Origin of the sequence: Teichococcus wenyumeiae (assembly GCF_003696345.1) — a bacterium.
Lineage (GTDB): Bacteria > Pseudomonadota > Alphaproteobacteria > Acetobacterales > Acetobacteraceae > Pseudoroseomonas > Pseudoroseomonas wenyumeiae.
The window spans coordinates 222360-277414 of record NZ_RFLX01000005.1; the positions used below are offsets into that span (position 1 = coordinate 222360).

54 protein-coding genes and 1 pseudogene (2 of these 55 cut by a window edge) are annotated in these 55055 nt (G+C 71.4%); 32 read left to right on the top strand and 23 right to left on the bottom strand.

Going from position 1 to position 55055, the window contains the following annotated elements; genetic code table 11:
• The 3 genes from aroC to EBE87_RS09715 form a co-directional block, all read left to right on the top strand.
• On the top strand, positions 1–108 hold the 3' end of the coding sequence (gene aroC / locus EBE87_RS09705) for a chorismate synthase (protein WP_120639564.1). Its footprint begins 999 nt before the window's first position; the window shows 108 of its 1107 coding nt (coding positions 1000–1107); its start codon lies off the left edge, out of view; its stop codon occupies positions 106–108.
• Between the two features lie 201 nt (positions 109–309).
• Positions 310–1533: a hypothetical protein gene (locus tag EBE87_RS09710; RefSeq protein WP_120639563.1), complete on the top strand. Its 1224-nt coding sequence runs from the start codon at positions 310–312 to the stop codon at positions 1531–1533.
• Between the two features lie 142 nt (positions 1534–1675).
• Positions 1676–1825: a peptide chain release factor 1 gene (locus EBE87_RS09715; protein ID WP_120639562.1), complete on the top strand. Its 150-nt coding sequence runs from the start codon at positions 1676–1678 to the stop codon at positions 1823–1825.
• A gap of 26 nt (positions 1826–1851) precedes the next feature.
• Here the strand turns inward: EBE87_RS09715 and EBE87_RS09720 are convergent, their stop codons facing one another.
• The 7 genes from EBE87_RS09720 to EBE87_RS09750 all read right to left on the bottom strand — a co-directional run bounded on the left by EBE87_RS09720 (position 1852) and on the right by EBE87_RS09750 (position 7297).
• Positions 1852–2601: a TlyA family RNA methyltransferase gene (locus tag EBE87_RS09720; protein WP_120639561.1), complete on the bottom strand. Its 750-nt coding sequence runs from the start codon at positions 2599–2601 to the stop codon at positions 1852–1854.
• Positions 2602–2603: 2 nt separating this feature from the next.
• Positions 2604–2888 carry a hypothetical protein gene (locus EBE87_RS09725; protein ID WP_147426132.1) on the bottom strand — a complete coding sequence of 95 codons (285 nt, stop codon included), beginning with the start codon at positions 2886–2888 and terminating at the stop codon, positions 2604–2606.
• On the bottom strand, positions 2885–4858 hold the full coding sequence (gene dxs, locus EBE87_RS09730) for a 1-deoxy-D-xylulose-5-phosphate synthase (protein WP_199707605.1): 1974 nt from the start codon (positions 4856–4858) through the stop codon (positions 2885–2887). Before dxs ends, EBE87_RS09725 begins: the two co-directional genes overlap by 4 nt.
• Positions 4858–5754 (bottom strand): polyprenyl synthetase family protein, encoded by an 897-nt coding sequence (locus tag EBE87_RS09735; RefSeq protein WP_120639559.1) that lies wholly within the window; start codon positions 5752–5754, stop codon positions 4858–4860. The genes dxs and EBE87_RS09735 overlap by 1 nt, the downstream gene beginning before the upstream one ends.
• Positions 5751–6020: an exodeoxyribonuclease VII small subunit gene (locus EBE87_RS09740; RefSeq protein WP_120639566.1), complete on the bottom strand. Its 270-nt coding sequence runs from the start codon at positions 6018–6020 to the stop codon at positions 5751–5753. Before EBE87_RS09740 ends, EBE87_RS09735 begins: the two co-directional genes overlap by 4 nt.
• 87 nt (positions 6021–6107) lie before the next feature.
• Entirely contained in the window at positions 6108–7052 is a 945-nt protein-coding gene (locus EBE87_RS09745; RefSeq protein ID WP_120639558.1) for a histone deacetylase family protein, read from the bottom strand.
• On the bottom strand, positions 7049–7297 hold the full coding sequence (locus EBE87_RS09750) for a sulfurtransferase TusA family protein (protein WP_120639565.1): 249 nt from the start codon (positions 7295–7297) through the stop codon (positions 7049–7051). The genes EBE87_RS09745 and EBE87_RS09750 overlap by 4 nt, the downstream gene beginning before the upstream one ends.
• A 105-nt stretch (positions 7298–7402) precedes the next feature.
• Here EBE87_RS09750 and EBE87_RS09755 point away from each other — a divergent pair, with 105 nt between their 5' ends.
• Positions 7403–8299: an ROK family protein gene (locus EBE87_RS09755; protein WP_120639557.1), complete on the top strand. Its 897-nt coding sequence runs from the start codon at positions 7403–7405 to the stop codon at positions 8297–8299.
• Here the strand turns inward: EBE87_RS09755 and EBE87_RS09760 are convergent.
• Positions 8296–8619: a hypothetical protein gene (locus EBE87_RS09760; protein ID WP_120639556.1), complete on the bottom strand. Its 324-nt coding sequence runs from the start codon at positions 8617–8619 to the stop codon at positions 8296–8298. The two genes, EBE87_RS09755 and EBE87_RS09760, sit on opposite strands and share 4 nt — an antisense overlap.
• A gap of 92 nt (positions 8620–8711) precedes the next feature.
• On the opposite strand from EBE87_RS09760, the gene EBE87_RS09765 reads away from it, so the two are divergent.
• On the top strand, positions 8712–9341 hold the full coding sequence (locus EBE87_RS09765; RefSeq protein ID WP_120639555.1) for a glutathione S-transferase family protein: 630 nt from the start codon (positions 8712–8714) through the stop codon (positions 9339–9341).
• Between the two features lie 74 nt (positions 9342–9415).
• Here EBE87_RS09765 and EBE87_RS09770 read toward each other — a convergent pair.
• Positions 9416–9793: pseudogene (locus tag EBE87_RS09770) on the bottom strand (YkvA family protein); the annotation flags it as partial.
• Between the two features lie 194 nt (positions 9794–9987).
• Between EBE87_RS09770 and EBE87_RS09775 the strand changes: the two are divergent.
• Complete coding sequence (locus EBE87_RS09775) at positions 9988–11238, top strand: DNA polymerase IV (RefSeq protein WP_120639553.1); 1251 nt, start codon at positions 9988–9990, stop codon at positions 11236–11238.
• 34 nt (positions 11239–11272) lie between these two features.
• Positions 11273–12481 (top strand): MFS transporter, encoded by a 1209-nt coding sequence (locus EBE87_RS09780; protein WP_120639552.1) that lies wholly within the window; start codon positions 11273–11275, stop codon positions 12479–12481.
• Positions 12482–12693: 212 nt separating this feature from the next.
• Here EBE87_RS09780 and EBE87_RS09785 read toward each other — a convergent pair whose 3' ends face one another.
• Positions 12694–13146 carry an Lrp/AsnC family transcriptional regulator gene (locus EBE87_RS09785; RefSeq protein ID WP_120639551.1) on the bottom strand — a complete coding sequence of 151 codons (453 nt, stop codon included), beginning with the start codon at positions 13144–13146 and terminating at the stop codon, positions 12694–12696.
• Between the two features lie 85 nt (positions 13147–13231).
• Here EBE87_RS09785 and EBE87_RS09790 point away from each other — a divergent pair, with 85 nt between their 5' ends.
• Positions 13232–14257 (top strand): pyridoxal-phosphate dependent enzyme, encoded by a 1026-nt coding sequence (locus tag EBE87_RS09790; RefSeq protein ID WP_122139974.1) that lies wholly within the window; start codon positions 13232–13234, stop codon positions 14255–14257.
• A complete protein-coding gene (locus EBE87_RS09795) occupies positions 14254–15414 on the top strand; it encodes an amidohydrolase (protein ID WP_120640897.1) in 1161 nt (386 codons plus the stop codon). Before EBE87_RS09790 ends, EBE87_RS09795 begins: the two co-directional genes overlap by 4 nt.
• A gap of 48 nt (positions 15415–15462) precedes the next feature.
• Here the strand turns inward: EBE87_RS09795 and EBE87_RS09800 are convergent, their stop codons facing one another.
• Entirely contained in the window at positions 15463–16224 is a 762-nt protein-coding gene (locus tag EBE87_RS09800; RefSeq protein ID WP_120640896.1) for an HpcH/HpaI aldolase family protein, read from the bottom strand.
• 111 nt (positions 16225–16335) lie between these two features.
• On the opposite strand from EBE87_RS09800, the gene EBE87_RS09805 reads away from it, so the two are divergent.
• Complete coding sequence (locus tag EBE87_RS09805; RefSeq protein WP_120640895.1) at positions 16336–17220, top strand: dimethylarginine dimethylaminohydrolase family protein; 885 nt, start codon at positions 16336–16338, stop codon at positions 17218–17220.
• Positions 17217–18608 (top strand): FAD-binding oxidoreductase, encoded by a 1392-nt coding sequence (locus EBE87_RS09810; protein ID WP_120640894.1) that lies wholly within the window; start codon positions 17217–17219, stop codon positions 18606–18608. Before EBE87_RS09805 ends, EBE87_RS09810 begins: the two co-directional genes overlap by 4 nt.
• Before the next feature lie 346 nt (positions 18609–18954).
• Here the strand turns inward: EBE87_RS09810 and EBE87_RS09815 are convergent, their stop codons facing one another.
• Positions 18955–20163, bottom strand: a complete 1209-nt coding sequence (locus tag EBE87_RS09815; RefSeq protein WP_233560068.1) for an MFS transporter — start codon at positions 20161–20163, stop codon at positions 18955–18957.
• 349 nt (positions 20164–20512) lie between these two features.
• On the opposite strand from EBE87_RS09815, the gene kaiC reads away from it, so the two are divergent.
• The 4 genes from kaiC to EBE87_RS09835 are packed head-to-tail and all read left to right on the top strand — an operon-like array spanning position 20513 to position 24588.
• The gene (gene kaiC / locus EBE87_RS09820; RefSeq protein WP_122139983.1) at positions 20513–22204 is read left to right on the top strand and encodes a circadian clock protein KaiC; all 1692 of its coding nucleotides are present in this window, start codon (positions 20513–20515) and stop codon (positions 22202–22204) included.
• The gene (locus tag EBE87_RS09825) at positions 22201–22539 is read left to right on the top strand and encodes a circadian clock KaiB family protein (protein ID WP_120641002.1); all 339 of its coding nucleotides are present in this window, start codon (positions 22201–22203) and stop codon (positions 22537–22539) included. Before kaiC ends, EBE87_RS09825 begins: the two co-directional genes overlap by 4 nt.
• Positions 22536–22880: a circadian clock KaiB family protein gene (locus EBE87_RS09830; RefSeq protein ID WP_199708046.1), complete on the top strand. Its 345-nt coding sequence runs from the start codon at positions 22536–22538 to the stop codon at positions 22878–22880. Before EBE87_RS09825 ends, EBE87_RS09830 begins: the two co-directional genes overlap by 4 nt.
• Positions 22870–24588 carry an ATP-binding protein gene (locus tag EBE87_RS09835; protein WP_199708048.1) on the top strand — a complete coding sequence of 573 codons (1719 nt, stop codon included), beginning with the start codon at positions 22870–22872 and terminating at the stop codon, positions 24586–24588. The genes EBE87_RS09830 and EBE87_RS09835 overlap by 11 nt, the downstream gene beginning before the upstream one ends.
• A 287-nt stretch (positions 24589–24875) precedes the next feature.
• Here the strand turns inward: EBE87_RS09835 and EBE87_RS09840 are convergent, their stop codons facing one another.
• Positions 24876–25532: a DUF1028 domain-containing protein gene (locus EBE87_RS09840; protein WP_120641005.1), complete on the bottom strand. Its 657-nt coding sequence runs from the start codon at positions 25530–25532 to the stop codon at positions 24876–24878.
• A gap of 126 nt (positions 25533–25658) precedes the next feature.
• On the opposite strand from EBE87_RS09840, the gene EBE87_RS09845 reads away from it, so the two are divergent.
• Together EBE87_RS09845 and EBE87_RS09850 are read left to right on the top strand one after the other, a co-directional pair.
• Positions 25659–27770, top strand: a complete 2112-nt coding sequence (locus tag EBE87_RS09845) for a YjbH domain-containing protein (RefSeq protein WP_122139975.1) — start codon at positions 25659–25661, stop codon at positions 27768–27770.
• Positions 27771–27871: 101 nt separating this feature from the next.
• Complete coding sequence (locus EBE87_RS09850; protein WP_120640884.1) at positions 27872–28063, top strand: hypothetical protein; 192 nt, start codon at positions 27872–27874, stop codon at positions 28061–28063.
• Between the two features lie 97 nt (positions 28064–28160).
• On the opposite strand, the gene EBE87_RS09855 is transcribed toward EBE87_RS09850, so the two are convergent.
• The 4 genes from EBE87_RS09855 to EBE87_RS09870 all read right to left on the bottom strand — a co-directional run bounded on the left by EBE87_RS09855 (position 28161) and on the right by EBE87_RS09870 (position 30047).
• Positions 28161–28628, bottom strand: a complete 468-nt coding sequence (locus EBE87_RS09855) for a DUF2214 domain-containing protein (RefSeq protein WP_120640883.1) — start codon at positions 28626–28628, stop codon at positions 28161–28163.
• A gap of 12 nt (positions 28629–28640) precedes the next feature.
• Complete coding sequence (locus EBE87_RS09860) at positions 28641–29027, bottom strand: DUF6152 family protein (protein ID WP_120640882.1); 387 nt, start codon at positions 29025–29027, stop codon at positions 28641–28643.
• 74 nt (positions 29028–29101) lie between these two features.
• The gene (locus EBE87_RS09865) at positions 29102–29614 is read right to left on the bottom strand and encodes a VOC family protein (protein WP_120640881.1); all 513 of its coding nucleotides are present in this window, start codon (positions 29612–29614) and stop codon (positions 29102–29104) included.
• A gap of 4 nt (positions 29615–29618) precedes the next feature.
• The gene (locus tag EBE87_RS09870; RefSeq protein ID WP_120640880.1) at positions 29619–30047 is read right to left on the bottom strand and encodes a VOC family protein; all 429 of its coding nucleotides are present in this window, start codon (positions 30045–30047) and stop codon (positions 29619–29621) included.
• A 65-nt stretch (positions 30048–30112) separates the two neighbouring features.
• Here EBE87_RS09870 and EBE87_RS09875 point away from each other — a divergent pair, with 65 nt between their 5' ends.
• Together EBE87_RS09875 and EBE87_RS09880 are read left to right on the top strand one after the other, a co-directional pair.
• On the top strand, positions 30113–30823 hold the full coding sequence (locus EBE87_RS09875) for a winged helix-turn-helix transcriptional regulator (protein ID WP_120640879.1): 711 nt from the start codon (positions 30113–30115) through the stop codon (positions 30821–30823).
• 135 nt (positions 30824–30958) lie between these two features.
• Positions 30959–31918 (top strand): Bug family tripartite tricarboxylate transporter substrate binding protein, encoded by a 960-nt coding sequence (locus EBE87_RS09880; RefSeq protein WP_120640878.1) that lies wholly within the window; start codon positions 30959–30961, stop codon positions 31916–31918.
• Positions 31919–31924: 6 nt separating this feature from the next.
• On the opposite strand, the gene EBE87_RS09885 is transcribed toward EBE87_RS09880, so the two are convergent.
• The gene (locus EBE87_RS09885) at positions 31925–32161 is read right to left on the bottom strand and encodes a hypothetical protein (protein ID WP_147465025.1); all 237 of its coding nucleotides are present in this window, start codon (positions 32159–32161) and stop codon (positions 31925–31927) included.
• Positions 32162–32340: 179 nt separating this feature from the next.
• On the opposite strand from EBE87_RS09885, the gene EBE87_RS09890 reads away from it, so the two are divergent.
• Positions 32341–33258 (top strand): hypothetical protein, encoded by a 918-nt coding sequence (locus tag EBE87_RS09890; protein ID WP_120639506.1) that lies wholly within the window; start codon positions 32341–32343, stop codon positions 33256–33258.
• 9 nt (positions 33259–33267) lie between these two features.
• Here the strand turns inward: EBE87_RS09890 and EBE87_RS09895 are convergent, their stop codons facing one another.
• The gene (locus EBE87_RS09895) at positions 33268–34161 is read right to left on the bottom strand and encodes an SMP-30/gluconolactonase/LRE family protein (RefSeq protein WP_120639508.1); all 894 of its coding nucleotides are present in this window, start codon (positions 34159–34161) and stop codon (positions 33268–33270) included.
• Between the two features lie 126 nt (positions 34162–34287).
• On the opposite strand from EBE87_RS09895, the gene EBE87_RS09900 reads away from it, so the two are divergent.
• The 5 genes from EBE87_RS09900 to EBE87_RS09920 all read left to right on the top strand — a co-directional run bounded on the left by EBE87_RS09900 (position 34288) and on the right by EBE87_RS09920 (position 41080).
• Positions 34288–36606, top strand: a complete 2319-nt coding sequence (locus tag EBE87_RS09900; protein ID WP_120639507.1) for a xanthine dehydrogenase family protein molybdopterin-binding subunit — start codon at positions 34288–34290, stop codon at positions 36604–36606.
• A gap of 94 nt (positions 36607–36700) precedes the next feature.
• Positions 36701–37612, top strand: coding sequence for a 1-phosphofructokinase family hexose kinase (locus EBE87_RS09905; protein ID WP_199707601.1), 912 nt, complete (start codon positions 36701–36703; stop codon positions 37610–37612).
• 61 nt (positions 37613–37673) lie between these two features.
• Complete coding sequence (locus tag EBE87_RS09910) at positions 37674–38552, top strand: MBL fold metallo-hydrolase (RefSeq protein WP_120639504.1); 879 nt, start codon at positions 37674–37676, stop codon at positions 38550–38552.
• Positions 38549–38986, top strand: a complete 438-nt coding sequence (gene trxC / locus EBE87_RS09915) for a thioredoxin TrxC (RefSeq protein WP_120639503.1) — start codon at positions 38549–38551, stop codon at positions 38984–38986. The genes EBE87_RS09910 and trxC overlap by 4 nt, the downstream gene beginning before the upstream one ends.
• A 189-nt stretch (positions 38987–39175) precedes the next feature.
• On the top strand, positions 39176–41080 hold the full coding sequence (locus EBE87_RS09920) for a PAS domain-containing sensor histidine kinase (RefSeq protein ID WP_120639502.1): 1905 nt from the start codon (positions 39176–39178) through the stop codon (positions 41078–41080).
• Between the two features lie 18 nt (positions 41081–41098).
• Here the strand turns inward: EBE87_RS09920 and rnd are convergent, their stop codons facing one another.
• Positions 41099–42283, bottom strand: coding sequence for a ribonuclease D (gene rnd, locus EBE87_RS09925; RefSeq protein WP_120639501.1), 1185 nt, complete (start codon positions 42281–42283; stop codon positions 41099–41101).
• A 135-nt stretch (positions 42284–42418) separates the two neighbouring features.
• Between rnd and aspS the strand changes: the two genes are divergently transcribed.
• Both aspS and EBE87_RS09935 read left to right on the top strand, forming a co-directional pair.
• Positions 42419–44221: an aspartate--tRNA ligase gene (gene aspS / locus EBE87_RS09930; RefSeq protein ID WP_120639500.1), complete on the top strand. Its 1803-nt coding sequence runs from the start codon at positions 42419–42421 to the stop codon at positions 44219–44221.
• Between the two features lie 36 nt (positions 44222–44257).
• Positions 44258–45124, top strand: a complete 867-nt coding sequence (locus EBE87_RS09935) for a cell envelope integrity EipB family protein (protein WP_120639499.1) — start codon at positions 44258–44260, stop codon at positions 45122–45124.
• Between the two features lie 51 nt (positions 45125–45175).
• Here the strand turns inward: EBE87_RS09935 and EBE87_RS09940 are convergent, their stop codons facing one another.
• From EBE87_RS09940 to addA, 3 genes are all read right to left on the bottom strand, one after another.
• Positions 45176–46180, bottom strand: coding sequence for an asparaginase (locus EBE87_RS09940; protein ID WP_120639498.1), 1005 nt, complete (start codon positions 46178–46180; stop codon positions 45176–45178).
• A gap of 50 nt (positions 46181–46230) precedes the next feature.
• Positions 46231–47007 (bottom strand): SH3 domain-containing protein, encoded by a 777-nt coding sequence (locus EBE87_RS09945; RefSeq protein ID WP_147426129.1) that lies wholly within the window; start codon positions 47005–47007, stop codon positions 46231–46233.
• A gap of 141 nt (positions 47008–47148) precedes the next feature.
• A complete protein-coding gene (gene addA / locus EBE87_RS09950) occupies positions 47149–50691 on the bottom strand; it encodes a double-strand break repair helicase AddA (RefSeq protein ID WP_233560070.1) in 3543 nt (1180 codons plus the stop codon).
• Positions 50692–50782: 91 nt separating this feature from the next.
• Here addA and EBE87_RS09955 point away from each other — a divergent pair, with 91 nt between their 5' ends.
• From EBE87_RS09955 to EBE87_RS09975, 5 genes are all read left to right on the top strand, one after another.
• Positions 50783–51517, top strand: coding sequence for a gamma-glutamylcyclotransferase (locus tag EBE87_RS09955; RefSeq protein ID WP_233553416.1), 735 nt, complete (start codon positions 50783–50785; stop codon positions 51515–51517).
• 226 nt (positions 51518–51743) lie between these two features.
• The gene (locus EBE87_RS09960) at positions 51744–52061 is read left to right on the top strand and encodes a YtcA family lipoprotein (protein WP_120640477.1); all 318 of its coding nucleotides are present in this window, start codon (positions 51744–51746) and stop codon (positions 52059–52061) included.
• 3 nt (positions 52062–52064) lie between these two features.
• Positions 52065–53114 (top strand): multidrug transporter subunit MdtN, encoded by a 1050-nt coding sequence (gene mdtN / locus EBE87_RS09965; RefSeq protein ID WP_120640476.1) that lies wholly within the window; start codon positions 52065–52067, stop codon positions 53112–53114.
• Between the two features lie 2 nt (positions 53115–53116).
• Entirely contained in the window at positions 53117–54988 is a 1872-nt protein-coding gene (locus EBE87_RS09970) for an FUSC family protein (RefSeq protein WP_147426193.1), read from the top strand.
• Positions 54988–55055: the beginning of a TolC family protein gene (locus EBE87_RS09975; protein ID WP_120640474.1), read on the top strand. Its footprint extends 1420 nt past the window's final position; the window shows 68 of its 1488 coding nt (coding positions 1–68); it begins with the start codon at positions 54988–54990; its stop codon lies off the right edge, out of view. The genes EBE87_RS09970 and EBE87_RS09975 overlap by 1 nt, the downstream gene beginning before the upstream one ends.

Below are 55055 nucleotides of genomic sequence, written 5' to 3' on the forward strand. Positions count from 1 at the left end.
GTGCCGGTGGGCGAGGCCATGCTGGCCTGCGTGCTGGCCGACCACCTGCTGCGCCACCGGGCGCAGAACCCGGATGCCCCCGCCCGCGCCCGCCTGCCGCGCAACTGAGGCGGGGCCGCCGCACAAGCGGATGTGAAAACGGAAGCCCACCCGGCGGCTGCCGGGAGGTTTCGCCACGCCTTTCCGCGCCTTAGCGGATTTTTCGGCCGAGGCCGCGCTTCAAGCACAACCTGAACGGGCTGCTTGACGTTGCATAGGCGCACCCGATTAGGCTTCGGGTCTCGCCACCGAGAAAAGAGGCGCCTGCCGATGTCGCTCGCCGATCCCGCCTTCGAGGATAGCGCGCCAGGGCTCTCCCCCTGGCAGGCCTTCATGGGCCTGGCGGGTGAGGCGGCATGGTCACGGCGGATGGCCGATCTGGCGTTGCGCGCCCGGCCGCATTCCTGGCGCGGGCGGGCGGCGCAGCAACGGCACGCCCTGGAACTGATCCTGGCCCGGCTGGCCCGCCCTGAGGACGGCCGCCGCGCCCCCAGCGCCGCCGAGCAGGCGCTGCTGGACCTGGCGCGCGATGCCGTCGCCCTCTCCGATACCCTGCCCGAGGCGCCGCGTGCCCGGCTGCGGGAGCAGTTGCTGGAAGGCCTGACCGGCGAGCAGACGCTGATCCCGCTCTTTCACCTGTTCCGGGAAGCGGCGCGGCAGCGGGCGCGCGGCTTCACCGTGCATTTCACCGGCCTGACCGAGGGCACCTCCTATGACCTGCTGCTGGAACGCGGCGGGGTGGAGGCGGAGTTGGCCTGCGAGACCGTCTCGGCCGAGGAAGGCCGCGCCCTGCCCCGCACCGACTGGTGCGCGCTGATGGACGGCATCAACCCCGACCTGCAGACCTGGCTGGCCGCGCATCCCGGCCGCTACCTGCTGAAGATGACGCTGCCCGACGGCATCCAGGGGCCAGAGCAGCTGTCCGAGTTGCAGCGCCGCATCTCCACCCTGCTGGCGGAACAGAAGCGGCAGGATGCCTCGGCGGCGGCGGTGCTCAAGCTGGACCCGCTGATGCTGGCCGGCGCCCGCATGGCCGCCCAGCGCGACCTGCCGCGCCAGTTGCGCGCGCAATTCGGCCCCGATGCGCATCTGGCCGTCACCGGCGACCCGGCGGCGGGCAGCGTCTTTGTGCTGGCGGCGCGGGCCGGGCAGGCCAATACCGTCTCCGGCGCGGCGGTGCGGCGGCTGGAACAGGCCGCCGCCAGCCGCTTCAGCGGCAGCCGGCCCGGCATCCTCTCGGTGTTCCTGGATGACCTGGAGCGGCCGGAATGGCGCGCGCTGCGCGACACGCTGGAACTGGAGGGCGCGGTGCGCCGCTTCTTCACCAGCCCCGGCGCCCGGCCGCTGGTGGCGGCGGCCTTCGCGACGCGGCTGGAGATGTTCGGCGCCACCCCGCCCGATGCCGTGGCGGAAGGCGAGCTGCGCTTCCGCAATTCCGGCCACGCCGCCGCCGCCTGCCCGGTGCTGCGGCCCGCCATCACCTCCTGCGGCTGACGGGCACCGGCGACGGGGGCATTCATCGCGGGATCGTTACGAAGACCCGATACATTCAGAAAAAAATCATGAGGAAAAGGGTAACCTTTTCCGTCATGCTGCATTGCGTCACCATTGCAATGCGTTTCGAGGCAGGGACCCGATGTCCGAGCGTGAGATGGAAGCCAAGCTGGTTGAACTGGACCGGCTCCTGAACGACCCCGAGGTTCGCATGGACCCGCATCGCGTCTGGCTTCTGCTGCAGGAAATTTCCGGCGCGGAGCGCCAGGCGCCGCAGCCCATGGCCGCCTGATTCCCGCCGTCACGCGGAGGAGGGCTTCAGCCTTCCCCCGCGCGACGCGCGGCGATCAGGAATTCCCGGTTGCCTTCCGGCCCCAGGATGGGGCTGGGCTCGATTCCCAGCACTTCCCACCCAGGCAATCCGGACCACCAGTCGCGCACATGGGCGCAGACGGCCTCATGCACGGCCGGGTCGCGCACCACTCCACCCTTCCCCACCTTGTCCGGCCCCGCCTCGAACTGCGGTTTGATCAGTGCCACCGCCCAGGCGCCGGGGGCGGCCAGGGAAAGGGCGGCGGGCAACACCGTCGACAGCCCGATGAAGCTGGCATCGCAGACCACGATGCCGGGCGCTTCCGGCACCTGGGTCGCATCCAGCCGGCGGGCATTGGTCTTTTCCAGCACCACCACGCGCGGGTCGCTGCGCAGCTTCCAGGCCAATTGGCCATGGCCGACATCCACCGCATAGACCTTGGTGGCGCCGCCATGCAGCAGCACATCGGTGAAGCCGCCAGTGGAGGCGCCGACATCCACCGCCACCCGCCCTTCCGGCGAGAGGCCGAAGAATTCCAGCGCATGCGCCAGCTTCATGCCGCCGCGCGAGACCCAGGGGTGTTCCTGGCCCTTCACCTCCAGCGGCATATCCTCCGGCACCGGCTGGCCCGGCTTTTCCACCCGCCTGGTATTGGAAAAGACCTTGCCGGCCATGATCAGGGCCTGGGCGCGGGAGCGGGTTTCCACCAGCCCGCGCTCCACCAGCGCCTGGTCGGCGCGCATCTTGGTGGCCATGTTCAGTGCAGCTTCGGGCGCGCGGCAGGGCCGGGGGGCGGGCCTTCCCAGCCGGGGAAGCCATCCTCGAAGCCGGCTTCGTCCAGCTCGCAGTCCCAGATGCGCCAGCCGTCCGGCCAGTCCACGAAGCCTTCCTTGTCGCGCCGCGCCTCCAGGGCCGCCTCGGCCATGGCGCGGGTGGAGAAGAGGCCGATGCGCAGCCCGTTCACCTCTTCCCAGTCCACTTCCTCGTCATCCACGTCGGGGCCGAGCTGGTAGTGCCACAGCTCGAAGACGATCATGCTCACGCGCGTGCCGGCGCGGTCGCCGTCCCCCTGGCCTCCCCCAACGCGCCGAGCACGGTGGCGACGATGCTGGCGGCCGAAAGCCCGGCCTCCTCGTACTGCTTCTTCGGCGTGTCGTGGTCGATGAAGGCATCCGGCAGGCACATCGGGCGGAACTTCAGCCCGGCATCGAAGATGCCCTGCGTCGCCAGGTGCTGCATCACCAGCGCGCCGAAGCCGCAGACCGAGCCCTCCTCCAGCGTCACCAGCACCTCGTGCTCGCGCGCCAGGCGTTCCACCAGCGCGGTATCCAGCGGCTTGGCGAAGCGGGCATCGGCGACCGTGCAGGGCAGGCCCTGGGCCGCCAGTTCCTCGGCCGCGCGCAGGCATTCCTGCAACCGGGTGCCGTAGGAGAGCAGGGCGACCTTGCCGCCTTCCCGCAGCACGCGGCCCTTACCGATCTCCAGCACCGTGCCGCGCGCCGGCACCTCTTCCAGCCCGAAGCCCTCGCCACGTGGGAAGCGGAAGGCGATGGGGCCGCTGTCATGCGCGGCGGCGGTGGCCACCATATGCGCCAGCTCCACCTCGTCGGAGGGGGCCATCAGCACCATCTCGGGGATGCAGCCGAGATAGGCGATGTCATAGGCGCCGGCGTGGGTGGCGCCATCGGCCCCCACCAGCCCGGCGCGGTCCAGCGCGAAGCGCACGGGCAGCTTCTGCAGCGCCACGTCATGCACCACCTGGTCATAGGCGCGCTGCAGGAAGGTGGAATAGATCGCGACGAAAGGCTTGATGCCCTCGGTCGCCATGCCGGCGGCGAAGGTCACGGCATGCTGCTCGGCGATGCCGACATCGAAGGTGCGGCGCGGGAAGCGCTTCTGGAACTGGTCCAGCCCGGTGCCGGAGGGCATGGCGGCGGTGATGGCGACGATGCGGTCGTCCCGCTCCGCTTCCGCGATCAGCGCCTTGGCGAAGACGCCGGTATAGGTCGGCGGGCCCGGCGGCGCCTTGTTCTGCGCCCCGGTGACGACGTTGAATTTGGCGACCGCGTGGTACTTGTCCGGCGCGGCCTCGGCCGGCGGATAACCCTTGCCCTTCTTGGTCACCACATGCAGCAGCACCGGCGGGCCGGTATCGGCGTCGCGCAGGTTGCGCAGCAGCGGCAGCAGGTGGTCCAGGTTATGGCCGTCAATGGGGCCGACGTAATAGAAGCCCAGTTCCTCGAACAGCGTGCCGCCGGTCAGGATGCCGCGGGCGAATTCATCGGCCCGGCGCGCCGCGCGCTCCAGCGGCGCCGGGAAGCGGCGGGCGAGCCGCGCCATCACGTCCCGCAGGCTGAGGAAGGGGCGCGACGAGATCAGGCGCGACAGATAGGCCGACATGGCGCCGACGGGCGGCGCGATGGACATGTCGTTGTCGTTCAGCACCACGATCAGGCGGGAGCGCATGGCGCCCGCGTTGTTCATGGCCTCATAGGCCATGCCCGCGCTCATGGAGCCATCGCCGATCACGGCGATCACGCTCTGGTCGTTGCGCTTGCCGCCCGGGCGCAGCATGTCCCGCGCCACCGCCATGCCGAGGCCGGCGGAGATGGAGGTGGAGGAATGCGCGGCGCCGAAGGGGTCGTATTCGCTCTCGGAGCGCCGGGTGAAGCCAGAAAGCCCGCCGCCCTGGCGCAGGCTGCGGATGCGGTCCCGCCGCCCGGTCAGGATCTTGTGCGGATAGGCCTGGTGGCCGACATCCCAGATCAGCCGGTCCTTGGGCGTGTCGAAGATCGCGTGGATCGCGACCGTCAGCTCCACCACGCCCAGCGAGGCGCCGAGATGCCCGCCGGTCTGGCTGACGGCATGCACCGTCTCCGCCCGCAGTTCCTCGGCGATCTGCTTGAGCTGCTCGGCCGAATAGTTCTTCAGGTCGGCCGGCGTGCGGATACGGTCCAGCAGCGGCGTCGCCGGCGGCAGGTTGGGCGACACGGGTGGCGGGGATTGGGCCATCAGGACCTCCGGTCGATGGTGTAGTCAGCCAGCATCCGCAAAAGATCGGCACGCTCCCCCAGGCTGTCGAGGTGCTCGCGCGCCTGGGCGACCAGTCTTTCCGCCTGGGAGCGAGCGCGGTCCAGCCCCAGCAGGCCGACCAGCGTGGCCTTGCCGGCATCGGCATCCTTGCCGGTGGCCTTGCCGGTCTCGGCGGCGGTGGCCGTGGCATCCAGCACGTCATCGGCGATCTGGAAGGCGGCGCCGAGGTCACGGCCATAGGCGCAGAGCGCGTGGCGCTGCTGCGAGGGCGCCTTGCCCAGGATCGCCCCGGCCTCGGCCGAGAACTCGATCAGCTTGCCGGTCTTGAGCAGTTGCAGCCGGCCGATGGAGGCCTCGGTCGGCGGCTCGTTGCTTTCCTCGGCCAGCATGTCCAGCATCTGGCCGCCGCACATGCCGCGGGGGCCGGAGGCGATGGCCAGCCGCCGCACCAGTTCGATCCGCACGGCGGAGTCGGAATGGGTATCCTCATCGGCCAGGATGGCGAAGGCATGCGCCTGCAGCGCATCGCCGGCCAGGATGGCCGTGGCCTCGCCGAAGGCGATATGGGTGGTGGGCTTGCCGCGGCGCAGGTCGTCGTTGTCCATCGCCGGCAGGTCGTCATGCACCAGCGAATAGGCGTGCAGCATCTCGATCGCCGCCGCGACGCGAAGCGCGCTGGCCCGTGCCACGCCGAAGGGCTTCGCGCTCTCCAGCACCAGGAAGCCGCGCATCCGCTTGCCGCCGCCGAGGGTGGCGTAGCGCATGGCCGCCGCCAGCTTGGCTTCCGGCCCTTCCTCCGGCGGCAGCAGGGTGTCGAGCGTGTCCTCGATCTCGGCCGCCGCCTCGCGCAGCGCCTCCACCAGCACCGCGCTCATGCCATGTCCCGCAGCGAGGATCCGGAGACGATGGCCTGCACCTTCTGTTCCGCCTCGGCCAGCTTGGCCTCGCAATGGCGGCGCAGCGCGGCGCCGCGCTCATAGTCGGCGATGGCTTCTTCCAGCTTCGCCTGGCCGCCTTCCAGCTTCTTCACGATGCCGTCCAGCTCGGCCAGCGCGGCCTCGAAGGACAGGCTCGCGACATCGTCCGCCGCCGCCTTGCTGGCGCGGGCGGCGGGGCGGCCGGGTGCCGCGCTGGTGGTCAGGGCCGGCGCGCCGGACTCCGCGAAGGGTTGCGAAGGCGTCTCGGACATGGGGAACCTCAAGAACTCACGTGACGCGAGGGCGTCGTGTCAGGCCATCAGCGCGCGCAGATGGGCGGCGGTGGAGGCCGCCAGGGCATGCAGATCATAGCCGCCTTCGAGCATGGAGACGACCCGGCCTTCGCAGCAGCGGTCGGCGATACGGCAGATTTCACCGGTCAGCCAGCCGAAATCGGCCTCACGCAATCGCAATTGCGCCAGCGGGTCGCGCGCATGGGCATCGAATCCGGCGGAGACCACGATCAGCTCCGGCGCGAAGCGCTCCACCGCCGGCAACAGCGTCTCCGCCCAGGCGGCGCGGAATTCCGTGCTGCCGGAGCCCGGCGGCAGCGGCGCGTTGAACAGGTTGCCCACCCCGGTTTCCGAGGCCGCGCCGGTGAAGGGATAGCAGGGCGACTGGTGGGTGGAGGCGAAGAGGATGGAAGGGTCGCCCCCCACCGCAGCCTGGGTGCCGTTGCCGTGGTGGACATCGAAATCCAGGATCGCCACCCGCCCCAGCCCATGCGCCCGCTGGGCATGCCGGGCGGCGACCACGGCATTGCCGAAGAAGCAGAAGCCCATGGCACGCTCCGGCTCAGCATGGTGGCCAGGAGGGCGCACGGCGCAGAAGGCGCGGGTGACGCCACCCTGCCCTTCACGCGCGCAGACCGCATCCACCGCCGCCACCCCGGCGCCGGCGGCGCGCAGGGCGGCCTCGGCGCTGGCGTGGTTCATGCCGGTGTCGCCATCCAGCGGCACGAAGCGGCCGGGCTGCGGGCGGGTGGAGAGGATGCGCTCCACATGCCCGGGCGAATGGGCCAGCCTGAGCTGCGCCTCGGTGGCCGCCGGCGCCACCTCCCGCAGCAGGCCGGCAAATTCCTCGGCCTCCAGCGCCCCCAGCACCGCCCGCAGGCGGTCGGGGGATTCGGGATGGTCCTCGAAATTCTCGTGGCCGAGGCAGGCGTGGTGGGTCAGCAGCAGCACCAGGGGCGTCATGGCTTGCTGGCGGCGGCATCCTCCCGCTTGCGCAGCGTGAAGCGGTAGGTCCCGGCGGCCTCGCTGAAGGAGACCAGGGCATGGCCCGTCTCGCGGCAATAGGCCTGGAAATCGGCGACGCTGGCAGGGTCGGTGGCCAGCACCGTCAGCTTGGCGCCGGGCTTCAGGGCGCGCAGCGCCTTGTTGGCCTTCAGCACCGGCAGCGGGCAGGTCAGTCCCTGGACGTCGAGCGTTGTCTCACTCATGCCCGGCAATGGATCACCGGCGGCGGGCCGGCGCAAGGGAGCAAGCATGGCGGCCCACGCGGGGCTGGCCTCGCCCGGGCTGGGGCCTGGCCTTATGATGCGGGCATGAGCTTTCGCATCGGCATCGACCTCGGCGGCACCAAGACGGAGATCGTGGCGCTGGACATGGCAGACCAGGTCCGGCTGCGCCGCCGCGCCCCCACCCCCGGCGACTACGACGGCATCCTGGGGATGATGGCCGGGCTGGTGCGGCAGGCGGAGGAAGAGCTGGGCACCGCCGCCTCCGTCGGCATCGGCATCCCCGGCAGCCTCAGCCCCGCCACCGGGCTGGTGCGCAATGCCAATACCCAGTGCCTGAATGGCCGGGCGCTGGATGCCGACCTCGCGGCGCGGCTGGGCCGCCCGGTGCGGGTTTCCAACGACGCCAATTGCCTGGCGCTGAGCGAGGCCGCCGATGGCGCCGGGGCCGGCCATGGCGTGGTCTTCGCGGTGATCCTGGGCACCGGCTGCGGCGGCGGCGTGGTGGTCGATGGCCGGCTGCTGGAAGGCTACAACCGCGTCGGCGGCGAATGGGGCCATACCCCCCTGCCCTGGATGACGCCCGCCGAATTCCCCGGCCCCCGCTGCTGGTGCGGACTGCCGGGCTGCCTGGAGACCTTTCTCTGCGGCCCCGCCCTGGCCGCCGACTGGCGCGGCGAGGGCCAGCGGGACGCCACCGGCATCACCGCCGCGGCGGCCGGTGGCGATGCCACGGCGGAAGCCGCGCTGGCGCGCTTCACCAGCCGCCTCGCCCGCGCCCTGGCTGGCGTGACCAACCTGCTGGACCCCGACGCCATCGTGCTGGGCGGGGGCCTCAGCAACCTCCAGCGCATCTACGACGAGGTGCCGGGGCTGATGCAGCCCTTCATCTTCGGCGATGTCGGGCGCACCCGGCTGCTGCGGGCGCGGCATGGCGATTCCTCCGGCGTCTTCGGCGCCGCGCGGCTCTGGGACAAGAACTAGAGCATCCCCCACCACTGCCAGGCTGTGCCGGCCAGCCCCGCCAGCAGCAGCACGCAGCCGCAGCGCCGGTAGAAGCGAAAGGCAGCGCGGTCCGGTGCCTCCCCCGCCCGCGCCATCCGGGCGGCGAAGACCTGCCGGCCCCAGCTCGGCACATCCTCCGACAGTTCCGCCCGGGTGCAGATCAGGCAGCAGAGCAGCCCCAGGATCAGCAGGCCGGGAAAGCCCAGCAGTCGCACCAGCGCCAGGGCCGCCGCCACCAGCGCCAGGATCACCACCCAGCCCAGGCCGTTCAGGATGAAAGCCGCCGGAGGAACCCGCATGGGCGCAGCATGGCACATCGCCCCGCGCCGCCACCGCCGCTAGCCGGGATGTGAATGGCAGCGCTGCCGCCGCGCCCCGCAGGATGCGGCGCATGGCCAACTACATCCTCTACGGCGACCGCCGCTCCGGCTCCTCCACCGTCGAAATGGCGCTGGCGGAGATCGGCGCGCCCTTCGAGCTGCGCCCCGTGCCGCTGGAAGGCGACCACCAGCTGGCGGAGGAATACCGCCGCATCAACCCGATGGGCCGCATCCCCACCCTGGTGCTGCCCGATGGCACCGTGATGACGGAAAGCCTGGCCATCCTGCTGACCCTGGCCGACCGCCACCCGGAGGCTGGCCTGCTGCCGCCCCCGGGCGATTCCGGCCGCGCCCGCGCCCTGCGCTGGATGACGCTGGCGGCCGCCGAATTCTACCCCCACGTCACCCGCTACGATTACCCCGAGCGCTTCCACCCCGACCCCGCCCAGGCCGATGTGCTGCGCCAGCGGGCGCAGGAGATGGGGCGGGAGATCTGGACCCTGGTGGAACGCGAGGCCGCGCCCGATCCCTTCATCCTGGGCGGGCGCTTTTCCCTGGCGGATATCTACCTCTCGGCCCTGACGCGCTGGATGCGCGGCGACGAATGGCTGCCCGGCCATTGCCCGCGCCTGGATGCGCTGCCGCGGGCCGTGGCGGCGCGGCCGGGCGCGGGGCCGGTGTGGCGGAAGCATTTCGGGTAGCAAGGCCGGGGGAATGATTCCCCCGGACCCCCTTCTTCTTTCTTCGGGTTGAGGAGCCTCGGCGCATCGCGGGCTTACCGCGCCGCATGTGGCCAGAACCACCAGACCAGCGCCGCCACCAGCAGCCAGATTCCCACAATGGCCGCGGCTCCCGCGCGGCTGGACGGCTGCCCCTGCGCCCGCATCGCGGCGGCACGGTGCTCTGCCATGACCTCCGGCGGCACCAGCCGGATGGCCAGCAGGATGGCCGGGGGCAGCAGGATCACCTCGTCCAGGTAGCCCAGCACCGGGATGAAGTCCGGGATCAGGTCGATGGGCGACAGCGCATAGGCGGCGACCGCCAGGGCGAAGGCCTTGGCATACCAGGGCGTGCGCGGGTCGCGGGCCGCGAGGAACAGCGCATGCACGTCCCGCCGGATGGACCCCGCCCATTCCCTGATCCGCCGCCACATCAACCCTGCTCCATGCCTCCCGGGGCTTCGCCAGCCAGCCGGCCCGCATCCTTCATCGCGGCAGCCGGCTGCATGCCTCGGCGCGAACCCCAGCCTGAAAAAGAAGATGGGGCTCCGGGGGGATTCGTTCACCCGGCCTTTCCGCCGCGGGAACATCCGTTCCCCCTTCCCTGGCCCATGCTATTCTGCCGCCCATGCCCACGCTGTGCCGCGACTGCCTGAGCCTGTCGGATGCCGCCGGCCCGGCCTGCGCGGGTTGCGGCAGCCGCCGGCGCGTGGCGCATGCCGAGCTGACGCAGCTCTCCATCGCCCATATCGACTGCGACGCCTTCTTCGCCAGCGTCGAGAAGCGGGATCGGCCGGAGCTGCGCGCCAAGCCCCTGATCGTCGGTGGCGGCAAGCGGGGCGTGGTGGCGGCCTGCTGCTACATCGCCCGCACGCGCGGCGTGCGCTCCGCCATGCCGATGTTCAAGGCGCTCTCGCTCTGCCCTGATGCGGTGGTGGTGAAGCCGGAGATGGCCAAGTATTCCGAGGCCGGGCACCGCATCCGCGCCATGATGCAGGACCTGACGCCCCTGGTGCAGCCCATGTCGATCGACGAGGCGGTGCTGGACCTCTCGGGCACCGAGGCGCTGCACAAGCGCCCGCCCGCCGCCGTGCTGGCCGGGCTGGCGCTGCGGGTGGAGCGGGAGGTGGGCGTCACCATCTCGGTGGGCCTGGCGCCCAACCGGCTGCTGGCCAAGCTGGCGGTGGAGCGGGACAAGCCGCGCGGCTTCGCCGTGATCGGCGCCAGGGAGGCCGCCGCCATCCTGGCGCCGGAGCCGGTGACGGTGCTGCCCGGCGTCGGCCCCGTGCTGGCGCGCAAGCTGGCGGCGCAGGGCTTTTCCACGCTGGGCCAGCTCCAGCAGCTTTCGGTGCGGGAGGCGGCGCAGCGCTTCGGGGAGGATGGGCCGGCGCTGGCCGCCCGCGCGCGCGGTGAGGACAGCCGCCCGGTGGACCCCCACCGCGAAACCAAGTCCATCAGCGCCGAGACCACCTTCGAGAGCGACATCGCCGACCTCGCCGCGCTGGAGATACCGCTGTGGCGGATGTGCGAGAAGCTGGCGCGGCGGCTGCGGCAGCAGGGCTTCGCCGCCGGCGGCGTGGTACTGAAGCTGAAGACCGCCGGCTTCGCGCTGCGCACCCGCCATGCCCGGCTGCATGCCGCCACCAGGCTGCCGGACACGCTCTTCGCCGCCGCGCGCCCGCTGCTGGCGAAGGAGGCCGATGGCACCGCCTTCCGCCTGATCGGCATCGGCGCCCAGCCGCTGGTGGATGGCGGGAGCGCCGACCGTGGCGACCTGCTGGATGCCGAGGCCCCGCGCCGCGCCGCCCGCTGGCAGGCCATCGAGGCGCTGCGGGCAAAGTTTGGCGAGGATGTGGTGGTGAAGGGCCGGGGGCGTTAATCCTGCTGCGCCGCAGCATCAGCCGGAGGTCTCCATGTCCGTATCCACCGCCCCGGCCGAAGCCGTGCCGCGCGCCATGCCGCTCTGGCTCACGCTGGTGCTCGCCACCGCCTGCGGGCTGCTGGTGGCCAATCTCTATTACGCACAGCCGCTGATCGGGCCCATCAGTGAATCCCTGGGTCTCTCGCCCTCGGCCGGTGGGCTGATCGTGACCCTGGCCCAGGCGGGCTATGGCCTTGGCCTGCTGCTGCTGGTGCCGCTGGGGGACCTGCTGGAAAACCGCCGGCTGGTGGCCTGCATCGTCGCCGCCTGCGCGGTGTCGCTGGCCATCGCCGCGTTTTCCACCTCCGCCCTGCCCTTCCTGCTGGCCTCGCTGGCCACCGGCGCCTGCGCCGTGGCGGCGCAGATCCTGGTGCCCTATGCCGCGCATCTGGCGCCGGAGCCGGTGCGCGGCCGCGTCGTCGGCAATGTCATGAGCGGCCTGCTGCTGGGCATCATGCTGGCCCGGCCAGGGGCTTCCTTCATCACCAGCTTCGCCGGCTGGCACGCGGTCTTCTTCATCTCGGCGGCGCTGATGGCGGTGCTGGCCGTGGTGCTCTGGCGCGTGCTGCCGGCCCGGCAGCCGCAGACCGCCATGCACTACAGAGGCCTGCTGCTGTCCATGGCGCGGCTCTGGCGCTCCCAGCCCGTGCTGCGCCACCGCGCCTTCGCCCATGCCGGGCTCTTCGGCGCCTTCAGCCTCTTCTGGACCGCCATGCCGCTGCACCTGTCGCGGGACTTCGGCTTCAGCCAGGGTGGCATCGCCCTCTTCGCGCTCGCCGGCGTCGCCGGCGCCGTGGTGGCCCCCATGGCTGGCCGCCTGGCCGATGCCGGGCAGAAGCGCCCCGCCCTGGCACGCGGCGGCATGCTCGCCGCCCTGGCGCTCGGCGCCGTCTCCTTCCCGCTCGCCCTGCTGGGCTCCGGCACGCTGGCACTGGTGGCCATGGTGCTGGCCGGCATCCTGCTGGACGCGGCGGTGACGCTGAACCTTATCCTGTCCCAGCGCTCCGTCTTCGGGCTCGGCGATGCCATCCGCAGCCGGGTGAACGGGCTGTTCATGGCGGTCTTCTTCATCGGTGGCGCCATCGGCTCGGCACTCGGCGGCTGGGCCATGGCGCGGGGCGGCTGGAACCTCACGGCCTGGGTCGGCTTCGCATTGCCGGCGGCGGCGCTGATTTATTCCGCGACGCGGCGGGCGCGGTAAGGCCAGGGGAATGAATTCCCCTGGACCCCTTCTTTCTTTTTCGAGTTGGGGTTCGGGCTGAAACGAGCGGCGGGGTTGCCGTGATGTTTTCAATCAAAGGCCACACGGGCTGAACCCGCAGCCGCCGGAGGTCCAAGACCTCCGGCGCGCCACGAAAAACGCGAAGAAAGAAGATGGGGTCCGGGGAATTCCTTCCCCGGCCTTTTCTTTCTTCACCCCACCACCTGCCGCATCGCGATCACCGTGCGGAAGGCGCGCACATTCGGCTCCTCGTGGAACACGGCGCGGGTGAAGGCGTCGTATTCCGCCATGTCGGCCAGTTGCAGGTGCAGCAGGAAATCGGCCTCGCCGGTGACGTACCAGGCTTCCCGCACTTCCGGCCGGGCCCGCAGCGTGCGGATGAAGGCGTCGAGCTGCGCAGCGCCTTCCCGCTCCAGCGATACCAGCACATGAATGCAGAGCGGCCGCCCCAGCACGGCGGGATGCACCACCGCGACATCGGCGGTGATCACCCCTTCCCGCCGCAGCCGCCGCAATCGCCGCAGCACCGCGCTTTCGGAAAGGCCCACCTGTTCCGCCAGCAGGCGGGCGGGGGTTTGATTATCGCGCTGCACCGCCTGCAGCAGCGCGTGGTCGAAGTGGTCGAGGATGACGGATTTCGGCATGGCCGGGCAACCTAGGCCGGAATCCGGCGCTGAGCAGGCCGAAAACGGCGCCTGCCGCCGGGTGGGGCGAAGCAGAATACGCGACATGACCATGCCCACCGAACAGATCGCGGCCATGCTGCGCTCCCTTTCCCCTGCCTATGCGCCGACGCCGCTGCTGGACCTTCCCGCACTGGCGCGGCGCCTTGGCGTCGCCCAGGTGCTGGCCAAGGATGAAAGCCGGCGGATGCTGGGCAGCTTCAAGTCGCTGGGCGGCACCTTTGCCGGGCTGCGCGCCCTCTCGCGTGCCGCCGGGGTGCCGGTGGAGGCGCTGCTGGACCCGGCGCGGCGCCCCGCCACGCCGCTGCCCGCGCTGATCTGCGCCAGCGACGGCAACCATGGCCTGGCCGTGGCGGCGGCGGCGCGGCGCGTGGGGGGCAGCGCACGCGTCTACCTACATGCCGGGGTGCCGGAGGCGCGGGAGAGGCGCATCGCCGATGAGGGTGCCGAGATCATCCGCGTCGATGGCAACTACGATGATTCGGTGGATGCGGCAGCGGCGGCGGCGCGGCAGGGCGCCGGCATCCTGGTGCCCGATACCGCCGCGGACCCGGCGGACCCGGTGGTGGCGGATGTGATGGCCGGCTACGGCGTCATGGCCATGGAGATCCGCGCGCAGGTGGAAGCCGCCGGGCACCAGCGGCCCAGCCACCTGTCGGTGCAGGCCGGCGTCGGCGGGCTGGCGGCGGCGATGGCGGAAGGGCTGGCGGGCTGGATGGCGCCCCCCGCGCGCGTGCTGGTGGCGGAGCCGGAAGGCGTCGCCTGCGTCGGCGCGGCGCTGGCGGCGGGTCGGGTGCTGCGCCTCTCCGGCAGCCTGGACACGGCGGCCGAGATGCTCTCCGCCGGCGAGGTCAGCGCGCCGGCGCTCGCCATCCTGCGCCGCCATGGCGCGGAAGGCATCACCGTCCCGGAAGCGGGGCTGGCCGAGGCGCCGGCGGTGCTGCGGGACTGCGGCGGGCCGGAGACCACGCCCTCCGGCGCCACCGGGCTGGCGGCGCTGCTGGCGGGGCCGGCACTGCCGCCGGAGAGCCGCGTGCTGCTGATCATCAGCGAGGCTGCGGTGGCATCATGAGCCTGGAAGCCGAGGCATCCTTCTGGGCGGAGCTGCGGGACTGGCGGCGGGACTTCCACCGCCACCCCGAATTCGGCTTTGAGGAACACCGCACCGCCGGGCTGGTGGCAGCGCGGCTGCGCGGCTTCGGGCTGGAGGTGGCGGAAGGCATCGGCGGCACCGGGGTGGTGGGGACGCTGCGGCGGGGCAATGGCACCCGCGCCATCGCGCTGCGCGCCGACATGGACGCGCTGCGCATCACGGAGCAGGGGGAGCAGCCCTGGCGTTCCACCCATGCCGGACTGATGCATGCCTGCGGGCATGACGGGCACACCACCATGCTGCTGGGCGCTGCGGCGCTGCTGGCGGCGGAAGGTGGCTTCGACGGCACCGTCCACTTCGTCTTCCAGCCCGCCGAGGAATGGGGCAAGGGCGCGCTGGCCATGCTGGCCGACGGGCTGGCCACGCGCTTTCCCTTCGATGAGATCTACGGGCTTCACAACATGCCCGGCCTGCCGCTGGGGCATGTGACGGCGCGGGCCGGGCCCGCCATGGCGGCCGAGGACAATTTCGAGATCCTGCTGCGCGGCATCGGCGGCCACGCGGCGCGGCCGCAGGCGGGGCGGGAGGCACTGGTAGGCGCCTGCGCCCTGGTGGTGAACCTGCAGACCATTGTCTCCCGCCGCATCAGCCCGGCGGAGGCGGCGGTGGTCTCGGTGACCGAGCTGCTGACGGATGGCACGCGCAACGCGCTGCCTGGCCTCGCGCGCATCCTGGGCGATACCCGTTCCTTCCGCCCGGAGATCAGCGCGGAGATCGAGGCGGAGCTGCGCCGCATCGCCGCCGGCACCGCCATGGCACATGGGCTGGAGGCGGAGGTGACCTATACGCGCGAATTCGTGCCGCTGGTGAATGACGCGGCGCCCACCCTGGCGGCTTTGGAAGCGGCGCGGGCGGCGCTGGGCGCGGAATGGGTTCGCGGGGATGCTGAGCCCATCTCGGCTTCCGAGGATTTCGCGCGCTTCCTGGAAGCCGCGCCGGGCTGCTTCGCCTCCCTCGGCAATGGCGAGGATTCAGCGCCGCTGCACAACCCGCGTTACGATTTCAACGACGAGGCCATTCCGCATGGCGTGCGCTTCTTCGCCACCCTGGCGCGCCAGCGGCTGCCGGTGGCGTAAGGGCGGCAACCGGCCTCCGGTTCCGGAGGCCGGCTGGCTGCGGGCTGCTCAGCCCTTGCGCATCACCGCCACGTCGCGGATCGCGCCAGTCGCGACCGTCGCCGCGTCGTTGTAGACGGTGACGAAGCGGAAGCCGCGCTGCACCATGGTCAGGGCATATTCCGGCGTGGCGTTGTGGATGCCGGCGATGATGCCGCGCTTGTTCGCCTGTTCCAGCACGCGGTCATAGGCGGCCAGCACTTCCGGCTCCTTGCGGTCCAGCATCGGCTGCAGGCCCATGGACAGCCCCAGGTCGCCCGGGCCGATATAGACGCCGTCGATGCCCGGCACGTCCAGGATGGATTCGAGATTATCCAGCGCCTGCTTGGTCTCGATCATGGCGATCACGGCCACGTCCTCGTTGGCCGTGGCGAAGTAGCTGCCGGCCTGGCCATAGATGGCGGCGCGGATCGGGCCGAAGGAACGCTGGCCCAGCGGCGGGTAGCGGCAGGCATCGACCAGGGCGCGGGCCTCGGCAGCGCTGTTCACCATGGGGCAGATCACGCCCATGGCGCCGGCATCGAGCACCTTGCCGATGATGCCGGGCTCGTTCCAGGGCACGCGCACCACCGGCACCACCGGATGCGCCGCGATGGCCTGCATGCAGGCCACAGCCGAGGCGTAATCCTGGATGCCGTGCTGCATGTCCACGGTCAGGGCATCGAAGCCGGCCTTGGCCATCAGCTCGGCGCCGAAAGCCGAGGGAATGGAAATCCAGCCATTCACCACCGCGCGGCCGGCGCGCCAGGCATCCTTCATCGGGTTGGGCATTCTTCTACGTTCCTCCGCTGCGACACGCAGCGCGGAAGGCTAGGCCTGTCCCTCGCGCAGCGTCAACGCGGCCCCTGGCCGGCACCCGCGCGCGGGCCTAGCCTGCCCGGCATGCCGAACCCATCCGCCCCACGCTGGACCGCCGCCTCGGAAACCGCGCATCTGCGGGAGGTGCTGGTCTGCCCGCCGGACCATTACCGCTGGCTGCCCACCAACACGATCGCGCGCCGCACCCTGGCCGAAAGCCGCCAGGCGCCGGCGCAGCACCACCTGATGGCGCAGCATGCCGAGCTGGTGGCGGCGATGGAGCAAGCCGGCGTGCGGGTGCACCGCCTGCGGCCGGAGCCGCACCTGCCCTACATGGTCTATACGCGGGACAGCGTGGTGGTGACGCATCGGGGCCCCGTGCTCTGCCAGCTGGAGCGGCCGCAGCGGCGCGGCGAATATGCCGGGCTGATCGACTTCCACGCCGCGCAGGGCAGCGCCTTCTGGCAAAAATCCTCCGCCGGCACGCTGGAAGGCGGGGATATCCACATCATCCGCCCCGGCCTCGCCGTCATCGGCCATTCCGGCGGCCGCACCGACGAGGCGGGGGCCGAGCAACTGGCCGGCTGGCTGCGCGCCGAGGGCTGGGAAGTGCGCGTCGAACCCTTCGACGAGCATTTCCTGCATCTCGACGTGCTCTTCTGCATGGCGGCGCCGGGGCTGGCGGTGGCCTGCGTGGATGTGCTGGACCCTGGCTTCATCGCCTGGCTCAAGGACCATGGCATCCGCTGCATCCCCGTGTCCTACCGCGATGTCATGAATCTCGGCTGCAACATCCTGGCGCTGGGCGAAGGCCGCGTGGTATCGGCGCGCGGCAGCACGGCGCTGAACGCCGCCCTGCGGGCCGAGGGCCTGGTGGTGCTCGACCCCGAACTGTCGCTGTTCACGCTCGGTGGCGGCGGCCCGCATTGTCTGACCTGCCCACTCTCGCGGGAGGAGGAAACCCCATGAATATCGAGACCAACCCCGTCGAGACCGTGATCGCCGCGCTGCGCGAGTTCCTGGGCGAGCGGCTTTCCACCAATGCCTCCATCCGCGAGCAGCATGCCAAGGGCGAGGACGCCAACCCGCCCGTGCTGCCCGATGCCGTGGCCTTCGTGGAGAAAACGGAGGAAGTCTCCCGCGTGCTCAGGCTGTGCAACACCCATGGCGTGCCCGTGGTGCCCTTCGGCGCCGGCACCAGCCTGGAAGGGCATGTGGTGCCGGTGCGCAAGGGCATCAGCCTCGACCTGTCCCGCATGAACGCCATCCTGGAAGTGAATGCGGAGGACATGGACTGCCTGGTGGAGCCCGGCGTCTCCCGCCACCAGCTCAACGACTACCTGCGCGACCAGGGCCTGTTCTTCCCGGTCGATCCCGGCGCGCATTGCTCGCTGGGCGGCATGGTGGCCACGCGGGCCAGCGGCACCAACGCCGTGCGCTACGGCACCATGAAGGAAGCGACGCTGGGCCTGGAAGTGGTGCTGGCCGATGGCCGCGTCATCCAGACCGGCGGCCGCACCCGCAAGGCCGCCAATGGCTATGACCTGACGCGGCTGTTTGTCGGCAGCGAGGGCACGCTGGGCGTGGTCACCAAAATCCGCCTGCGCCTGCACGGCATTCCGGAAGCGACCTCGGCCGCCGTCTGCCAGTTCGACAGCCTCGCCGCCGCCGTCGAGACCACCATCATGGTGATGCAGGCCGGCATCCCCGTGGCCCGGATCGAGCTGGCGGATGCCGACCAGATGCGCGCCTCGATCGCCTATTCCAAGCTGGACTTCCAGCCGCAGCCCACGCTTTTCCTGGAATTCCACGGCTCGCCCGCCGGCGTGAAGGAACAGGCGGAGGCTGTGGAGGCCATCGCCGCCGACATGGGCGGCAAGGGCTTCGCCTGGGCGCATGACGCCGAGGCGCGCAACAAGCTCTGGAAGGCGCGGCACGATGCCTGGTGGGCGGCCAATGCGCTCTATCCCGGCTGCCGCGGCATCACCACCGATGTCTGCGTGCCGATCTCCAAGCTGGCCGAAGCCATTGTCGGCGCCAAGGAAGACGCGGTGGCGATGGGGCAGAACACCTGCATCGTCGGCCATGTCGGCGACGGCAACTTCCATTGCGTCATCCTCTTCCCCGAGGGCGACCCCAAGGGGCTGGAGCGCGCCTGGGAGCTGGACCGCAAGATCGTCGCGCGCGGCCTGGCGCTGGGCGGTACCTGCTCCGGCGAGCATGGCGTGGGCCTGGGCAAGCGCGAGTTCCTGGCGCAGGAGCATGGCCAGGACGTGCTGGATGTCATGCTGTCGCTGAAGGCGACGCTGGACCCGAAGGGCATCCTGAACCCGGGGAAGATGTTCCCGGGGAACTGAGCGCGGCCAAGGGGGCGCCGCCCCCTTGGAACCCCCGCCGGGGTGGAAAGTCCACCCCGGACCCCGCTGCGGGTTCAGCGGGGCTGCCGGTCGCCTGAATGCATGCCGGGGCCTGGGGTGACCCTGTCGCCCCAGCGGGAAAGGTCCGGAAGGCGGCGCCTTTCTGGCCAGGCTCAGGCCGGGCACGACTCGGGGAGGCGGCAAGAACGAATCCTGATTCCCCTTGTGGTTGATTCAGCCGCCACCCACGAGATCCTGTGCCCCCGGAACATTCGTTTCCATCCGCCATAAATCAATCGCGACTCGGAACAAGTCTTTGATTCAGGCTGGCTTGCCTTGTTGCGATTCATGCTGTGTTCCGGGCCGGCGGGCGCAGGGCGCCGAGCCAGACGCCCACTGCCAGGATGCCCGCCGCCCCGAGGGCCATGGTACTGGCCGTGCCTAAGCCATTGATCCCGCTGCCATAGACCGCCGGCCCCAGGGATTGGCCCAGGAAAAAGCAGAAGGCATGCAGCGCCACCGCCGAGCCGCGGGCCTGGGGCGCCACCTCCGTCACCCGCACCTGGATGCTGTTGTGGAGCATGAAATAGCCCAGGCCGAGCAGCAAGGCGCCCAGCAGCGGCCAGACGGCGCCCAGCGGCGCGGCGGCGATGCCGCAGAGGCCGAGGGCAGCCGAGGCACCGGCCGATTGCATCATCCGCCCCTGCCCCAGGTGGCGCAGCAGCAGCGGCGCCAGCAGCGTGTAGCCGAATCCGCCCAGCCCGAAGGCACCCACCGCCAGCCCGGCCTGGGTGGTGCCCGGCATGTCGCCCCGCGCCAGCAGCACGGAGAAGAAGGGAAACACGCCGAAGACCGCCATGCCTTCCAGAAAGACGCCGATGAAGAGCGGCCGCGCCGCCGGGGTGCGGAGGATGGCGGCGTAGCGGCGCAGGGCATCGCCCAGCCGGGGGCGCGGGCCGACGGGCGCGCGCGGCCGGCCGCGCGCCTCCGTCACCAGCACCAGGAAGGCCAGGACGGCCACGGCGGCGCAGATGGCCATGACGCCGCGCCAGCCGATATGCTCCGCCACCAGCCCGGACAGGATGCCGCCGCAGAGCTGCCCGAGGATGGAGCAGCCCAGCACGCGGCTGATGGCCACCTGCCGCTGCGCCAGCGGCACGCTGTCCCCGAAGAGCGCCAGCGTCAGCGGAAAGATGCCGCCGGCGGCGAGGCCGGAGGCGACGCGCGCGGCGAAGAGCCAGGAAAGGCCCGGCGCCAGGGCGCAGAGGGCCAGCATCAGCGCCAGCAGCACGGCGCAGAGCGTGACGATGCGCCGCTTGCCCAGCGCATCCCCCACCGGGCCCAGCACCGGCTGCACCAGCGCGTAGGGCAGCGCGAAAGCCGTTGCCAGCAGCGCCACCTGCCCATGCGGGGCGGAGAAGTCGCGGGCCAGTTCCGCCATCAGCGGGTCCAGCGCCCGGGTGGCCAGCGAGGCCGCGAAGCCGCAAAGGCCGAACACCGCCACCATCCTGCGGATGGCGGCCGGCGCGGGGGTATCGGTGGTCATGGCAGCCATGCTGCGCTGGCTCCAGCGGGGTGACAAGGCAGCGGCGGCGAGCCGCCCGGCACGGCGGAGAGCGGCCAGGGCGCAGCCTTTCCGGCTCCCCCGCGCCCGGCGCCGGCCTGCCTTTCAAGCCATGCGCGCGGGCTGCAGCGGCGCCGTATTGCTTTGACCTTTTCGGCGCAATAGAGTCGGGCCACGCATGAGCCGGGCTGCCATCCTGCGGATGGCATGAAGCTTGGGGCGCATGCCCGGGCTGCCTCCAGCGCCCGGCCTTCGCGCCGCTCACGGTGCGGCAAGCGGTGCGGCGAAACCTCCCGCCGCGCGGCCTGTGCGACACACCGCTGGAGATATGGATCGCCTGATGCCCGCTGAGGCCACTGCCCGCCCGTCCCTGCCGAAGGCGCCCACCGGCATCGCCGGCTTCGATGACATCACCCTGGGCGGCCTGCCCGCCGGCCGCCCCACGCTGGTCTGCGGCTCCGCCGGCAGCGGCAAGACGATGTTCGCCTCCACCTTCCTGGTGAACGGCGCCACGCTCTACGACGAGCCCGGCGTCTTCATGAGCTTCGAGGAGCGCGCCGAGGACCTCGTCGCCAACGTCGCCTCGCTCGGCTACGACCTGGACAAGCTGGTGGCGGACGGCCGCATCGCCATCGACCACGTGCAGGTCGACCGCTCCGAGATCGAGGAAAACGGCGAATACGACCTGGAGGGGCTCTTCCTCCGCCTCGGCTGGGCGGTGGATTCCGTCGGCGCCAAGCGCGTGGTGCTGGACACCATCGAGACGCTCTTCTCCTCCCTCGACAACGAGGCCGTGCTGCGCTCCGAGCTGCGCCGGCTGTTCGGCTGGATCAAGGAGCGCGGCCTCACCTGCGTCATCACCGGCGAGCGCGGCGAGGGGCAGTTCACCCGCCAGGGGCTGGAGGAATACGTCTCCGACTGCGTGGTGCTGCTGGACAACCGGGTGCACGAACAGATCACCACGCGCCGCCTGCGGGTGGTGAAGTACCGTGGCTCCGCCCATGGCACCAACGAATACCCCTTCCTGATCGACAGCCAGGGCATCAGCGTGCTGCCGGTGACCGGGGCGGCGCTGACGCATGAGGTCTCCTCCGAGACCGTCTCCTCCGGCGTGCCGGGGCTGGATGCCATGCTGGGCGCGGGCGGCTTTTACCGCGGCTCCTCCATCCTGCTGACCGGCACGGCGGGCACCGGCAAGACCACCTTCTCCTCCTGCTTCGTCGATGCCGCCTGCGCACGCGGCGAGCGCTGCCTCTTCTTTGTCTTCGAGGAAAGCCCGGCGCAGATCATCCGCAACGCCCGCTCCGTCGGCCTCGACCTCGCCCGCCATGTCGAGAGCGGGTTGCTGCGCTTCGAGGCGGCGCGGCCGAGCCTCTACGGGCTGGAGATGCATCTGGCGCGGATGCACCGCGACCTCGACCTCTTCCAGCCGCAGGCGGTGGTGATCGACCCTATTTCCGCCTTCAATGGGCCGGAGATGGAGGTGCAGTCCGTGCTGCTGCGGATGGTGGACCTGCTGAAGGCGCGCGGCATCACTGCGCTGCTGACCAGCCTCTTGCACCAGAACTATGTTTCCTCGCAGCAGGACCTCGGCATGTCCTCCCTCATGGACAGCTGGGTGCGGCTGTTCAACGAGGAAGCCAATGGCGAGATGAACCGCACCCTCTATGTCATCAAGTCCCGCGGCATGAGCCATTCCAACCAGGTGCGGGAATATGTCATGAGCGGCAGCGGCATCGGGATGATCGAGCCATATATCGGTCCCGAGGGCGTGCTGACCGGTTCCGCCCGCGTGATCCAGGCGTCGCGGGAGCAGGCGGCGCGGGTGCGGCGGCGGCAGGAGGCCGAGCGGCGCCAGCGCGACCTGGCGCGGCGGCGGGAGGCGACCGAGCGCCAGATGGCCGAGCTGCGCGCCGCCCTGGAGGCCGAGGAAGAAGAGATCGCCCTGCTGCACTCGGAGGATGCCGAGCGCGAGGCCGCGCTGGAGCGAGACCGAGACGCCATGTACCGCCACCGGAACGCCGCCGAATGAACGCCCAGCCCGAGAGCTCCGGCCCGCTGACCACGCCCGAGGAGGATGACGCCGGCTTCTACCGGCTGCGCCTTTATGTCGCGGGGCAGACGCCGAAGTCGCTGACCGCCATGGCCAATCTCAAGAAGGTCTGCGAGCAGCACCTGGCCGGGCGCTACGAGATCGAGGTGATCGACCTGATGCAGAACCCGCGGCTGGCGGCGGGGGACCAGATCCTGGCCATCCCGACGCTGGTGCGCCGGCTGCCCTCGCCCCTGAAGCGGATCATCGGCGACCTTTCCAATACCGAGAAGGTCCTGGTGGGGCTGGATATCCGGCCCCAGGAGGCGCCGTGAAGAACGAGGCCGGGCCGGTGCCCGCCCCTTCGCCGCCGCCCGGCATTGCCGCCGGCTACCGCCTGCGGCTCTTCGTGGCCGGCAGCAGCGCCCGCTCGCTGCGCACGGTGCAGGAGCTGCGCCAGCTCTGCCAGCAGGCGCTTGGGGCGGCGGTGGACCTGGAGGTGGTGGACATCTACCAGCAGCCGGAACTGGCGGAGCGCGACGGCGTGGTGGCAGCCCCCACCCTGCTGCGCATCTCCCCTGCCCCGGTGCGCCGGCTGGTGGGCGACCTCTCGGACGAGCAGCGGGTGCTGCGCATGATCACCCTGGCCATTGGCGAGGATGAGGATGTCGGCTGACGAGGCCGTCTTCTGGCGCCGCCGCGCCCGGGAGCTGGAAGCCCGGCTGCAGGAAAGCGAGGAAACGCTCGACGCCATCCGCCGTGGCGACATCGATGCCCTGGTGGTCAGCGGCGCGCAGCAACACCGCGTCTATACGCTGGAATCCGCCGACCGCCCCTACCGCGTGCTGATCGAGCAGATGCAGGAGGCCGCCGTCACCCTGGCCCCCGACGGCACCGTGCTCTACTGCAACCGCCGCCTGGCGGAGATGCTGGGCACGGCGCAGGAGCGGATCGTGGGCCGCCCCCTGCAGCCCTTCCTGCGGGAAGAGGACCTGCCCGCCTTCGACCGCCTGCTGACCAATGGCGGGCGCGGCGAGATCGGGCTGCAAGGGCCGGACGGGCGGGACGTGCCGGTCTATATCTCGCTCGGCCTGCTGCCGCTGGAAGGCGAGCGCCCGATGCTCTGCGGCGTGCTGACGGACCTGACGGTGCAGAAGGGCCACCTGCGCGAACTCTCCGTCGCCAATGCCCAGTTGCGCGCCGAGAGCGCCCAGCGCGAGGCCGCCGAGGCGGCGCTGCGGCAGAGCCAGAAGATGGAAGCCGTGGGCCAGCTCACCGGCGGCATCGCGCATGACTTCAACAACCTGCTGACCGGCATCATGGGCAGCCTGGACCTGGTGCAGGGCCTGCTGGCGCGCGGCCAGATGGCGGGGATGGAGCGCTATGTCGCCGCCGCCATGTCCTCCGCCAGCCGGGCGGCGGCGCTGACGCACCGGCTGCTGGCCTTCTCCCGCCGCCAGACGCTGGACCCGCGCCGCCTGTCCCCCAACCGGCTGGTGCAGGGGCTGGAGGAGCTGGTGGCCCGCACCGTGGGCCCCAACATCACGCTGGACGTGGCGCTGGCCGCCGATGCCGGCGCCATCCTCTGCGACGCCAGCCAGCTTGAGAACGCGCTGCTGAACCTGGCCATCAATGCCCGCGACGCCATGCCCGAGGGCGGCACGCTGGTGATGCAGACGGCCAATGCCGAGATCTCCCCGGCCCTGGCGGCGCAGCTCGACATGCAGCCGGGCCATTACGTGACGCTCGCCGTGGCCGATACCGGCATCGGCATGTCGCCCGAGGTCGCCGCCCGCGCCTTCGACCCCTTCTTCACCACCAAGCCGATCGGCGAGGGCACCGGGCTCGGGCTCTCCATGATCTACGGCTTCGCCAAGCAGTCCGGCGGGCAGGTGCGGATCGAGTCGCAGGAAGGCCATGGCACCACCGTGCGGCTCTACCTGCCCCGCCACCCCGGCACTGGCGAGGAAGACGAAACCGCCCCCGTCCCCGCCACCGCCCCCCGCCCCGGACATGGCGAGACGGTGCTGGTGGTGGACGACGAGCCGGTGATCCGCATGCTGGTGGTGGAGGTGCTGCAGGACCTCGGCTACGCGGCGCTGGAAGCGGCGGATGGCCCCTCGGCGCTGGAACTGCTGCAGGAGGAAGGCCGGCTGGACCTGCTGGTCACCGATGTCGGCCTGCCCGGCGGGCTGAACGGCCGCCAGCTGGCCGATGCCGCCCGCGCCGGCCGGCCGGGGCTGAAGGTGCTCTTCATCACCGGCTTCGCGGAAACGGCGGCCCTGGGCAACGGCAGGCTGGAACCGGGCATGCAGGTGATGACCAAGCCCTTCGCGCTGGATGCCCTGGCGACGCGCATCCGCGCGATCATCGAGGGCGAGTAGCGGCAGCGCGCTGGAGGGGCGCCGCCCCTCCAGACCTCCCCGCCGGGGTGACAGTGTCACCCCAGACCCCGCCATCAGTTTGGTGCTGGCGGCACGGCGGTTCCGCCAGAGGTCCATGACCTCTGGCGCCCGCGGCCTCAGCCCACGTGGCCTTTTTCAAGATTCAAACGCTGCCGGCCTCGTGCCGCCTCGCGCCCTTCAGCCCCAGAAAACTCGAAGCGGGGTCCGGGGTGGACTTTCCACCCCGGCGGGAGTGTCCAGAGAGGGCAGCGCCCTCTCTGGCCCCGCTAGCCGCCGACAGCGCTATCCGGCGCCACCGCCCGCAACACGTATTCCTCGGCCAGCGGCGCATAGTCGCGCCACATCCCGGCCAGGGTAGCGATGGGCGTCGCGTCGCGGTCCACGCGCAGGTCCACGAAGGGGAAGCTTTCCTTCTCCACCACCAGCAGCGCGGCCGAGACCAGCGGGCGGCCCTCGCCGCCGGCATCCTCGCCGGCCTGCAGCGCGGCCAGCAGGCGGCTGGCCAGGGGTGCCTCAGGCTCGGCCAGGAAGGCTTCCACCATGGCGCGCGGCACATCCGCATTGGCCATGATGTTGCCGATGGCGACGCATCCGGCGCCATGCGCCTCGGCATGGGCGGGCTTCATGCGGGCGCCGTGGAAATGCGCGGTGCGCCCGGCGGAGTCGATCGCCGCCATCTGCCGCCAGCCGTGGTCCGGCGTGCTGGCCACCAGGGCCGCCATCGCTTCCTGCGCGGTGCAGCCGCTGCGCAGCAGGTCCAGCCCGCGCGGGCCCAGGCGGGGGTCGGTGCGGTGCTGGGTCAGCACGCCGCCGATGCCGGCGGCCAGGAAGGGCACGCGGGCCCCGATGCCGATGGAGGAGGTGGTGCAGGCGGCACCGAACTGGCCGGTGCGGGGGCAATGCCCGAGAAGAGAGAAGGTCATGGCGCGCATTCAAAGGGCGGGCTTGGCCATTGTCCATGCCTGGACGATGCAGTTGGGAATCGCTTTCGGGCACACGCTGCGGTAGTAATCACGGGTTCGTGAATTCGGGTTCCGCTGCCTGACGCCATGCGCCGATCGCTTTGCCTGACGCTGGCGGCCCTGCTGCTGCTGGCGCGCCCCGGGGGCGCCGAGGAGGTGCCAGCGACGGGCGGCGACTTCGGCGGCATTGGCGTGATCGAGACCCGCAACGCCCGCTTCCGGGAGGATGGCACGCTGGAGGCCGGGGCCAGCCTGCGGCACCAGCGGCGCTTCTGGTTCGTCAATTTCCAGGCCCTGCCCTTCCTGGAAACCACCTTCCGCCTGACCGAGCGCCTGAACGCCACCACCGGCGAGGGCATGACCACCGACCGCGCCTTCGACCTGAAGCTGCGCCTGCTGCGGGAAGGGGAATGGACCCCGGCCGTGGCGGTGGGCCTGCAGGACTTCATCGGCACCGGGCTCTACAGCGGCGAATATGTGGTGGCCTCCAAGCGCTGGTGGGGGCTGGACCTTTCGGCGGGGCTGGGCTGGGGCCGGCTCGGCACCGGGGGCGAATGGAACAACCCGCTGGGCGAGGTGGCCGATGCCTTCAACCGCCGCCCGCGCAGCGTCGGGCGCGGCGGGCGGGTGCAGAGCGGCTTCTTCCGCGGCGAGGACGTGGCGCCCTTTGCGGGCATCGAGTGGAGCGTGCCGGGCTTCGAGACACCCTGGGGCCGGCTGGAGGGGCTGCGCGCCAAGGCGGAATGGGCCGGCGACGCGCTGCGGGACGAGCGTGGCGGCTACCCCGCGCGCGACGGCCGGCGCGGCCGGGCGGAGTCGCGCTTCAACTACGGCCTGCAATGGTCCAACGACTGGCTGGATGCCGGGGTCTTCGCCACGCATGGCACGGATATCCTGTTCCGCCTCTCGCTGCGGCTGAACCCGGCCGCGCCGCCTGCCCTGCCGCTACCCGCGCCGCCACCGCTGCGCCCGCGCCCGGCCGCCAGTGCCGCGCCGGTGGATGACGCCGCCCTGGCCGGGCCGGTCTTCGCCGCACTGACCGAGGCGGGCTTCACGCCCCTGGCCTTCCGGCTGGATGGGCAGATGGCGGAGATCGCGGTGGAAGGCGGCCGCTTCGCCGGCCAGCCGCAGGTGGCGGCGCGGGTGCTGCGCGCCATCCAGCCGCTGCTGCCGGCACAGATAGAAATGCTGCGCATCCGCTGGTGGCAGGCGGGGGCGGAGATCGCGGTGCTGGACATCCCCCGCGCCGTGCTGGAGGCCACGGCCAGCGGCCGCGCCAGCCCGGAGGAAGCCTGGGCCACCGCCTTACCCCGCCCCGCCACCGGCGAGATCCTGCCCGGCAGCCTGGAGCCCGGCGGCATCGCCTGGAACTGGGGGGTGGAGCCGCGCCTGTCGCTGCAACTGGGCGACCCGACCCGCACCCTGCGCTGGCAGGCCGGCGTGGCGGCGGGCGGGCAGGTCGCGCTGGGCGCGGGCTTCCGGCTGGCAGGCAGCGTGCAGCAGGTGCTGCTGGGCAACCTGGACGACGGCCCGCCCTCCGACAGCCGCCTGCCGCATGTCCGCACCGACTATGGCCGCTATGCCGCCGAGGGTAAGACCTCCATCCCCGGCCTTTATGCCGAGCGGATCTGGAACCTGGCGCCCGATGTCTTCGCCCGCATCACGGCGGGATGGCTGGAGCCGATGTTTGGCGGTGCCTCGGGCGAGGTGTTGTGGCGGCCCTTCGACCGCAGCTTCGCGCTCGGCCTGGACCTCAACTGGGTGCGGCAGCGGGATTTCGACGGCGGCCTGGGCTTCCGCAACTACAGCACCACCACGGGGCATCTCTCGCTCTATGCCGACCTGCCCTTCTGGGGCCTTTATGGCGTGGTGCGGGCGGGCAAGTACCTGGCGCGGGACTGGGGTGCCACCTTCGAGCTGGGCCGCCGCTTCGCCAGCGGCATCGAGGTCGGCGGCTTCGCCACCGTCACCAATGTCTCGGCCGCGCAGTTCGGCGAAGGCTCCTTCGACAAGGGCATCTATGTCCGCATCCCGCTCAACCTCTTCGGCGCCGAGAGCCGCGGGCGCGGCGGCGTGCTGATCCGCCCCATCCAGCGCGACGGCGGCCAGCGTCTGTCGGTGGACAATCCGCTGTGGGACGTGACGCGGGACGGGCGGGCGGGCAGCCTGCGGGACGGCATCGCCGGCTTCGCGCGCTGAGGCGGCCGCCTTCCTCCTCACGGCCTCCTGACCGGTCGGGGCTTCCATGGCCGGGAGAGGCTGCCCCATATGGTTGATAGAACAAGAACTGGAGGATCGACATGAACGGCGATGATCTCGCGCGTCGGATCGGGGTTCTGCGGGCGCATGGCCAGGGCCTGTCCAAGCTCTCCCTCATCTGGAAGCACAAGCAGGCCTCCTCCGACACCACCGGGGCGGATTGCGCGAAGGTCGCCCGGGACCCGCTGCGGCGGCTGGAGCCCTTGCGGCGGCGCATGGCGGCCTCGCGCTAGGCGTGCTTCCCGCGCCGGGGTGGCCTTCAGGCGCCCCGGCCTCCCGTTCCAATCGGCATCCTCGCCCGCGGCCTGCTTCGTGCCGCGGAGTGCCGGGTCAGAACAGGAAGCCGATCCAGCGCCCGGCCAGCAGCGCGCCGGTCCAGGCCAGCAGCGAGATCAGGGCCGGCAGGCGCAGACCCGCCCCGGCTTCATTGGTGCCGGCCAGGGCCCGCTTCCAGCCGGGGTTGAGGTGCAGCGCCAGCACATTCAGCAGGCCGAGGCCCACCAGCCCCAGCTTCAGCAAAAAGGCCGGGTTTTCAAGATAGGCCGCCGGCCGCGTACTGAAGAGCAGGAAACCCATGGCCGCCGCCAGGCCCAGCCCGCAGCCCGCCATGCGCCACAGCGGCGGCGCCAGCACCGCCAGCGGCGCCGCGCGGAACAGCCCCAGCATCCGCAGGTCCAGCGTGGCGATGCTGCCCAGCAGCAGCCCAATGCCCAGGATATGGGCCGCGTTCACCAGCGGATAGGCCAGCGCGGATTGCCGCAGCGCCACCGCCACCGGCCATTGCGCCAGCCATTCCACCAGGGCGCGGGCTCAGCCCTGGATGCGGTCGGGGTAGATGTCGTAGCGGCGCTCACCCACCGTGATGCGCACGGCCTTCATCCGCTTCTCCCCGGCCTGGAGAGAGCGGTTGCCCAGCGCAACCACCGTGTCGCCGGGCTTGGCCGAGGCTTCGGTGAAGCCGGCGCGGGCGGTCTGGCCGGGATTGCCCAGCTCGACGATCCAGAGCCCGTCCCGCGCCGTTTCCACCCGCAGCGTTGGGTGCGGCTGGCCGATATAGATCTCGCGGATGGTGCCGCGCAGCTCGTGCTGCTCGCCCTCTGCCCAGGACCAGCCGTGATGCGCGCCGGCGCCGGTCGCCCCCAGCGCCGCGACAACCAGGCCGGCGCCGAGGCGCCGTCCGAACCGGTGCAGAGCCATGATCCTGCCTCCTGCCTGATCGGTGGATAACAGGCATGTAGGCGTGGCGCCGCTGGAATCGATGCGCCGCCGCGTCACGCCTTCGCGGGCTCGGCTGCCCCGAAGGCTTGGCGCAGGGGGGCGATATCCAGCTTCACCATGCCCATCATGGCCTGCATGGCGCGGCCGGCGGCGGCGGTATCGGCATCGCCCAGCATCTCGATCAGCGGTTGCGGCACCACCTGCCAGGACAGGCCGTAGCGGTCCGTCAGCCAGCCGCAGCGATCAGGTTTGCCGCCTTCCAGCAGCCGGTGCCAGAAATGGTCCAGCTCCTCCTGGCCGGCGCAGCGCACGGCCAGGGAGATGGCGGGGGTGAAGCGGTGGTGCGGGCCGCCGTTCAGGCCCAGCAGGCTCTGCCCATCCAGCGTGAAAGGCACCACCAGCGGGCGCCCGGCCGGGTCCGGCCCGGCCTCGCCCACGCGCAGCATCGGCCCGATGCCGGCCTCGCGCCCGGCGGCGCGGAAGACCGAGACATAGAATTCCGCCGCCTCCTCCGCCTGCCCATCGAACCAGAGGCAGGTGGTGAGGCTGGAGAGGGTGCAGGACATGGCTTCAGCCCCCCGCCGGTGCCTTGGCGGCCTCGAAGGCGGCCACGTCCATCCACATCACCTCCCAGATATGGCCGTCCGGGTCCTCGAAGCTGCGGCCATACATGAAGCCGTAGTCCTGGCGCGGGCCGGGGTCGGCGCTGCCGCCGGCGCCGGTGGCCTGCTCCACCATGCCGTCCACCGCCTCCCGGCTCTCGGCGGAGAGGGCGAGCAGCACCTCGGTGCCGGCGCGGGCATCGGCGATGGGCCTCGGCGTGAACTGGCGGAACTTCGGGTGGGTCAGCAGCATGACGTGGATGGCGTCGGAGAAGGTCATGCAGGCGGCGGTGTCGTCGCTGAAGCGCGCATCCTTCACCGCGCCGATGGCCGCGTAGAAAGCCATGGACTTCGACAGGTCGCTGACAGGCAGGTTCACGAAGATCATCCGGGCCATGGTTTCCTCCTTCTGGGGTTCTTGGCGTTGCCGATCAGGCCGCGATTCGGTTATTAAAAGCAACCATGAAGTTATCAAAAGTTACTAAAGAAGCCGGGAGCCCGCAGCGACGCTGGTACGAGGATGCCTGCGCCGCCGCCCATGCCCTGGACCTGGTGGGGGAGCGCTGGGCGCTGCTGGTGATGCGGGAGCTGATGTTCGGTCCCCGCCGCTTCAGCGAATTGCGCGCCAACCTGCCCGGCATCAGCGCCAATGTGCTGACCCAGCGGCTGGAAGGGCTGGAAGCGGCCGGCATCCTGGAGCGCCGCCGCCTGCCGCCGCCCGCCAATGCCCAGGTCTATGCCCTGACCCCCTGGGGGCTGGAGAGCGAGCCGGTCTTCCAGGCCCTGGGCCGCTGGGCCGCGCGCTCCCCCTTCCATGACCCGACGCTGCCCTTCAGCGCCGCTTCCCTGCTGCTGTCGCTCCGCACCATGCTGGACCCGGCACGGGCGGCGGGCATCGAGGCGCGGATCGGCCTGCGGCTGGAGGGACAGGATTACCTGGCGCGGCTCTCCGGCGGCGCCATCGCCATCGCCGCCGGCCCGGCCGAAGGCGCGGACCTGCTGCTGGAAGGCACGCCGCGCGCCATGGCCGCCGCCATCTATGGCGGCCAGCCCTGGGCGGGGCTGGAAGCCGCCGGCGCGCTGCGCATCACCGGCGACCGCGCCCTGGCCGACCGGCTGCCAAGCCTCTTTCCCCTGCCGCCCAAGGCGCCGCCGCCCGCCACCGCCGATTGACAAGCTGCCGCTGCGGCGGCCACAGCCCGGTATGAGGGCCCGCCGCGCCGCCGGGCCCTTGTTTCTGTCCCGCCACTGGTCTCAATCAGGGCGCATAACCTTCCCGCCGGGGAGGGAACTGGGAGCAAACAACACATGCACCGCCGCACCCTTCTGGCTTCCGGCCTGGCCGCCGGGCTGGCCCTGCCCGGCCTGGCCCGCGCCCAGAACACGCCCCTGAAGCTGATCGTGCCCGCCCCGCCCGGCGGCCCCACCGACATCCTGGCCCGCGCCCTGGCCGACAAGGCCCAGGTCTCGCTGGACCGCCCGGTGGTGGTGGACAACCGCGCCGGCGCCGGCGGCATCATCGGCACCGAGGCCGCCGCGCGATCCGCCCCCGACGGCAATACGCTGGTGCTGGGCCACAACCAGACCCATGCCAGCAACCAGTCGATGATGCAGCGCCTGCCCTACCACGTCACCGACAGCTTCGCGCCCGTGGCCAAGCTGGCCACGGTGCACCACGCGCTGGTGGTGCCGGCCAATGCGCCGGACAAGACGCTGGCGGACCTGATCGCGCGTGGCAAGAAGGAGCGGCTGACCTATGCCTCCTCCCAGGCCGGCTCCGCCAGCCACGTGATTTCCGAGACGCTCTCGCGGCGGGAGAAGCTGGACGCCACCCATGTGCCCTATCGCGGCGCCGCCCCGGCGGCGACGGACACGGTGGCGGGCATCGTGAATTTCTACGTGGCCACCTTCCCTTCCGTGGCGCCGCTGGTGCGCGAGGGCCGGCTGCGCGCGCTGGAGGTCGGCGCCCCCGCCCGGCTGAAGGACTTCCCGGAGATCCCGACCGCCGCCGAGGCCGGCGCGCCCTACCTGGCGGTGGATGCCTGGTTCGGCCTTTTCGCCCCCGCCGGCACGGATGCGGCGACGGTGAAGCGCATCGCCGATGCCATGCTGGCCGCCCTGGGCGAGGCCGATGTGGCCGCCCGCCTCGCCGGCGCCGGCTTCACGCCGGACCCGCTGCCGCCCGCCGAATTCGCCGCCTTCCAGCGCGCCGAGGTGGAGCGCTGGGCGGAGATGGTGCGGCTGACCGGCGTGACGATGGAAGGCTGAGCAGGCTCAGAAAGCCGTCTCGACCAGGGAACTGCTTTCCACCGGCAGGCACAGCAGCCGGGCGCCGGATGGCGCGGTAAGGGCCGCCGCCGCCTGCTCGCAGCTGGCCGCATCGGGATAGGTGCGGAAGGCGCGGGACAGGGAGGGTGGCGGCGGCGCCGTCGCGGCGGGTGCCGCCGGCAGCGTGGCGGGCGCGGCCGCGAGGCCGGCTGCCGTGGCCAGCACAAGGATGAATTCGGTCACGGGCATGGTCCTTTCCGCCAGATCGGAAGGGGCCATCGGGCGCCTGCCCGCCGCGCCACGCCACGGAAATGGCTGGATTCTCCAGGCCAGGATCAACAAGGCGCGCCGGGCCGCCGCCGCGCATCCCTCCGCCGCTCCGGCGCATTACGGAGGCAGAACCATGCGATGGGGCGGAGCCCATGCAGGCGCCCGTGCGGGACCTCCCGGAAAAATTGCGGGCGACGCTGATCCTTCTGGGCCTGGGCGGCCAGAAGGAGCTTTGCGCGGCCTTCCGGCGCATCAACCCGGCCACCGGTTTCGACCTGGACCGCTCCTACAAGTGGATGCAGGGGCGCACGCTGCCGCGCTCCCCACGTGTCTATGAGGACTGGGCGCTGGTGCTGGGGCTGGAGCGGCCGGGGAGCTGGCTGGCCGCCTGCAGCCTGGAGGAATTCCTGGACGCCGCCGCCGCCCGCCACCCCGCCGCCACCGCCGCGCTGGAGCGTGCCTCCACCCCGCAGGCCCAGCCTTTGCCGGAAGCCTATCTGCTGGGCCATTACGCCAGCTATTCCCATGCGCAGTCGCCCTATTACCGGGGCCGGCTGATCCGCGGCTCCCTGGTGGTCGAGCCCGCGGCGCGGCGGGCGGAAGGGCTGGTGGCCACCTATGCGCAATCGCTGGTAGTGGGGGCCGTCTTCGCCACCGGCCCGGTGCTGAGCCTCGGCGGCAGCCTGTGCCTGGACCTGCGGATGACCAGCGCCGGCGTGGCGCCGGTGTTTCTCAGCCTCTTCCACCCCACGCCGCCGGGCAGCGCCCTGGCGGGGATGATGTGCCCCACCACGGCCATCGACCCGGCCGGGCAGCCGCCCTACGCCACCCGCATCGTGCTGCTGCGCCTCCGCCCGGGCCAGCGGCCGGAGGCCAGCAACCGCTATCTGGAGGCCGGCGCCGCCAGCCTGCCGGAGGACTTGGCGCAATTCGGCCTGCCGGGGGCGGAGCTGGCGCCGCTGCTGCGGGAATGCCTGGAAGGCAGCCCGGGCGCGCCGGGCTCGGATCACATGCCGGCCGCCGCCTATACCGCCCTGGTGGCGGCCTGCGACCGGCGCTGGCTGCCCTGACCGGCGGCTTCAGCCGGGGGCGGGCAGTTCCACGCTCAGCACGCTGCCGCTGTCGGCTTCCGTCACCAGCAGCGTGACGCCGTCCGGCGCCATGCAGAGCCCGGTGGGGGAACGGCCGAAGGCGCGGCAGTCGATGGCCAGCACCGGCACGCCGAAGGCATCCAGGCCCCAGATCATGCCGTGCCCCGGCTGCGCCACGAAAAGCCGGTCATGCGCATCCACCGCCAGCCCGGCGGGACCGGCGATGCCGCCGGGGGCGCGGAAGAACAGGCCGGTCATGCCGGCCGGCGCATTCTCATCCAGCGCGAAGCGCCAGACCTCGGCGGAGCCCGCCACCGCCAGAAAGGCATGCCGGCCACCACGGCCGAGGGCGATGCCGCGCGGGCCGGGGATGCGGCCCATCAGCCGGTCCAGCCGCCCGTCGGGCCAGAAGCGCCAGAGGCAGCCACCCGCGTCCTGCAAGCCGCTGCGGCCGGAGTCGCTCAGCAGCACCTGCCCGCCGGGGCCGGTGGCCACGGCGCCAAGTCCCTTGAAGCCTTCGCCACCGGCCGTTTCCAGCAGAGGGGCGATGGCGCCGGTGGCGGCATCCAGGCTCATCAGCCCGTGGCGGCGGTCGGCCAGCAGCAGGCTGTCGGCGGGGCCGGTGGCGAGGCCGGCGGGCCAGCCCTCGTATTCCGTCACCACCGGCCACTGGGTGGGCGTGACGCGGAAGACGCGGCCGAAGGCGGTATCCACCGCATGCAGGTTGCCGGCGGCGTCGAAGCAGGGCGCGTCCAGCGCGCTGTCGACCTCCCGCCCGCCGAGATGGGCATCGGCCCAGGCGGTGCGGCGGGGGCTGCGGTGGCGGTCCGGCAGGCGGGAGAGCAGGCGGGGCGAAAGCTCGCGGGGGGCAGGGAAGCTCATGGCGGCGGAAGTGCGCCCGGGGCGGCGGCGCCGCAAGTCCCGCCCGGTCTTGATCGCGACCCCCCTTCCCTTTTGCCGCCGCCTCGTCCGATGATGCTGGCCGAGAAGAAATGCGGGAGCATGTCCATGGCGAAGTTCGGCCTCAGCCAATCCGTGCGGCGCGTCGAGGACCCCAGGCTGCTGAAGGGGAACGGCCGCTATACCGACGACATCTCGGTGCCCGGGCAGTTGCACGGCTACCTGCTGCGCAGCCCGCATGCCCATGCACGGATCGTCTCGATCGACACCAGCGCCGCCCTCGCCATCCCTGGCGTGCATGCGGTGCTGACGGGGCAGGACTGGCTGGCCGATGGGCTGGGGGAGATCCCCTGCGCCGTGCCGCTGAAGAACCGCGACGGCAGCCTGCGCGCCAATACCCCGCGCTACGGCCTGGCGGTGGAGCGGGTGCGGCATGTGGGCGACCCGGTGGCCTTCATTGTCGCCGACACCGTGCAGCTGGCGCGTGACGCGGCCGAGGCGGTGATGGTGGATTACGACATCCTGCCTTCCGCCACCGACCTCGCCACCGCCACGAAGGCCGGGCAGCCGCAGGTCTGGGACAGCGCCTCCAACAATGTCTGCTTCGACTGGGCGGTGGGCGACCAGGCCAGGACCGAGGCGCTCTTCGCCAGCGCCGCGCATGTCACCAAGCTGACGGTGGTGAACAACCGCATCGTCGTGAACAGCATGGAAGGCCGTGCCGCCCTGGCGGAATACGATCCCGCCACCAGCCGCTTCACGCTGCATGCCGGCACCCAGGGCTCCTGGCTGATCAAGGACCTGCTGGGCAAGTCGGTCTTCCACCTGCCGCCGGAGAATTTCCGCGTCGTCACCCCCGATGTGGGCGGCGGCTTCGGCATGAAGATCTTCCTCTACGCCGAATATGCGCTCTGCTGCTGGGCGGCGCGCCGCCTGTCCCGCCCGGTGAAATGGGCCTCGGAGCGGATGGAGGCCTTCCAGTCCGACACCCAGGGTCGCGCCAACCTGACGGAAGGCGAGCTGGCGCTGGACAAGGACGGCAAGTTCCTGGCGCTGCGCACCCGCAACTACGCCGACATGGGCGCCTATCTCTCCACCTTCGCGCCCTTCATCCCCTGCGGCGCGGGCACCAAGGTGCTGGCCAGCGTCTATGGCTTCGAGGCCATCTACGCCAATGTGCTGGGCGTGGTGACCAATACCGTGCCAGTGGATGCCTATCGCGGCGCCGGTCGGCCGGAAAGCAACTACCTGGTGGAGCGGCTGATCGATTCGGCGGCGCGCGAGCTGGGCATCGACCGCATCGAGCTGCGCCGCCGCAACATGGTGCCGCAGAGCGCCATGCCGCATACCACCCCGGTCGGCCAGAACTACGATTCGGGCGACTTCAGCCAGGTGCTGGACAAGGCCATGGCCAAGTCCGACTGGGCCGGCTTCGCGGCGCGCCGCGCGGCCTCCGCCGCCAAGGGGCTGCGGCGCGGCATCGGCATGGCCTATTACCTGGAAGCCACCGGCGGCGACCCCAGCGAGCGCGCCGAATTCCGCTTCGCCGAGGACGGCTATGTCGATGTGCTGGTGGGCACGCAATCCACCGGCCAGGGGCATGAGACGGCCTATGCCATGCTGACGCACCACCAGCTTGGCATCCCCATGGACAAGATCCGCATCCTGCAGGGCGATTCGGATGCCGCGCCCTCCGGCGGCGGCACCGGCGGCGCGCGCAGCTTGTATTCCGAGGGCACGGCGCTGCTCGCCACCGCCGCCACCGTGATCGAGAAGGGCAAGCAGGCGGCCGGCGAGGTGCTGGAAGCGGCCGCCGCCGATATCGAGTTCGAGGGCGGGCGCTTCGGCATCGCCGGCACCGACCGCGGCATCGGCATCCTGGAGCTGGCGGCGACGCAGCGCGCCCGCGCCGTGCGCGGCGAGAGCGCCACCACGCTGGATGCCGCCGAGGTGGCCGCCGTGCCGCATGGCACCTACCCCAACGGCTGCCACATCGCCGAGGTCGAGGTGGACCCGGAGACCGGCCATATCGCCATCGACCGCTACATCGTGGTGGATGACGTGGGCCATGCCATCAACCCGCTGATCGTGCGCGGGCAGGTGCATGGCGGCGTGGTGCAGGGCATCGGCCAGGCGTTCATGGAGCGCACCGTCTATGACCCCGAGACCGGCCAGCTCGTCTCCGCCAGCCTCAACGACTATGCGCTGCCGCGCGCGGCGGATGTGCCCTCCATCGAAGTGGAGCTGGTGGAAATCCCCTGCGAGACCAACCCGCTGGGCGTGAAGGGCGCGGGCGAGGCCGGCGCCGTGGGTTCGCCTCCGGCGGTGATGAACGCGCTGGTGGATGCGCTTTCGGTCGATGGCATCACCCATCTGGACATGCCGGCGACGCCGGAAGTGGTCTGGAAGGCGCTGCACGCCGCCTGAAGCCGGAATGACCGGGGGCGCGGTGCGCCCCCGGCACCGTTACACGCCCTGACATGACGGCGGGGCGAACGGCGCCTAGTCTGGCGCCATGATCGTGACCCTGACCCTCAACCCCGCGCTCGATATCTCCACCACCACCGAGCGCGTAGTGCCCGAGCACAAGCTGCGCTGCGACGTGCCGCGCCGCGATCCCGGCGGCGGCGGCATCAACGTGGCGCGGGTGGTGGATGCCCTGGGTGGCGAGGCCGAGGCGGTGTTTCCCGCCGGCGGCCCCACCGGCCAGGCCCTGCTGGCCACCCTGCGCGGCGGCACCGGGCTGCGGCCCCATGCCGTGCCCATCGCCGGCGAGACGCGGCAGAGCTTCACGGTGGATGAGCGCGCGGAAGGCCGCGCGGAATACCGCTTCGTGCTGCCCGGCCCCGACCTCAGCGCCGTGGAGCTGGATTCCTGCCTGGAAGCGGTGGCGGAACGCGCGCGCGATGCCGCCTTCGTGGTGGCCAGCGGCAGCCTGCCGCCGGGCGTGCCGGCGGATATCTATGCCCGCCTCGGCGCCATGCTGCCGCCGGGCGGCCCGCGCCTGATCGTGGACAGTTCCGGCCCGGCGCTGCGGGAAACGCGCGGCGCCTATCTGATCAAGCCCAGCCTGCGGGAATTGCAGATGCTGGCCGGGCGCGAGTTGCCCGATGCCGCCGCCCGCGTGGTGGCCGCGCGCGGGCTGATGGAGGATGGCATCACGGAGATCGTAGTACTTTCCCTCGGCAGTGACGGCGCCATGCTGATCACGCGGGAGGAGCAGGAGCAGTTCCCCGCCATTCCCGTGCCGGTGCGCAGCACGGTGGGCGCCGGCGACAGCATGGTGGCCGCCATGGCCCTGGCCCTTTCGCGCGGCGAGACGCCGCGCCAGGCGGTGCGCTTCGGCATGGCGGCGGGGGCGGCGGCGCTGCTGCGCCCCGGCACCCAGCTCTGCCGGCGGGAGGACGTGGACCGGCTCTTCGCCACCGCCTGAGGCGCGGCCCTTCCCATGCCTGCCCCGCCTGCCTAACTGGAGGGGCAGGAGGAGACGACCCATGGAACAGCCAACCATTCGCGCCTTCTTCGACGAGCCGACCAACACGGTCAGCTACCTCGTCTGGGACCCCGCCAGCCGCGCGGCGGCGGTGATCGACCCGGTGCTGGGCTGGGACAACCGCTCCGGCGAGGCCGATACCGGCTTCGCCGACCGCATCCTGCAGGCCGCCGCCGGGGAAGGCGTGGAGATCCGGTGGGTGCTGGAAACCCATGCCCATGCCGACCACCTGACGGCAGCCCCCTATCTCAAGGCCCGCAGCGGCGCGCCCATCGGCATCGGCGAGCATATCAAGGAAGTGCAGAAGATCTTCCGCCCGGTCTTCGCCGCCGATGACGTGAAGCCCGATGGCGGCGATTTCGACCGCCTCTTCCGCGACGGCGAGCGTTTCCCGCTGGGCGGGCTGGAGGTGGAGGTGCTGCATGTGCCCGGCCATACCCCCGCCGACATCGCCTACCGCATCGGCGACGATGTCTTCGTGGGCGACACGCTCTTCATGCATGACTACGGCACCGCGCGGGCCGATTTCCCCGGCGGCGACGCGCGGCAGCTTTACCGCTCCATCCAGCGCCTGCTGGCGCTGCCGCCGCGGACGCGGCTCTGGATGTGCCACGACTACAAGGCGCCGGGCCGCGACAGCTTCGCCTGGCAGAGCACGGTGGCCGAGCAGCGTGCCCATAACCCGCATGTGAAGGACGGCAGGACGGAGGAGGAATTCGTTGCCTTCCGCACCGGGCGGGACGCGCAGCTGGCGGCGCCGCTGCTGCTGCTGCCTTCCATCCAGGTGAATATCCGCGCCGGCCGCTTCCCCGAGGCGGAGGCGAATGGCGTGCGTTACCTGCGCATCCCCGTCACGCCCAAGGGCTGGAGCCCAGCATGACCGACAGCACCACCCTGGTCTGCCCGCATTGCGACGCGCTCAACCGCGTCCCCACCGCGCGTCTGGCCGATGGCCCGCGCTGCGGCCAGTGCCACCAGCCGATGTTCCAGGCCAGGCCCGTGCCGTTGACGGAGGAACGCTTCCGCCGCCACGTCGCCCATAGCGGCATCCCGCTGCTGGTGGATTTCTGGGCCTCCTGGTGCGGCCCCTGCCATGCCATGGCGCCGCAGTTCGAGGCCGCCGCCCAGGCGCTGGAGCCCCGCATGCGCCTGGTGAAGGTCTCCACCGAGGAAGCGCCGCGCCTGGCGCAGGAACTCGGCATCCGCTCCATCCCGACGCTGGCGATCTTCGCGGGCGGGCGGGAAGTGGCGCGGCAGGCGGGGGCCATGCCGGCGGGGCGGATCGTCGGCTGGGCCCAGGCGGCGGCGCCCTGAGGGCTCCCGCCTTCCTTCCATCCAGCAGGCATCAGGGATGACATTGCAGGGGCCGCGGCTTTCGCGCCCGCACGATAAGGCTTGCCATCCGATACGCTTCTGTAGCGTTTACATTCCGCTGCGGCGCACAAGCTGTTCAGTGCATCGCCGCAGGCCCGTTGAGGAGCCACATGGCGGAAGGGGCAGGACATGGCGGAACGGAACAGTGAGCTGCCTCCCTCCAGGCATGTCCTCCCGCCAGGCCCGGAGGCGCAGGAGCGGCTGCGTTGGCTGCTCGACAGCGCCACCGACCATGCCATCGTGGCCCTGGATGCCGGGCTGCGGGTGACCTCCTGGAATGCGGGGGCCGAGCGGGTCCTGGGCTGGAAGGCCAGGGAGATCACCGGCGCGCCCTACGAAATTTTCTTCACGCCGGAGGAGCGTGCCGCCGGCATCCCCGCCCAGGAAGCCACCCTGGCCATGGCCGACGGGTGCGCCCCGATCGAGCGGTGGCACCACCGGGCCGACGGCAGCCGCTTCTGGGCCAGCGGCTCGGCCACGGTGCTGCGCGGCCCGGGCGGGCAGCAGGCCGGCCTGCTGCTCATCTTCCGCGACCAGACGCGGGAGCGGCAAGCCGTGCAGGCCTTGCGGGAAAGCGAGGAGAAGCTCCGCTACACCGTCGATCTCAGCCCGCAGATCCCCTGGACCACCGATCCGGCGGGCGGAATCATCGATTTCAGCGCCCGTTGGACCGCCCTCACCGGCCTGACGCTGGAAGAAATCCAGGCCTGGGGCTGGCTGGATTCCATCCATCCCGATGACCGGGAGCGGATCGCCGGCAAGTGGCGGCACAGCCTGGCCACGGGCGCCCCCTTCGACCACGAAGTCCGCATGCGCACCCGCGATGGCTTCCGCTGGTTCCGCAACCGCGCCAACCCGCGCCGGGACCCGGGCGGCCGCATCCTGCTCTGGTACGGCACCAGCGAGGATATCCACGACCGCAAGGGCTCCGAGGCGCGGCTGGAGGCCCTGGTGGAACTGGGCGACCGCCTGCGGGAGCTGCGGGAGCCGGGGGAGATCTCCCACGCGGCGGCGGAGGTGATCGGGCGCACCCTCGGCGCCTCCCGCGCCGGCTTCGCCATCACCAACCCGGCGGAGGCTTCATGGGTGGAGCGGGACTGGACCGACGGCAGCGTCGAGAGCATCGCCGGGCACTGGAACCTGCGCGAGTTCTGGGACGACTACGCCGATTCCATCGGCCCGCTGGAAGGCACCTCCGTCGCCGATACCGCGACCGACCCCAGGACGCGGAAGTCCTACCCGGCGCATCTGGCGCTTTCCGTCCGCTCCTTCATCTGGGCGCCGGTGCTGGAGGGCGGACGGATCGTCTCCTTTCTGTTCGTGCACAACAGCGCCCCCCGGGCCTGGAGCGACGACGAGGTCTCCTTCGCGCGCGGCGCGGCGGAGCGGGCCTGGGCCGCGATGGAGCGCGCCGCCGCCGAGGTCCGCCAGAGCCTGATGACCCTGGAACTGAACCACCGGGTCAAGAACACCCTTTCCGTGGTGCAGGCCATGGCCATGCAGACGGCGCGGGGCTCCGCCAGCCTCTCCAACTTCGGCCCCTCCTTCCAGGCGCGCCTGATCGCGCTGGCGCGCGCCCATGACCTGCTGACCCAGACGGAATGGCGTGGCGTGGCGCTGCGGGATGTCATCGATGCCGCCGTGGTGCGGGACGACGGCATCCGCCTGGACCTCAGCGGCTGCACCGAGAGCGAGGCGCTGGACCCGACCCAGGCGCTCTCCCTGGCCATGGCGCTGCACGAGCTCGCCACCAATGCCACCAAGTACGGCGCCCTCTCGGTTGCCGGCGGCTATGTCAGCATCACCTGCCACGCGGAAGCGGATGGCAGCGCCCAGCGGGTGGAATGGCGCGAGCACGGCGGCCCGCCGGTGGAAGGCCCGCCGTCGCGGAAGGGTTTCGGGATGCGCCTGCTGGAGCGTGGGCTCAGCACGCGGTCCGGAATGACCACCAACCTGGACTTCGCGCGGGAAGGGCTGCGCTGCAGCCTGCTGCTGCAACGCACGGCCACGCCCGAGGCACCTGCCCCTGGCTGAGGCGCCGGCCGCGCCCCGTCAGCTCTGGATCAGCTTGACCTTGCGGCCCTCGACGCCCAGCGCCAGCTTGCCGCCCTTCAGCGCCATGGCCGCCTGCCCGAAGACCAGGCGGCGCCAGCCATGCAGCGCCGGCACCTCCGGCTCCGCCTCGGCAGCGAGGCGCTCCAGCTCGTCGGAACTGGCGATCAGCTTGGGCGCCACGCCATGCTCCTCGGCCTTGGCGGCCAACAGCACCTTCAGCAGCGCCACCAGCGCCGGGGAAGCCGGCGGGCCCTGGCGCGGCTCGCGCGGCGCCTCGGGCAGCTCGCTCTCCGGCAGGGCCTTGGCGGCGGCGAGCGCCGCCAGCAGCCCGGCGCCGGTCTTGCCTTCCGCGAAGCCCTTGCTGATGCCGCGCGCGCGGCTCAGCTCGGCGGTGGTGGTGGGGCTGGTGGCGGCGATCTCCAGCAGCGTCTCGTCCCGCACCAGGCGCTGGCGGGGGATGTTCACGCGCTGCGCCTCCCGCTCCCGCCAAGCGGCGGCGGCGCGGAGGGCGGCCAGGAAGCGGCGGTTGCTGGTGCGGGGCTTCAGGCGCTCCCAGGCCGTCTCGGGGTCCTGGCGGTAGGTGGCGGGGTCGGTCAACTCCGCCATTTCCTCGGCCACCCAGGAGAGGCGGCCTTCCTGCGTCAGCCGCTCCAGCAGCGCGGTATAGACGCGGCGGAGGTGCGTCACGTCGGCGGCGGCATAGGCGATCTGCGCCGGGGAAAGCGGGCGGGCCGCCCAGTCGGAGAAGCGGTGCGCCTTGTCGATGGAGGCGCCGGCCAGGCCGCGCACCAGGCTGTCATAGCTGGCCTGGTCCCCGAAGCCGGCCACCATGGCGGCGATCTGGGTATCGAACAGCGGCCGGGGCGGGGCGCCGAAGCGGATGATGCAGATCTCCACATCCTGCCGCGCGGCATGGAAGACTTTTATGACCTTGGGGTCGGCCAGCAATTCCCCGAGGGGTGCCAGGTCCAGCCCTTCGGCCATGGCGTCGATCACCGCCACGTCCTCGGCGCCGCCGAGCTGCACCACGCAGAGTTCGGGCCAATAGGTCCTCTCCCGCATGAACTCGGTATCGACGGTGACAAAGGGCTCTTCGCGCAGCCGAGTACACAGCGCGGCGAGTTCGTCCGTGGTGGTGATCAGGACAGGGGCGGCGTCCTGGGCCTGCTGACGTCGGCTCATTATGCACAGGTTCTAGCGAAGCCGGGGCCAAGCGCAAAGCGGCCCTCCGGCGGCAAAGGCCACAGCGGCCTTGACAGGCCGCCCTGCCCCGCCCCTTCTTCGCCCGTTTTTACCGTTCCCCGGGGTTTTATTCGCATGCACGCCTACCGGACTCACACCTGCGGCGCGCTGCGCGCCAGCGACGCCGGCCAGACCGCGCGCCTTTCCGGCTGGGTGCATCGCAAGCGCGACCATGGCGGTCTGCTCTTCATCGACCTGCGCGACCATTATGGCCTGACGCAATGCGTCTTTCCCGCCGGGTCCGATGTCTTCGCCGCCGCCGATGCCATCCGGCCGGAAAGCGTCATCACCGTCACCGGTGAGGTCGTGGCCCGTGAGCCCGGCACCGTGAACGACAAGCTGCCCACCGGCGCCATCGAGCTGCGGGTGAAGGCCCTGGAGGTGCAGTCCCACGCCGATGTGCTGCCCATCCAGGTGGCCGGCGAGCAGGAATTCCCCGAGGACCTGCGCCTGCGCTACCGCTTCCTGGACCTGCGGCGCGAGAAGCAGCACCGCAACATCATGCTGCGCGCGGGCGTCATCGCCTCCATCCGCCGCCGCATGATCGACCAGGGCTTCACGGAATTCCAGACGCCGATCCTGACGGCGAGCAGCCCCGAGGGCGCGCGGGACTTCCTGGTCCCCTCGCGCAACCATCCCGGCACTTTCTACGCGCTGCCGCAGGCGCCGCAGCAGTTCAAGCAGCTGGCCATGGTGGCGGGCTTCGACCGCTACTTCCAGATCGCCCCCTGCTTCCGCGACGAGGCCTCCCGCGCCGACCGCTCCCCGGGCGAGTTCTACCAGCTCGACTTTGAGATGAGCTTCGTCACCCAGGAAGACGTCTTCGCGGCGATCGAGCCGGTGATGGAAGGCATCTTCAACGAGTTCGGCGGCGGCCGGAAGGTGACGCCCGCGCCCTTCCCGCGCATCCCCTACGACACGGCGATGCTGGAATACGGCTCGGACAAGCCGGACCTGCGCAATCCGCTGAAGATCACGGATGTGACGGAACACTTCCGTGAATCCGGCTTCGGGCTCTTCTCCAAGGTTGTGGCCGGCGGCGGCATCGTGCGCGCCATCCCGGCGCCGGGCGCGGCCGCGAACCCGCGCGGCTTCTTCGACAAGCTGAACGAATGGGCCCGCGCCGAGGGCGCCGGGGGCCTGGGCTATATCCAGTTCGCCGCCGAGGGCCCCAAGGGCCCCATCGCCAAGAACCTGGAGGCCGAGCGCGTCGAGGCCATTCGCGCCGCCTGCAACCTGCAGCCGGGCGATGCCGTCTTCTTCGCCGCCGGAAAGCGCGACGAGACGCCGAAGTTCGCCGGCAAGGTCCGCACCAAGCTGGGCGAGGAGCTGAAGCTCATCGAGGAAGGCGAGTTCCGCTTCTGCTGGATCGTCGATTTCCCGATGTACGAGCTGAACGAGGAGACCGGCCGGGTCGACTTCAGCCACAACCCCTTCTCCATGCCGCAGGGTGGCCTGGAGGCGCTGAACTCCATGGACCCGCTGGAGATCAAGGCCTTCCAGTACGACATCGTCTGCAACGGCATCGAGCTGTCCTCGGGCGCCATCCGCAATCACCGCCCGGACATCATGATCCGCGCCTTCGAGATCGCGGGCTACGACGAGCAGACGGTGGAAGACCGCTTCGGTGGCATGCTGGCCGCCTTCCGCTACGGCGCGCCGCCGCACGGCGGCTCGGCCCCCGGCATCGACCGCATGGTGATGCTGCTGGCCGATGAGCCGAATATCCGCGAGGTCATCCTCTTCCCGCTGAACCAGCAGGGGCAGGACCTGATGATGCACGCGCCGGCCCCGGTGGAGCCCGCGCGGCTTAAAGAACTCTCCATCAAGCTGGATTTGCCGCCGACCAAGGGTGCGGTGGCGCCGAAGGCACCCTAACTCTCCGGAGCAAACGGACTGAAGGAGCATACGGCCATGCGGCTGCGCGACCTGCTTGGAACCACCGCCATGGCGGCCGCCCTGGTTCTGGGCCTCGCCACACCTTCCGGGGCCCAGGCCCCGGCGCCCGCCGCGACGCCCAATGCCACCCAGGCCACGCCCATCGAGGGCGCGCAGGCCATGGCGGCCCACCGCGCCGCCTACCGCCTCAGCCTGAACAGCACCCGCCCCGACGGGCAGGTGGTCCAGGCCCAGGGCGCCATGCTTTTCGAGGTGCGGGATGCCTGCGACGGCTGGACCACCCGCCAGCGCCTGACGCTGAACGTGGTGGACAAAGCGGGGGACACGGTGGACACCGGCTCCGACTATTCCACCTGGGAGAGCAAGGACGGCAAGCGCCTGCGCTTCACCCTGACGCAGATGGCGCAGGGTGCCGTCACCCAGCGCGTCTCGGGCGAGGCGGAGCTGGATGGGGACAAGGGCGGAACCGTGCGCTACGAGCAGCCGGAGGTGCAGGAGATGACCCTGCCCCCCGGCACCATCCTGCCCATGGCGCATACCATCCGCACCCTGGCCATGGCCAAGGCCGGGCAGAAGATGCTGAACGTGCCGCTCTTCGACGGCACCAATGACGACGGCGCGCAGGACAGCACCACCATCCTCTCCCCCTGGACGCCGCCGCTGGCCGATCCGCGCTTCCCGCTGCTGGCCGACCAGGCCAGCGCGCGGATGCGCATCGCCTTCTTCGACCGCGATGCCTCGGCCGGGGCCAGCACGCCGTCCTACGAGGTCGGGCTGCGCTACTTCGCCAATGGCATCGCCGACGAGATGAAGATGGATTTCGGCGACTTCATCATGAACGGCCAGCTGGAGAAGCTGGAACCGCTGCCGCACGACTGCTGAGGGCGGCGCGGGGCCCGTGCCACCGGCCGGGCCCCGCGCGCCGCTTCGCGCTTAATAGCTTTCGAAGATACGGGTGAGCTCGGCCGGGTCGCGCGTCACGGTCAGCGCCAGGGCCAGCAGGATGCGCGCCTTCTGCGGCGTCAGGTTGTCGGCGGAAAGGAAGCCGTCCCGCCCCATCCGCTCCCCGATCACGACGCGGCCGCTGCCGACGCGGGTGGATTGCACCACCACCACCCCGGAGGCCATGGCCTGCCGCAGCGCCTCCACCTCCGCCGGCGTGCCGGAGCCGGGGGCGAAGCCGGCACTGACGATGCCCTGCGCCCCCGCCGCCACGAAGGCGCGGATGGCGGTGCCATCGGCATCGGCATGGGAATAGGCGATATCGACCCGCGGCAGGGCCGGCAGGCTGCGGATGTCGAATTCCGTTTCCGGCGCCACGCGGCGCAGCGGGCGGCGGTAGAAGGCGACGCGGTCGCCATCCGCATGGCCCAGGGCACCGAAATCCGGCGTGCGGAAAGTCTGCAGGCGCCAAGTGGAGGTCTTGCTCACGTCCCGCGCCGCGTGGATCTCGTCATTCAGCAGCACCAGCACGCCCAGGCCCCGCGCCGCCGGGCTGGCGGCCACCCGCACCGCGTTCAGCAGGTTCATGCCCATGTCGGAGGAGAGCGCCGAGGCCGGGCGCTGCGCCCCCACCATCACCACCGGCACCGCCACCTTCAGCGTCAGGGACAGCAGATAGGCGGTTTCCTCCATCGTGGAGGTGCCATGGCCGATGACGATGCCGGCGAGCTCCGGCTCCGCCGCCACCAGCCGCTCGCATTCCAGCGCCAGGGCGCGCCATTCCTTGAAGCCGATATGGGAGGAGATCACCGTGCTGAAGGGCACGGGAAAGACATCCGCGACCTGCACCAGCTCCGGCACGCGGGCCAGGATGGCGGCGGCATCCAACACCTGGCCCGCCACACCATAGTCCTGGATATCCAGCGGCCCCCGCCCCAGCGAGGCCATGGTGCCTCCGGTGCCGATGAAAGCGATGCGGGGTGCGCGTCTGTCCATGCCTAACCTGCCTGCGGTCCGGGAACCCCAGGCTTAGCACAAGGCGGGCTTCAGCGCGCGGCGGCGGTCGTCAGGGTCGGCGCGGCCTCGGGCAGCGCCATGCGGGTCACCATGCTGGAATGCATCCAGCCCTCGGCCGAATCTGAACCGACCTGCAGCCAGCCGCCCGGCGCCTCGGCAAAGACGCGCAGGCTGGCGCCGCGCTGCACCACCCGCAGCACCTCGCCACCCGGCCGCGCGCGCAGATTGCCGTTCTGGCGCATCGCGATGCCGCCGCGGGCCTGGGCAGCGACCTGGGCGGCCTCGGCCTCCATCCGCGCCACCTGGGGCGGGGCCGGCGGGGCCAGGGTGCGCAGGTCGGCCGGAATGGGGGGCAGGCGCGGCGGCGCCGTGAGGCGCTGGGTGACCTGGGCCGCCTTCTCGGTACAGCGGCTGCGGGTTTCGACATAGACACGGGTGGCGGAAACGTCATCGGTGGCGACATGCTGCTCCACCGCCGGCACGGCTTCCGCCGCGCCTTCCGGATGCAGCGTCACCAGGGACACGAATGGCGCCTTCTGGCCGCCCTTCAGCGCCACCTGGCCGCAGACCGCCACCGTGGCCGCATCCGCCTGCGGGAAGGTCTCCACCTGGCTGATGCTCAGTTCGCCGCGCAGCGCCTCGCGCAGCTTGGCCTCGGCCAGTTGCCGTGCCTCGTTCGCCTTGCCGATGGGGGCATTCTGGGCCGCCTGGGCCTTGGGGGCGGCGTCGTCGCAGCCGGAAAGAGCCATGGGCAAGGCCAGCAGCACCATCAGGCCGGCCATTCCGGTCCACGGTTTGGATGTCACGAAACGCCTCCCTGCATTGGCCCGCGGCCCAAGGGCCCGATGGCGTACAAACCCGGGATGCAGGGGGACGGTTGCCGGAAAGGCGTAACCGGCGGCGTCGCGCATCACAAAAAGCGCGGCGCAGCCTGACAGAAGCCGATTCTAGCGGGAGGGGCTGTGGCGGTCCAGCAAAGCCTCAGGCAGCCGCATGGCATGCGCCGTCCAGGTCCAGACCAGCCAGCATTCCACCGGACGGTCGGGCCAGATCTGCTGCAGCAGCGCCCGGTAGGCCGCCATCTGCCGCAGATACAGCGGCTGCACCCCCTCCAGCGCCTGCGGCGGCGGGCGGTTGGACTTGTAGTCCAGCACGATCACCCGGTCCGGCCGCACCGAGAGCCGGTCCACCTGCCCCACCAGCCGCACGCCACCGCTGATGCCGGCGATCGGCGCCTCGGCCAGCGAGCCAGGGGCGAAGGCATCGGCCAGATCCGGGTGTTCCAGCAGCGCCAGCACTTCTTCGAGTGTCGCCGCCTGTTCCTCCGGCGTCAGGCCCTGGCCGGGGCGGGAGAGAAAGGCGGCGCCGACGCGGCGGCGCTCGCCCGCCGGGTATTCCGGCAGGTGCTGCATCAGCGCATGGATCATGCGGCCGCGGCGGAAGCGGCTGCCGGCGGGGTCGGCGGCGCCATGCGGGGCGGAGACGGGCGTCTCCTCCTCCCCCGGCAGGGCGGAGGGCGTGTAGGTCAGCAGCGCGCTTTCCGCTGGCGGCGGGCGGCTGGCCCAGTCCGGCGGCACCTGCGGCACCACGGCGCCGGCATGGCGGGCGGCGGGGCGTGGCGGCGCCGTCTGCTCGCTGGAGAACCAGCGCAGCGGGCCATCGAAGCTGGCGGCGGGCGGGGCGCCAAAGGCGGTGGGCTCAAAAGCCGTCTCCTGCACGCCGGGGAGGCGCGAGAAGCCCTGGGCCACCAGGTCGTACCAGCTGCCGGGCTTGGGCTCGCCGGGGGCGCAGACCAGCAGCCGGTCCTCCGCCCGCGTCAGCGCGACATAGAGCAGGCGGTTTTCCTCGGCCTCGCGGGCCAGGGCATCGGCCTCGGCCAGCTCGGCCCAGGCGGGGGCATGCAATTCCTTGCGCGGGGCCCAGAAGGGCAGCGGCGGCTCGGCCTCGCTCCAGCGCAGGGTGTCGCGGTTCAACCCGCTGCCGATATCCGGCAGGATGACGACGGGGGCCTGCAGGCCCTTGGCGCCATGGGCGGTCAGCAGCCGCACGGCATCGACGCCGCTTTCCGCCTCGCGCTTCACCAGGGCACCGCCGCGCCGCAGCCATTGCACAAAGCCCTGGAGGCTGGGCGGGTGACGGGATTCGTAGGTGAGCGCGGCGTTCAGCACCTCGTCCAGCGGGTCGGCGGCATCGGGGCCGAGGCGGGCCAGCAGCCGGGCGCGGCCGCCATGGATGCCCAGCACCTCGGCCAGCAGGGTATGCGGGGTGTGCAGGTCCGTCTGGTCCGCGAGGTCGGCCAGCCATTCGGCGGCGCGGCCCAGGGTGGTGTCCTGGCCGCGTTCGGCCAGCACGCGCCACCACAGCGGCTGTTCCCGGCCATGGGCGATGCGGAAGAGTTCGTCTTCCGTCAGGCCCACCAGCGGGCTTTTCAGCACGGCGGCCAGTTGCAGGTCGTCCTCGGGCAGCAGCAGCACGTCCAGCAGGGCCAGCAGGTCCTGCACCGCGATCTGTTCCACCAGTTGCAGCCGGTCCACGCCGCCGCAGGCGATGCCCTGCTTCTTCAGCGCCGCCACCAGCAGGTCGGAAAAGCCGGTGCGGCGGCGCAGCAGCACCAGGATGTCGCCGGGGCGGATCGGCCGGTTGCCCTGGGAGGGCAGCGTTTCCTCCCGCACCATGCGGGCGATGCGGGCGGCGAGGCTCTCGGCCAGCAGGGCGGCGGCATTGGCCTGGCCGACCGCTTCCTGCGGCACCTGCCAGGGCTCGGGCGTCTCGCGCGGCGGCTCAGCCATAGGGGGCCAGATCTCGACAAGTCCGGCCTCGCCGATCCGGTCGGCGCGGTGGGCCAGTTGCGCGTCATCCCCCACCACGCCGCGCCGGGCGGGGCCTTCGGCGAAGACGGCATCCACCAGCGCCAGCACCGGCGCGGTGGAGCGGAAGGAGACCTGCAGCGGCACGGCCTCGAAGCGCGCGCCGGCGCGCGGCACGGTGGTGGAGAAATGCGACTGCCAGCGGGCGAAGCCGGCGGCATCGGCACCCTGGAAGCCGTAGATGGACTGCTTTTCGTCCCCCACCGCGAAGATGGAGCGGATGCCTTCATCCCGCGTGCCGGAGCCCGCGAAGAATTCCTCCGCCAGCTTGGCGGCGATGTCCCACTGGGCGGGGTTGCTGTCCTGCGCCTCGTCCAGCAGCAGGTGGTCCAGGCCGCCATCGAGCTTGTAGAGCACCCAGGCGCTGCCGGGGTCGGTCAGCAGGCGCTGGGCGGCGGCGATGAGGTCGTCGAAATCCACCGCGCCGGCACGGGCCTTGCGGGCGGTATAGGCTGCCAGCACCGGCTGGGCGAGCGCCAGCAGCGACAGCGAGGCCGCGTGCAGCCGCCAGCCGCGCCGGGTTTCCTCGAATGCGAAGACGCGCTCGGCCTCGGCGCGCAGGATGCCGATGGTCTCGTTGAAGGCGTCCTTCAGCCCGCCCTTGGTGGCGAGGGAACGGTCGGCATAGGGCTTGCCGTCATTGGTGAGGAAGCAGGACTTCCAGTCGTCCCAGCGCGCCAGCCGGGCATCGGGCGGCAGGGCCAGCCAGGCCTTCAGCGTGGCGCCGCGGCGCTTGTCGTTGTCGTTGCCGCTCTGGCACAGCAGGGCGGCGGCGCGGTCCAGCGCCGGGGGAATGCCTTCCACCGCTTTGGCCAGCGCCTCGGCTTCCGAGCCGCTGGCGGGCAGCGCGAGGCGGCGGCGCAGCACGGCATCGCAGCCGGGCACACCGCCCGCCGCCGCGATGGCGCCGGCCAGCCGGTCCCGGTGCTTCACCAGTGCCGCCAGGGTCTGGGAAAAATCCTCGGGGCTGCCAAGGCCGGCGATGGCCTCCACCGCCTCGGCCGGCAGGCGACCGGAGGCCAGGGTGCCCTCGCGCGCATCGGCCAGCATGGAGGCGGCATCGGCTTCCTCCACCAGGGTAAATTGCGGCGGCAGCCCGGCTTCCAGCGGGAAGGAGCGCAGCACCGACTGGCAGAAGGCATGGATGGTGGCGATGCGCATGCCGCCGGGCTGGTCCAGCACCTCGGCGAAAAGGGCGCGGGCGCGGGTCAGGGCGGCGGCATCCGGGCGCTGGCCGGTCAGGGCTTCCAGGCTGGCGGAAAGCGGCGCATCACCGGCCACCGCCCATTCGCCCAGGCGGCGGGCTAGGCGCGTGGCCATCTCGGCCGCCGCGGCCTTGGTGAAGGTGAGGCAGAGGATGCGCCCGGGCTTGGTTTCCGGCCGCAGCAGCAGGCGCAACACCCGGTCGGTCAGCACCTTGGTCTTGCCCGAGCCGGCGGAGGCGCCCACCCAGGCCGAGGCCCTGGGGTCGGAAGCGCGGCGCTGCGCGGCCTCGGCTTCGGCGCGCGGGGTCAGGAGGGTCGCGGAGGAAGGGGCCATGGCCGCCCCATGATCGGGCCGGATGGCGGGCGCGTCCAGCACGCAGGAGCGCGGGCGGCCATGGCGGGATGGCATGACGGCCATGGACAGGGCGGGCCGGCCGGCTCATTCCAGCGGCAACCGGAGGCGATCCGGCCGAGTATCTCTGCCGAGACTCCATGCTGAAGGCGATATCGTGACCTCCAAACACCTTCCCGGCGCCGAAGACGCGGATGAGGCCGAGGGCCCGGAGCAGCCGCATGTGCTGACGCGCGAGCGGCTGATGACCAATTCCCTGGACGAGATGGTGCGGGGCGCCTTCGGCGCCCAGCTCATGAGCGAAACGGACCGCGCGCGTTCCCTGCACGAGACGCTGGAACAGCGCCCGCCCGGCAGCGGTCCCGTCTGGCTCTTCGGCTATGGCTCGCTGATCTGGAACCCGACCATCCATTACGCGGACAGCCGCTTCGCCCGGGTGGAGGGCTGGCAGCGCGCCTTCTGCCTTTCCACCCCCGTCGGCCGCGGCACGCCGGAAAACCCCGGGCTGGTGCTGGCGCTGGATGAGGGCGGCTATTGCGAGGGCGTGGCCTTCCGGATCGAGGAGGCGGTGCTGGTGCAGGAACTCTCGCTGATCTGGCGGCGGGAGATGCTGACGGGCGCCTATATCCCGCGCTGGCTGCCGCTGCATGACGCGGAAGGCAAGGTCTTTGGCCAGGGCATCGGCTTCGTCGTCAATCGCGCCGGGCCGCAATATGCCGATCTCACGGAGGCGGATGTGGTGCGGCGCCTCGCGACGGCCGTCGGGCATCTGGGGAGCGCCGCGGATTACCTGCGCCAGACGCATCGTGGCCTGCGCCGCCTGGGCATCCGGGATGCGCTGCTGGACCGGCTGCTGCCACTGGTGGCGCAGGCGCAGGAACGCACGGGCTGAGGGTGGCCGCGCCGCCTGCCAGGAATGTCCGGGGCGGTCGTTCGTCATGACAACCTTCACCTCGGCTGAGCATCTTTGAAAGGCGGGGGAAAACGGAATCCTCCCCCGCTCTCCCGGCCCGCCATCTCCCGAAGGACGCAGGCAGCATCACGCAGGCTTGAATCTTCCCGCCCCGGCATATGGCCTTTGATGCGAGGCAAGCGCATCGAGGAGTGCGTGGGGGCGAATGCCGGCCAATGTATGCGCAGCGCAGTCCGGAAGTCCGATCTGGCGAAGGCTGGCGCAGGCAGCGGCCTGCCCTGCTCTTGCTGCACTAAGCTTGGCTGGCTGTGACGCCCCGCTCAGCCCGGCAGTCCCGTTCCTTGGCGCCTATTTCCCCTTCTGGCTCATCTGTGCCGCCACCGGTGTCCTCGGCGCCGTGGTGCTGCGCGTCATCTTCGTGAAGATCGGCATCGATGAGCACCTGCCGCTGCGGCTCCTCGTCTATGCATGCCTCGCGGCCATCATGGGCCTTGCGCTGGCGCTTGCCCTGTATGGGCGCTGACAGATGGCGCGATCAGCCTATTCCCGCCGCCACTCCCTCCCCGGCCTCGTCGTTGCCGGGCTGATCATCGCAGGCGCCATCGCCGCCTGGTGGTTCTACAGCCGGCGCGCCGACAGCAATCCGCTGTCCCAGGATGCCGTGCTGACCGCGAGCATCGTGAACGTCGCCTCCAGCGTGCCGGGCCGCATCGCCACCCTCGCCGTGACGGAGGATCAGAAGGTCGCGAAGGGCGAGTTCCTGTTCGAGATCGACCCCGTTCCCTTCCGCCTCGCCGTCGACCAGGCGCGCGCCGACCTGCGGATGGCCGAAGCCGCGCGCAGCGCGCAGCAGCGGGCGATCAGCGCCGAGGAATCCAACGCCGCCATCGCGACGGATCAGGTGGCCCGCGCGCGGACCAATCTCGCCCTCGCCGAGCAATCGCTCGCGCGGCTCACGCCGCTGCAGCGCAGGGGCTATGTCTCGGCGCAGCAGGTCGATGACGCCCGCACGGCCCGCGACGACGCCCGCACCAGCCTCGCCCAGGCGGTGCGCCAGGCGGAGGCGGCCAGCAGCCTCGTCAGCACGCTCGATGAATCGGAGGCGCTGGTGGATGCGCGCCGCGCCGCCCTCGCCCTCGCCGAGCGCAGCCTCGCCAATACCACCATCCACGCGCCCCATGACGGCCGCGTGGTGGGGCTCACGGTCTCGACCGGCGAGATCGTGGTGCCGGGCCAGTCCGTCTTCACGCTGATCGACACGGGGACCTGGTATGCCAGCGCCACCTTCCTCGAGACCGAGCTACCCGCCATCGCGGTGGGCGACTGCGCGCGCGTCGTCGTGCTGGCCGACCGCTCCGTGCGCATCGCCGGGACGGTGGCGGGCACCGGCTGGGGCGTCATCTCCGAGGATGTGGTGAACCTGCCGCGCGGCCTGCCCTATGTGCCGAAATCGCTCAACTGGGTGCGCATCATTCAGCGCTTTCCCGTGCGGATCCGCCTGATCGAGCCGCCGGAGGTCCTGATGCGGATCGGCGCCTCGGCCGTGGCGGTCGTCCATCATGGCGAGCAGTGCTGACCATGGATGCAACGGCCCCCCGGCGGCGCTCTTTCCTCGCGCGGGCGGTTTCCGACCTCGCGCCCTTCCCGGGGCGGGCGGCGCTCACCTGGAGGATCGCGCTGCTCTGTGCGATCGTTGGCGCGGCCGCGATTATGTATGAGATCCCGGAAGCCGCGCTGAGCTGCTACCTGGTCATCTTCCTGATGAAGCCTGACCCGGTCGAGACCATCGGCGTCGCATTCGGCCTCATCGGGCTCGCGACCATCGTCCTGGTCTGCGTCGTGCCGCTGATCAACGCCACGGTCGATTCCCCGCTGCTGCGGATGCTGGCCATCGCGGTCGTCTCCTTCGCCTTCCTGTTCCTGGGCGCGGCGAGCCAGCTCGGCGAGATCGGCGGCGTCATCGGGCTGATCATCGCCTTCATCCTCACGCTGATCAGCATGGCGCCGGCCGGCGACGTGGTGACCTACGCATTGCGCTCCGCCTGGAGCCTCGCCGCGATGCCGATGGCGCTGATGATCGCGTTCAACCTCATCCTGGGCCTCTCGCCGGTGCGGCTGCTGCGTGACAGGCTGCACCAGCGCCTCGCCACGGCCGCGGCGGCCATCGCCTCCGGCGCTCCTGGTCGGCACGAGGCGCTTGGCGAGATGCTGCGCGCCGACAACGCCGCGCTGGAGCAGATGGCGGGCTTCGTCAGGCTGCTCGCGCTCGCCGGCAGGCCGCAGGCCGCGCAGATCGCGCGCGATGTCCGCGCGTCCTGGCGGCTCATCCTCGCGACCTCCGCCCTGCCGGAAGACCTGGACGCCGCGCGCCGCGATGCCCTGACCGCCGCGATACGCCGCAGCATGGAAGCGCTGGAAGCCGGCGAGACGCCGCCGCCGCCCGGCCCCGCCCCCGTTCCGGCGACCGAGGCCGAGCAGGCCATCCTGGCCGCCCTCGCCACCATCGGCGGCGGGCCGGAGCCCGAGACGGTGGCGGCGCCGAAGGCGCCCTTCCTCGTGCCCGATGCCTTCTCCAACCCCGGATATCAACGCTACGCGCTCAAGACCACAGCCGCGGCGATCATCTGCTACGTCGTCTATACCGGGCTCGACTGGCAGGGCATCCATACCGCGATGGTCACCTGCTACGTCGCGGCGCTCGGCTCCACGGGGGAGACGGTGCACAAGCTCGGCCTGCGCATCATCGGCTGCCTGATCGGCGCGGCGATGGGCGTCGGCGCGGTCCTGTTCGTCGTGCCGCATCTGGAGACCATCGGCGGGCTGATGGCCCTGATCTTCGCCGGCATGCTGGTGGGCGCCTGGGTCTCGACCGGCGACGAGCGCATCTCCTATGGCGGCGTGCAGATCGCGCTCGCCTTCCTGCTCATCGTGCTGCACGGCTTCCGGCCCAGCACCAGCCTCGACGCGGGCTCGGACCGCATCATGGGCATCCTGCTGGGCAATCTCGTCGTCTATCTCGTCTCCACCCGCATCTGGCCCGTCTCGGTCGAGGGTGCCGCGCGCGCCCATCTCAAAGCCGCGCTCGCCGGGCTGGCGCGCCTCGCCGCGCTGGCGCCGGAACGCCGCCCCGGCGGTGTCCCCGACGCCGCGCTGGTGGCGCAGGAGGCTGGCAAGGCGGATGAGCTGCTCGCCCTGATGCCGTTCGAACCGGCGGCCATACGCGCGGCGCCGAGGACCCAGGCCGCGCTGCGGGACGCCAGCGCGGAGATTGCCGCGCTCACCCGGGACATCTATCTCAGCCGGGAGCCGCTGCCCGGTGTCGCGGCGCGCCTGCGGCAGTTCAGCGCGCGGATCACCGGGGGCGAGGATGCCCAGGACACGGACGGCACCGACGGAGCGCATCCGCTCCATCGCCAGCTCGACCGGCTCCAGACGGCGGTGGCGGTCTGATGCGGCGTTGCGCCGCCTTCCTCTGCCTGACGCTGGCGCTCGCCGCCTGCGCGGAGGACGCCGTGAA

Excerpts from the sequence above, each read along its gene's own strand:
- EBE87_RS09815 (WP_233560068.1), bottom strand. The coding sequence starts at position 20,163 with ATGGCTGCCATGACCACCGATACCCCCGCGCCGGCCGCCATCCGCAGG.
- EBE87_RS09810 (WP_120640894.1), top strand. The coding sequence starts at position 17,217 with ATGAATATCGAGACCAACCCCGTCGAGACCGTGATCGCCGCGCTGCGC.
- rnd (WP_120639501.1), bottom strand. The coding sequence starts at position 42,283 with ATGAGCCGACGTCAGCAGGCCCAGGACGCCGCCCCTGTCCTGATCACC.
- EBE87_RS09775 (WP_120639553.1), top strand. The coding sequence starts at position 9,988 with ATGCCCACGCTGTGCCGCGACTGCCTGAGCCTGTCGGATGCCGCCGGC.
- EBE87_RS09780 (WP_120639552.1), top strand. The coding sequence starts at position 11,273 with ATGTCCGTATCCACCGCCCCGGCCGAAGCCGTGCCGCGCGCCATGCCG.
- kaiC (WP_122139983.1), top strand. The coding sequence starts at position 20,513 with ATGCCCGCTGAGGCCACTGCCCGCCCGTCCCTGCCGAAGGCGCCCACC.
- EBE87_RS09850 (WP_120640884.1), top strand. The coding sequence starts at position 27,872 with ATGAACGGCGATGATCTCGCGCGTCGGATCGGGGTTCTGCGGGCGCAT.
- EBE87_RS09720 (WP_120639561.1), bottom strand. The coding sequence starts at position 2,601 with ATGGCCACCAAGATGCGCGCCGACCAGGCGCTGGTGGAGCGCGGGCTG.
- EBE87_RS09940 (WP_120639498.1), bottom strand. The coding sequence starts at position 46,180 with ATGGACAGACGCGCACCCCGCATCGCTTTCATCGGCACCGGAGGCACC.
- EBE87_RS09900 (WP_120639507.1), top strand. The coding sequence starts at position 34,288 with ATGGCGAAGTTCGGCCTCAGCCAATCCGTGCGGCGCGTCGAGGACCCC.
- EBE87_RS09840 (WP_120641005.1), bottom strand. The coding sequence starts at position 25,532 with ATGACCTTCTCTCTTCTCGGGCATTGCCCCCGCACCGGCCAGTTCGGT.
- EBE87_RS09745 (WP_120639558.1), bottom strand. The coding sequence starts at position 7,052 with ATGACGCCCCTGGTGCTGCTGCTGACCCACCACGCCTGCCTCGGCCAC.
- EBE87_RS09800 (WP_120640896.1), bottom strand. The coding sequence starts at position 16,224 with ATGCCCAACCCGATGAAGGATGCCTGGCGCGCCGGCCGCGCGGTGGTG.
- EBE87_RS09835 (WP_199708048.1), top strand. The coding sequence starts at position 22,870 with ATGTCGGCTGACGAGGCCGTCTTCTGGCGCCGCCGCGCCCGGGAGCTG.
- EBE87_RS09910 (WP_120639504.1), top strand. The coding sequence starts at position 37,674 with ATGGAACAGCCAACCATTCGCGCCTTCTTCGACGAGCCGACCAACACG.
- EBE87_RS09795 (WP_120640897.1), top strand. The coding sequence starts at position 14,254 with ATGAGCCTGGAAGCCGAGGCATCCTTCTGGGCGGAGCTGCGGGACTGG.
- EBE87_RS09870 (WP_120640880.1), bottom strand. The coding sequence starts at position 30,047 with ATGGCCCGGATGATCTTCGTGAACCTGCCTGTCAGCGACCTGTCGAAG.
- EBE87_RS09860 (WP_120640882.1), bottom strand. The coding sequence starts at position 29,027 with ATGGCTCTGCACCGGTTCGGACGGCGCCTCGGCGCCGGCCTGGTTGTC.
- EBE87_RS09710 (WP_120639563.1), top strand. The coding sequence starts at position 310 with ATGTCGCTCGCCGATCCCGCCTTCGAGGATAGCGCGCCAGGGCTCTCC.
- EBE87_RS09875 (WP_120640879.1), top strand. The coding sequence starts at position 30,113 with ATGAAGTTATCAAAAGTTACTAAAGAAGCCGGGAGCCCGCAGCGACGC.
- EBE87_RS09785 (WP_120639551.1), bottom strand. The coding sequence starts at position 13,146 with ATGCCGAAATCCGTCATCCTCGACCACTTCGACCACGCGCTGCTGCAG.
- EBE87_RS09935 (WP_120639499.1), top strand. The coding sequence starts at position 44,258 with ATGCGGCTGCGCGACCTGCTTGGAACCACCGCCATGGCGGCCGCCCTG.
- EBE87_RS09735 (WP_120639559.1), bottom strand. The coding sequence starts at position 5,754 with ATGAGCGCGGTGCTGGTGGAGGCGCTGCGCGAGGCGGCGGCCGAGATC.
- mdtN (WP_120640476.1), top strand. The coding sequence starts at position 52,065 with ATGGCGCGATCAGCCTATTCCCGCCGCCACTCCCTCCCCGGCCTCGTC.
- aspS (WP_120639500.1), top strand. The coding sequence starts at position 42,419 with ATGCACGCCTACCGGACTCACACCTGCGGCGCGCTGCGCGCCAGCGAC.
- EBE87_RS09715 (WP_120639562.1), top strand. The coding sequence starts at position 1,676 with ATGTCCGAGCGTGAGATGGAAGCCAAGCTGGTTGAACTGGACCGGCTC.
- EBE87_RS09765 (WP_120639555.1), top strand. The coding sequence starts at position 8,712 with ATGGCCAACTACATCCTCTACGGCGACCGCCGCTCCGGCTCCTCCACC.
- EBE87_RS09805 (WP_120640895.1), top strand. The coding sequence starts at position 16,336 with ATGCCGAACCCATCCGCCCCACGCTGGACCGCCGCCTCGGAAACCGCG.
- EBE87_RS09755 (WP_120639557.1), top strand. The coding sequence starts at position 7,403 with ATGAGCTTTCGCATCGGCATCGACCTCGGCGGCACCAAGACGGAGATC.
- dxs (WP_199707605.1), bottom strand. The coding sequence starts at position 4,858 with ATGGCCCAATCCCCGCCACCCGTGTCGCCCAACCTGCCGCCGGCGACG.
- trxC (WP_120639503.1), top strand. The coding sequence starts at position 38,549 with ATGACCGACAGCACCACCCTGGTCTGCCCGCATTGCGACGCGCTCAAC.
- EBE87_RS09790 (WP_122139974.1), top strand. The coding sequence starts at position 13,232 with ATGACCATGCCCACCGAACAGATCGCGGCCATGCTGCGCTCCCTTTCC.
- EBE87_RS09960 (WP_120640477.1), top strand. The coding sequence starts at position 51,744 with ATGCCGGCCAATGTATGCGCAGCGCAGTCCGGAAGTCCGATCTGGCGA.
- addA (WP_233560070.1), bottom strand. The coding sequence starts at position 50,691 with ATGGCCGTCATGCCATCCCGCCATGGCCGCCCGCGCTCCTGCGTGCTG.
- EBE87_RS09895 (WP_120639508.1), bottom strand. The coding sequence starts at position 34,161 with ATGAGCTTCCCTGCCCCCCGCGAGCTTTCGCCCCGCCTGCTCTCCCGC.
- EBE87_RS09750 (WP_120639565.1), bottom strand. The coding sequence starts at position 7,297 with ATGAGTGAGACAACGCTCGACGTCCAGGGACTGACCTGCCCGCTGCCG.
- EBE87_RS09845 (WP_122139975.1), top strand. The coding sequence starts at position 25,659 with ATGCGCCGATCGCTTTGCCTGACGCTGGCGGCCCTGCTGCTGCTGGCG.
- EBE87_RS09970 (WP_147426193.1), top strand. The coding sequence starts at position 53,117 with ATGGATGCAACGGCCCCCCGGCGGCGCTCTTTCCTCGCGCGGGCGGTT.
- EBE87_RS09920 (WP_120639502.1), top strand. The coding sequence starts at position 39,176 with ATGGCGGAACGGAACAGTGAGCTGCCTCCCTCCAGGCATGTCCTCCCG.
- EBE87_RS09865 (WP_120640881.1), bottom strand. The coding sequence starts at position 29,614 with ATGTCCTGCACCCTCTCCAGCCTCACCACCTGCCTCTGGTTCGATGGG.
- EBE87_RS09760 (WP_120639556.1), bottom strand. The coding sequence starts at position 8,619 with ATGCGGGTTCCTCCGGCGGCTTTCATCCTGAACGGCCTGGGCTGGGTG.
- EBE87_RS09880 (WP_120640878.1), top strand. The coding sequence starts at position 30,959 with ATGCACCGCCGCACCCTTCTGGCTTCCGGCCTGGCCGCCGGGCTGGCC.
- EBE87_RS09890 (WP_120639506.1), top strand. The coding sequence starts at position 32,341 with ATGCAGGCGCCCGTGCGGGACCTCCCGGAAAAATTGCGGGCGACGCTG.
- EBE87_RS09825 (WP_120641002.1), top strand. The coding sequence starts at position 22,201 with ATGAACGCCCAGCCCGAGAGCTCCGGCCCGCTGACCACGCCCGAGGAG.